Below are 54,930 nucleotides of genomic sequence, written 5' to 3' on the forward strand. Positions count from 1 at the left end.
GGACCAGGAGTACGTTTGCGACGTTGGATCCGACCACGTTGCCCACGGCAATACCGGGAAGGCCGCTTAGCGCCGCGTCGAGGGAAATCACCAGCTCCGGAGCGGACGTTCCGAAGGCGACGATCGTCAGCCCGATAACGAGGGAGGGGATTCCCAGCCGTTCGGCGATGCCGACCGACCCCCGCACTAGCACGTCACCGGCGACGATGAGCACGACGAGGCCCCCGAGGAGGCTGACATAATCGATGAGCATGGAGCGTGCGGCCGGTGCGTTGGAAACTTCTGGGATTTCGGTTTTTTGCACTCGGAAACCGCCGTGCGCAACGAAGGAAGCGGCCTTTCCAGACGGCGGCCGCATCCTGCTCACGGGTCGTTCCGATCAACGGACCGTATATAAGCATTCCTTCGCCCCGGAAAACCCCATGTATTCGGGGTGATTGCGCCGCGTTCCGGTTTCCAGCAGCGTCATCCGCCTGTTAGGCCAGATTGATTACGCGTGGAAATGTCACCGAAAATCCATATTTCACCTGCGATGAAGCCATAATTTTCGGCGACAAAGATCGTGTAAGGGGTCTGAATCCATGGATTCAGGCCAGTTTTTGCTCGTTTGGGTAAAAGGTTGCCGGGCGTTGCGTGCCTGCCTGCCTTGAATCCATCGGTTCAGACCCCTGCTGCGGCCAAGGGATTTCCCCCGCCGCAACTTCACGCGTCATGTTGATTGTGGAGAAACAGGTAATGAAGCGTATCTTTTTGACCGGCGCAGCGTTGGTTATGGGTTCGGTGCTTGCCGGGCCTGTCCTCGCGGCTGACCTCCCTCAGCCCGTCGAGGAGCCGGTCTACAAGGAGCCGATCCCCGAGGCGCGATTCTTCTGGACCGGCTTTTACTTCGGCGGCCAGCTCGGCTGGGCGTGGTCCCAGTTCGACAATACCGCCCCGGTTCCCTTCAGCGTCAGCACGGACGCCAACGGCGTGACGGGCGGCGTCTATACGGGCTACAACTATCAGTTCAACGAAAACTTCGTGCTCGGCGTGGAAGGCGACTTCTCGTTGTCCAACCTGGATGAGTCGTCCACCGCTGCGGGTATCAGGCTGCGCACCAGCAGCGACTGGAACGGCAATGTTCGCGCCCGTGCCGGCTTCGTCTTCGACCGGTTCATGATCTACGGCGCCGGCGGTATGGCGATTGCCGATCTTTCGACGAGCTACGCCGGCCAGAGCGATGACACCACGAAGGTCGGCTGGACGGCGGGTGGCGGTATCGAAGGTGCCATCACCAACAACATCACCGCCCGCGTCGAATACCTCTATCAGGACTTCGGCGACGAGGACTTCTCGGTTGGCGGCACGACGGTCAACACCGATTATTCGAACAACATCGTTCGTTTCGGCATGGCCTACAAGTTCTGATCGGGACGAAACCGCGATCTTTGGAAGGCCCGCCCATGTGGCGGGCCTTTTTCATGCGCCTCGCGGCTCGTCGCAGGCGGATTTCAGCGTCTTGAGGATCGTCGCGAAATGCGCCGCATCGTCCGTGGCGCGCACCAGTACGATCGCCCCTTGAATCCCGGCGATCACATAGCTTGCGGCGTCCTTCGCCTTTGAAGGGGCGTAGCCTTTGCGCCTGAGGCAGCCCGCAAGTGTTTCCAGCCATCGGTGGAAATAGTGCGTCACCTCGCTCGAAAAGCGGTCGCGCGTCTCCTCCAGCGCGAAAGCGCCGACAAGGCAGATACGCTCGCCTGAGCGGAAATAGGACGATACGCCGGAAAACATCTGCTTAAGCGCGTCGTCCGGCGCTTCAGTCTCGAGCGGGCGGTAGATGTTTTCCTCGAACCATTGATGTATGTTCGCAAGCACCGCTTCGGCCATCTCCTCCTTCCCGCCGGGGAAGAAGTTGTAGAGGCTTCCTTTTCCAAGGCCCGTTTCCCGGGTGATGCGCGCGATGCTTGCTCCTTCATAGCCGCAACGGCGGAATATCTCGCCGAGGGCGGGAATGACGTCCGCTCTTTCGGCGATGATGCGTGACATCAGGGCTTCCTCATCGGATAGGGCGTGCCGCTCAGCCGGTGAAATACCGTTGCTCCGGCAACGAGAATACCCGCGCCTGAAAGAACGGGCATCAGCAGAAATCCGATTTCGGGATCGCCGGCGAAAATGACGAGCGGGTTTGCCCCGGCGGGCGGATGCGTGATGCGCAGCGCCGCCATCGCGGCGATCGCGATACCGACCGCAAGGCCTGCCGCCCACCAGACGTCGGGCAGCAGGGCGCGAAGAGACAGCCCGATGATCGCGGACAGGATATGTCCTCCGATCACGTTGGCCGGTTGCGAAAGAGGGCTGTTCGGGACGGAGAAAAGCAATACGCAGCTTGCTCCGAATGGCGCCATCATCAATGACAGGTTCGTGGTGTCGGTGATGAGGGCGAGGCTCGCGATCGCGACGAGGCTGCCGAGGCCGGCAAGCGTGACGGATCTGGCGGAAGCGGTTGGCTGAAGCCTGGTGAAATAGGATAGCATGGGGGTTTTTACCGATCAGTACAGGATTTACCGTTCGGTACAATGCATGCTGATGCCGGACAAGACACGTTTTCGAGAGGCCGCTTCCGCGGGCGCCCGTTCGCGTTTGCGGCTGTGTGCTCCAACCGTCCTTTTTAGGCGGCCGCCTGCCGGACCGGCAGCTTCAGGAGCCCGGTGACAATTGCCACTCCCGCAAAGATCAGCACGAGGCCTGCAAGCAGGGCGCCGGACAGTGCTTCACCCAGCAGCAGGGCTCCGAGCACGACGCTGAAGCCCGCGCGCATATAGCCTCCCGTGGCAACGCCCAGGGGGCCGAGCGTGCGCACGAGGCGGAAATAGATCGTCATGGCGATCGCGGTCGAAAAGACGCCGAGGGCCATAACGGCCGTTATCGCGGAAAGGGACGGCGACAGGCTTGCGGGATCGTCCGCCAGGATCGAAAGGGGCAGCATCAAAAGGGCGGCGAACGTCATCGAGCAGGCCGCCGTCACGACGGGGGATTGATCGGAAAACCGTCTGGCGTAGAGGGCGGCCGTCGCATAGCAGAGGCTCGCCCCGATAACGGCCAGCTGGCCTGCGACCGAGCTTCCTTCGCCGGCAAGTGCGGCCGGTCCCATGATGATGAGAACGCCCGCGAACCCGAGCAGGATGCCGGCGAATTGCTGCATGCCGGCGGCGCGGTCTCTCAGCAGGAAAAAGCCGATCAGGAACACGAACAGCGGCGGGGTCGTGTTCAGAAGGCTCGCAAGGCCGCTGTCGATATGCTGCTGTCCCCAGCTGATCAGCGTGAACGGCAATGCGCTTTGGAATATGCCTTGGACCAGCAGCTGTCCCCAACGGGAAGGCGATCTGGGAAATGTCGCGCCGCGCCAGAACGCCATGAGCATCAAAAGTGCCGCGCCGATGGAAAGCCTGCCGAAGACCATCGTCGCAGGCGGGATCGTCTCGACCGCGACTTCGGTAAGGGTGAACGAGGCTCCCCAAAGGAAGGACAACAATATAAGGAGGCCGATTTCCGTGGCTTTGCGCGGCGAAGGCTGGGACATGAAACACCTTGAATTTTCTCATGCTATTGCACGCCGCGCCGGCTTTGGTCTTCTCAAAAGCCATGCACGAATCGGTGATGCGCGGCGCTCCGGTGCTTTCGAAACCGGCCGTCTTCGCCTCTTCCCGGATTGATATCGCTGACGAGATTTCGCGTAGGGCGGTTTTCTGTATGCTTTCCGACCGACCGATTCCACCGATTCAGATGGAAAGCCGAAAATGCCCCCGTCCGCCGCGCTCGCCGTTCTGCCCATGTACGATTGGCCGGAAGTCCGCGCCGAGACAGATCGGTTGTGGCGGGCGCTGGCGGACCGGTTGGGGGAAGCCGGCTTCGACGCGCCATCCGGCCTTGCGCGCGATGTCGACGCGGAAACGGCGTGGGCCGATCCGTCCCTTCTTCTGGGGCAGACCTGCGGCCTGCCGTTCGTAAGCCGGCTGAAGGGGCGCGTATCACTTGTCGGCGCGCCGGCCTATCGGCTGGAAGGGTGTGAGCCGGGGGAATATTGCAGCGCGCTGGTCGTTCGTGATGACGATCCGGCGGATGGGCTCGGTGATCTTCGCGGGCGGCGCGTTGCCTACAATATGGAAGGCTCGCAGTCCGGGCATGCGGCGATGCTTGCCACGGTCGCGCCGCTTGCGCATGGAGGCCGTTTCTTTACGCAAGCCCTGGCCACAGGCTCGCATCGCGCCTCCGTTCGGGCGGTGGCGGAAGGCGCAGCGGATGTCGCGGCGGTCGACGCTGTAAGCTGGGAACTCGCGAAACGGTTTGAGCCTTCGGCATCGCGCCTGAGGGTGCTTCTGCGCACCCGCCCGACGCCGGGTCTGCCGTTCATCACCGCGTTGAGGCCGGCGGATGAGCTTCGCCGCATCGCCGAGGCTGTTGCCGCGGGCATTGACGGTCTCGATGGCGGAACGAAGGAAGCGCTGTTGCTGACAGGCTTCGTGCCTTTCACCGAGGCGGATTACGATGTGATTTCGGCAAGGCTCGCCGAGGCGGAACGCCTCGGCTACGCCGAACTTCGCTGACTGTTAGTCAGACTTTGCAGCGTGTTTCCTCGAAGGAGGGGATGGCGGCGGCGAAATCGTCCAGCCACTTGACGAGGTTGGGGTGGTCTTCGCGCCATTTGCCGTCGAAGCGCAGGTCGAGGTAGCCGAGCGCGCAGGCAACGGCGATCCGGGCTGCGTCAGGCACATCGCCGGGGGAAACGGTTGCCGGCGGCTGCGCCTCCAGGACGGCAAGCGCGCGGGCGACTTTTTCACCCTGATAGGCAAGCCATTTTTCGCTGCGTTCGTTTTCTTCGCGGAAACGGCCTTCGTAAACGCGCAGGAGTGCGGCATCCATCAGCCCGTTGACGAGCGCCAGCAGTGTAAGCACCTTGTAGCGGGCTTCGCCCTTGGCGGGGATCAGGCGGTCGCCGCCGGCCAGTTCGTTGAGGTAGTCGAGGATGACCCGGCTGTCGTAGATGACGTCGCCATTGTCCAGAACGAGCGCCGGAATCTTGCCGAGGGGATTCTGCTTGCGGATCGTGTCGCCCGGATCGTTCGTGTCCGTCATTTCCACGGTGATCTTGCCGGACAGGCCGAGAACGCTTGCTGCGATCTTTATCTGGCGGCCGAAAGGCGAGGCGGGAGACGAACGAAGGACGGGCATATGCGGCTCCATTGAAAGCGGCTTTGAATTCAGCGGTGTATGTGTACCCGAACGCGGCGCATGCGCAAGTCCGCTCGGTCGGTTCGCGGGCATCTTCGATTTGGTATATTGAACGATCGGTTTTTATCTAAAATTCTCAAGTATTCGTTCGAATTTTAAGAAATTTATCTTGGTTTGTTTAACAAGCGTGCAGGTTTTTCTCGTCACAATGTCCCCAAATGGTGACTGGTAGAAATACGGGCTAGTGCAGCGTGCCTCAGGTGGGAGTTCAGAGGATGCGTGATGCGTATAAAATGCTGATGAAGGCCACGGCCAAGGCGAGCGTCCTTGTGGTCGTTGTCTATGCATATGGATCGCCGATGGCGAGTTCATTTCGCCCGGCGTTTCTGGATGCTCCGTTCGCCGGCTTTCATCGTGCCGTGGATGTTGCCGTATTCGGCGGGGATGGCGGCCTCGGCGATCCAAGGACGGCGATCGTGCGCGCCAGCGACAGCGTGAAAGAAACACTTTCCGACAGCATGAGCCAGTAAGCGGACTTCAGGTCACGGACCCATAAATAAGGCTGGAATGGCGCTACAAACGGCAAAGAGATGCAAGGAGATGCGCGCGGAGCGGGTTTGCCACCCGGTCAAGCGCTTCGACGTGGCAGGTCGAAGCCGTTTACGCGTCCTTTCGGGATATTGCGAATTTGCCCGGCAACTTCGTTGCAAGCCTTTGAAAACCGGACGGTTTCCTGCAGGCTTGCGCCTCGTATCCGACCAAATTCGCGCATACCATTGCAACCTTGGTTATGGGTCCATGGCCTCGGGGTAGATCCGCTCCAGCCGGACATTGCGGCCGCATTTTCGCGGCGCCTGAAACTCCAGAAGCCTGAAGGCGTAGTCCTGCCATTTCCATTCGGCCCTGTAGCCGCAGTGTCTGTCAGACGGTCCCTGCGCATGGGCGCTCAGCGTTCCTGCCTCTTCATCGAATTCGACACCGTTCAGACTATCCGTGCCGAGCCAGCCGAACCGCGGGTCGTATATCGCGAATGCAAGCTGCTCCAAACCGCCGATCTCTCCCGAATCGCGCACGTAGAGGCGGTAGGTCGTTTGCGTTGCCCCGCGCGTGCAGGGGATCGCGTAAAGCGTGGAGGTCTGGGACAAGACCGCGACGATCGGCGCCGCACCGCTCATATTGGCGCTTTGCGGATCCTCGCAGGCCGACGTAAGCCGATGCGCTTCCAGAACGGGCGGCGGAATGCCGAGTGCTTCGATCATTTCCCTGCGCGATGGAGGGGCGGTCTTGTCTTCGTCTTCGGGCGCCTCGATATTCTCGCCGCGCGCGCCTTGCAATTCGCCCATCTTCTGAAGTGCGACGCTCAGGCCTGAAAGCGAAAAACTCGCGTCGTGCGGTGCGCCGAGCGCATCGATATAGGAAATCCTGAGCTGCTCGCCGCCTTTCAGGGCCGGCAAAAGGGTTGTCCGTTCGCTTTCGCCCGTAACGAAGAATGCGTTTTCATGCCCGAAGTTTCCAAGCTCGTCTTCGCCCAGCACGCGCGGTGCCTGCGCATCGATCCGCCACTGCTGCTTGCGGGTATGGTCGGGTCGTGCGCCGTTGACGTCGAAGGAAAGCGCGAAGGTTTCGTCCGGCATTGGCCCGCGTTTGATCCTCAGGCGGTAAAGCGGGCGCGTTTGTTCCTTTTCGACGCTCAGCGTGAAGATGGTGCAGGCGCCTTCGTCGCCGCAGTCGAGTTTCCAGTCGCCGAACTGGCCTGACATCGGCTCCCCCGCAATCGCCGCTCCCGCCCACAGGAGGCCTGAGGCAAGGCCGAGGAGCCGGATAACGCTCATTGGCCAGGTGCCGGAACGAAGATATTCGCCGCCCTGCAGCCGCGCCTGTCGACTGTGGGGCAGGATCTGAAGTCCAGGTCCCGCGTGAGGCAAATGCGCACCTCCTTTAGCCTCCCGTTCGCGCAATCGACTGCGATCGCATTGTCGCGCAGGCCCGGATTGGCAAGCCTGAAGGCCGTTTCCACCGCGTCGGGCGTCATCCTGTTTCCATCGGCGATGGAGTTGAAGGCGGGCGGGATCTTCACCCGCTCGAAGGCCCTGCGCGTCTTCTCGAAATAGGCGCGTGGACCGAGGCCGGAACAGGTTCCGTGCTTGCTCCATTCGTGGCGCGCAAGCCCCCGGCTCGGCATGATGTCGAGAATGGAATTTACGGCGCCGCGTGGCGCGTCTCTTGGCCCGTTGTGGCAGAACGAGGGGAAGCCGCGTTCATGCTGTGGCCACAGCCCGTGAACGATGAAGCGGTGGGGCTTGGCCGCGCGGCATTGCATCGGGTCGGCGTTGCGCCCGGCGCCGGCGCAATAGGTCGGCGACCATGAGAGCGCGAGCACGTAGAAATCGAAATCGTCCGCGCGCACGGGTGCTGACGCGACAGTTGCCAGGACAAGCGCAGAAAGCAATGGGAAAAATGCGCGTGCCAGTACCTTTGGCCGGATCACTGCGGGCGGACGGTCCTGCAGTATCCGTCATAGACGCGCCAGCGGTCGAGGCCGTCAAGGCAGGCTTCCACGCCCCAGCTCACTCCGACGAAGCCCTGGCGCTCCACCACCTTGAAGTAGACGCGGTGGATGTTGCCGTCGCTCAGCGTCGCGTGGCCTTCGCAGTAGCGGCGTGCGAGCGGGCTCGGATTGTCGATTTGATAGGCCGTTTCGACCACACCGTCGAGGTTGGCGATCTTTCGACCGTCGTAATAACCGGGGTAGGCGCGCGCCACCCGGCGCGTGACCGCTCTTTGCACCGATGCGTTGAGGCAGTTTGGTATCCGCTGGTCGGTGACGGGCTCCTTGTAGACCGGTTCCTCGACGGGCTGAGCGAGGTCGGCCGCGAGGGCGGGCCCGGCAAGCCCGGCGGCTATCGCTGCGGCGAGGATGGCTCTGGTAATCGCGGACATGGATACTCACTCCGGCGCGCATAAAACGGACGATTCTCAGAATGACGATGCGTTAGGTGGAGTGGACGGTCAACCCGCGCGCGCAATCAGGCCTGTCTTTTCGCTGGCGTTGTTGCTATTCGTCCACAATCGATACGCATTTCCAGCCCGCACCAGGGCCTTCACGCAAGGTTTCGCCAAGAAACGGCAGTGCCGTTTCCATGTCGGCGGCGAATGTCCAGGGCGGATTGACGACGACAAGGCCGCTTGAAACCATCGGCTTGTCGCTCGCCGGCCGCCCGGCGGAAAGTTCCAGCGCGATGACGTCGCGCATGCCGCTGTCGCGAAGCCGCGAGTGAAAGCGGTCGATCGCTTTCCTGTCCTTGATCGGATACCAGGCGAGGAAGATGCCGCTCGACCAGCGTTTCCAGCCCTCTATGAGACCTTTGGCGAGCGTTTCGAATTCGCGTTCGTCCTCGAAGGCCGGATCGATGACGACGAGCCCGCGCCGCTCTTTCGGCGGCAGGAAGCTTTTGAGCGCTAGCCAGCCGTCCAGTTCTATCGTCTTGACCTGGATATCGCCGGCATAGAGAGCGGAAAGCGTTTCGAAGTCCCGGGGGTGCAGTTCGGTCAGGGTCAGCCGGTCCTGACGCCGGATCAGGCGCCGGGCGATCTCGGGCGAGCCCGGATAGGACGCGAGCGGCCCGCCGTGGTTGACCGCCGATACCGCCTCCGCCCAGGGCGCGAGCACTGTGCGCACCCGTTCGGGGATTTGCGCATCCAGAACCCTGCCGACACCGCGCTGCCATTCGCCGGTCTTGTGCGCCTCGTCGCTGGAAAGGTCGTAAAGGCCGATGCCCGCATGCGTGTCGATCACGCGGAAGGCGGCGGGCTTTCGTTTCAGATAGTCGATGATCAGGGCCAGCGCGACATGCTTCAGCACGTCGCCAATGTTGCCCGCGTGGTAGATGTGCCGGTAGTTCACGCGTTCTCCGCCGCAGCGGCGAGGGCCGGGTAAAGTTCGTGCGCGAGATAGACGACGGCCTTGTCGCCGAGATCCTGCTGGCCCACTTCCAGAAAGCCGAGCCGTTTGTGAAAGCGCAGCGAGCCGGGGTTGGGCGGGCGTTCGTTGACCTCGCAGGTCAGCGGCGCGCCGGCCTTCGCACCTTCGGGGCCGATCTTTGCGATGAGCGCTTCGTAAAGCTTTTCGCCGAGGCCGAGGCCACGCGCATCGGGCGATACGGCGATCCGGTCCACATAGAAGAAACGTTCGAACTTTTGCTTGAGCCAAAGGAAATTGCGGCTGTCGTAGTCCGCCGTCTCATTGAGGCAGAGCACGAAGCCTGCGGGCCTTCCCTCGCGTTCGGCGACGAGCGTACTTGCCGACATCGCGATGAGATCGGCAAGCTCCTGGGTCTTGAGGCTGTTCACCCCGGGAACCGCGGCCTCGTTGATTGAAAGCAGGATTTCGATATCGCGAGATTCGGCGGCTCGAACGGTCATGGTTTTCCGATATTCAGGCATGCGTGCAACGAATTGCGCCGAGCAGTATCCGAATAAGCGCCTTGCGTCAAAACGGGAAACGGCGGTCCTGGGGCCGCCGCTTCCGTCTTGTCAGGTCGCGCGTCTGCGCTTCAGTCGTCGTAGCCGCCGTCGTCGTCGTAGCCGCCGTCGTCCGGTTGGTCATCGTCGCCGGACGGGTCGGGCGCATCCTCAAGCCTTAGTTCCACGGCTTTCGGCCCTTTGCCGCGCCGGTCCGGCTCGGTTTCGAAGGTCACCCGCTGGCCGCTGTCGAGCGTGGCAAGGCCCGAGCGCTCGACCGCCGAGATATGCACGAACACATCCGCATCGCCCTCGTCCGGCGTAATGAAACCGAAGCCCTTGTCGGCCTTGAAGAACTTCACCGTGCCGGGCTGGCGCGGTCCACGTTCCACCGGGGGCCTGGGACCGCGTGGTCCCCTGTCCTGGTAGCCGCCGCCTTCGCTGCGGGGGCCGCCGTAACCGCCGCCTCGCGGTCCGCCGCCGTATCCGCCGCGATCGCCACCGCCGCCGCCGTATCCGCCGCGATCGCCACCGCCGCCGCCGTATCCGCCCCGGTCGCCACCGCCGCCGCCATATCCGCCTCGGTCGCCACCGCCGTATCCGCCTCGGTCGCCTCCGCCGCCGCCATAGCCGCCACGTCCGCCGCCGCCGCCGTAACCGCCGCCGCGTTGGCCTCCGCCATATCCGCCGCCGCGGGGGGCGCCATATCCGCCACCACGGTCGTCACGGTCGTTGCTGTTGTAGCCGCCGCGTCCTGCGTCGCGGTTGCCGTATCTGTCGTCGCCGCCGCCGCTGAAATCGCGGTTGCCGTAGTCCTGTCCGCCGAAGTCGCCGAAATAATCCTGCGGACCTCCGAATTCACGCTTGCCGCCGCGGCGGCCACGAGAACGGCGGTCCGAATTCCCGTCATCCATCTTGCCGATCACCCTGCTGGAGCGGAGCCGTGTCGTCCTTCACTGGCCGGTCCGCCTGTCTTGCCGATTAACTTGGCCGGAGCGCATCGAATTCGATGTGCCGTTGAAACCGACGGCACGGTCGACGCGACCCGATTTCTCATCCGGGGTGCACGGCGCGCGGCAAGAGCAATTTCCCGCATTGCGACCGCTTTCCTGTCCCGGTTCGGGCCTGTTGGCCCTGTGGATCGTTCACCCGTGGAAAACCTGAACCGTGCCCGCAATTCGGCAGGCAATGCCGGGTCCCCGGTCGGTGATCGACCGCGCGGCATCATAAGATTTCCACAGGCTTATCCGCAAGCGAAACTCAGCGTTAATTTATGAAGATACGTAAAAAGCGACGGGGAATTATCCCTAGCGTCAACTTTTCACGGGTTCAGGCGAGGTGTCGTGCCGGCTTTTGTTGCGTTTGCACAGTTTGCGATCAATTGAACGGGCGCAGGTTGTCACGGGCCGGCGGAACCGGTAGTTCGTGGCGACCGAGCAAGCAAGGAGCCGATCCATGAGTGCCGCACCCGCCGAGCCGCCGATCCAGATTGTCGTTGTTCCTGTCACGCCGCTGCAGCAGAACTGTTCGGTTGTTTTCGACCGCAAGACGAAGGTGGGCGCGGTGGTCGATCCGGGCGGCGATGTCGAGACCATTCGCAAGGCCGTTTCCCAATATGGCGTCAAGGTGGAAAAGATCGTTCTTACCCATGGCCACGTGGATCACGTCGGCGGCGCGGCGGATCTCGCGGCGGCCCTCGGCGTGCCGGTCGAAGGCCCGCATGAGGATGATCGCAAGCTCATCGCCATGGTGAGCGAGCATGGCGCCCGCTTCGGTCTGGCCGATGCTAAGCCGGTCGAGCCGGATCGCTGGCTGAAAGAGGGTGATACGGTCGATATGGCGGGCCGCACGTTCGAGGTTTTCCATTGTCCGGGCCATGCGCCGGGTCATCTCGTCTATTTCGACCGTGACCTCCGCTTTGCCATTTCAGGCGACGTTTTGTTCGCCGGCGGCGTCGGCCGCACCGGAGATCTGCCCTTCAGCGATCACGACACGCTCATCAGCTCGATCAAGGAAAAGCTCCTGCCGCTGGGCGATGATGTCGCTTTCCTGCCCGGCCACGGTCCGGGCTCCACCTTCGGTCATGAGCGGCAGACCAATCCTTTCCTGAAGTAAATACCGGCATTCGCCCGAAATGTGATGCCGATTACAACCGTCTTTCCCGAAGGCTCCTAAGTAGAGGGGGTAGAGGACGCGGAAATGCCGCGTTCTTGAACGAGGGAGACAAGACGATGAAACGCATTCGTTCCGCCGTAGCCATCGCAGTGCTTTCCGCGGTGGTCGTCGGCCCGGTCGGTCAGGCTTTTGCCGGCGATTATTGGGATCGTTCGGCGAAGCTTCGCGATCTTGAGCGCTCAGAGGCGCGTGGCGGCCCGTACATCCGTGGCGGGCGCTCAGGCTTCCAGACGCGCTTTCGCGTCTGCAACATCCTGCCGACGCCGACCCGAGACCCCTATACGGGCGAGCGTATCTACGTGAACAAGGAAGTATGCTGGTTCGAATGAGGCCGGCAAGCGAACACTTGACGGTCCGCGCCGGCGGCATGTCCGCCCGCGCCCGTCACGTCGCCCCTTCACGCTGCCCCGTCACGATACAAGGTCGGCGACGTCCTTCGCGGATTCTTCCGATATCCAGGCCTTGAAGGCTTCCACCTTCGGGTCGCTCCACCTGTCCTCGCGCCCGATCAGGCAAAGCCAGCCGTCCGTCTCGCATTTCATGTCCTCGAACGGCATCACCAGTGTGCCGGCCCTGAGTTCCTCCTGGCACAGCATGAGGTCGCCCATCACGATGCCCGTGCCCATCACGGCCGCCTTCACCGCCATGTCTAGGTTTGGAAATGTATTGCCGCTTTCCGGATCGACCCCTTCCACGTTGAAGCGCGTAAGCCACGCTTTCCAGTCTTCATGCCCGGCGTTCTCGTGAAGCAGCGTCTTGCCGGCAAGGTCCGACGGCTCGTCGAACGGTCCATATTCGCCAAGGAACCGCGGCGAGCAGGCAGGCGAAACGGATGTCGGCAACAGCGGCAGCGAGCGGATGTCCGCCGGCCGCTTGCGCCTGTTGTCCATTGCGAAGCCGAGGTCGTATTCGCTCGCGTCGAAACCGGTCGCGCCGTAAAAATCCGTGGTCAGCCTTATGTGGATGTCAGGGTGGTCGATGCGGAAGCGGTCGAGCTTGGGGATGAGCCAGCGAATGGAGAAGGTAGGCGGACAGATGATGCGAAGGTCCGCGCCACTGCGCGAAATGCGCTGGGCCTCGCTGACGATCCGCGCAAAAGCCTCCGTCAGGACGGGAAGAAACCTCCTGCCGTGGTCGGTCAGTTCCAGGCCCTTGGGCAGCCTCTTGAACAGCGTGACGCCAAGGTGGTCTTCCAGAAGCTTGACGTGCCGGCTCACCGCGCCGCGCGTGACGTGCAGTTCTTCCGCCGCGCCCACATAGCCCCGGTGGCGGGCCGCCGCCTCGAAGGCGCGGAGCGAATTGAGGGGAGGAAGGCGCATCGGATCTCCATCATGGATCAGATAAACTGATCCTTGCCGCCAGATATCTTGGTTTGAAACGCCATCGCGTTGCTCATAATTAGAAAGCTTCCGGATGTCGTTTTGTCAACGGAGGCGGAAATGAAAGCCGATGCGGCGTGCCCTCGGCAGACAGTGGACCCTGCGCTTTCAACAGCGGGGTGGCTTGTCGCCCTGATCAGGAAATTTAAACGCCTTGCGCGACGTCGCGAGTGCCGAATGCGGCTTGTTGACGATTTGCAGCGTCTCGCGGAGACGTCGCCGCATTTGCTTGAGGATATCGGAATTCGTCCGGATGACGGCGCGGAGGGCATCAAATCGCCGCATCCGGTGGGCGGATGGCCGAGCCCTTCTTCTCTGAGACAGGGCGGGCTCGGGCGCGAAATCTTCCGCAATCGGCGTATCAACGATCTGTTTTCCCGGCCGCCGGCGCTATGAGGAACCGTGTCGCTACGCTACGCTTCAGGGAAGATCAAAGCAGGCTTCTGAGCGTGTCGAGCCGCGCGTTGACGAGCCAGCCGTAGTAGTTTTCGCGCGGCCAGGCCGTCTTGCCGGCGGCCTTCTGCTGGCGGAAGTTCGCCGCCCGCGCCCACGGGTCGCCGAGGTTGTAGAGCGTCGCCGTAATTCCGGGGTTTTGGGAGATATCCACCTTCGCGACGGATTTATAGGCCTGGATCGAATCCCGGATCACCGCCGCCATGTAGTGCAGCGAGCGGTTCGGATCCATGGTCGAGCTGTAGATCTCGTTGGCATCGCGCGGCGAGAGCTTGCGAAATCCGCTGGTGCGCGCCACCGAATCCGACATCTTCAGCACGGTCAGCGGCGAAAGCTGACCGAGGCCGAAGCTCTGCCCGGCGAAGAGCGGCTGGAAGAACGTCTCGTTGAAGTTCTTGTTGGGGTAGCGGACCCCATTCACCCGCTTGTTGCGGAATGTCCGCTCCCAAAGCCGTTCGTAGCAGGTCCACAGGTGGTTGCTGTCGCGCTTGCTGCGGCAGGAGTCGAATTCGGGGCGGGCCACGAAATCCTCCACGTTCTCGCCGCCGTATTCGAAGTCGAGCCGGATGCCGGCATAGCTCAGCGCCTTCACGTAGTAGGACTGCGCGCTGTCGAGGCTGTCGTAGTTGTAGGTGTGCTCGCCGATGATCGCGCCCAGCATATGCACGGGGTCGATGCCGTATTGCGCCGACACCTGCTTGATGGAGCGGATCAGCCGGGTGTCGCGGCGCAGAACGCTGATAACCTTGTCGAATTTCGCGTCGTAGCTGGAGCGGTTGGCCGCCGTGCGCCTTGCCGAGGCGAAGGGGATTTTCGGCTGCACGGAGCTGCGGTTGCCCTCCGGCACCACCTGCATCGCCGCAAGTGCCACGGCCGGCAGGGGCAGGGGCGTTGCCGCGAACAGGAACGCGCCGAGCGCCATGAGCCGGAAGACGGCTGACGCTCTGACGAAGCGTTTCGCAATCGACGGGGCAACGGTTGGCATCGATCTCTCCAGAGGAAGCGAACGCGACATATCGCTTTTCGTTAAATGGCGCTAGTGCAGGCGCGACACAATTGTCATGCGTCGCCAATGCGGCGCTTCAAGGAAACTAACGATTTTTACGGAACGATGGAATTGCCCGAAGGGGACACGCGCCGTCAAAATTCGCGTTATCCGGCTTCCTTCACGCATTTCGGAGCGAGGCCGGCCCCATGCTGAGGCGCACCGCCTTCGGCACGCCCATCTGGCGCATCAGCCCGTCGTGGCGGCGCATGCCGCAAAGCTCGCGCTGGATGATGACATGCCAAAGCGCTTCGCCTGCTTCCGCGACCAGCCTCGGGCGTTGGGCCGGGTCGGGCGCTTCGGCGCCTGCAGTCTCCGCTTCCGCAATGCGCTCCTCATGGGCGGAAAGCTTTGCCAGCGCCTTTTCCAGCCTGGTCATCAGGCGGGCGAGCGTATCGGCCTTTTCGCCCAGCACCTCCTGCTCCAGCGCGCGGGTTAGCGGGTCTTGTTGCGATGCCGTGAACTGGCGCGGCGGTCTGACGGCCATTGCCTATTGTTCCCGGTTCGCGCGGGCGGTCCTGCCGCCCGTCATGGGCTGCGGCGCGCCGGTCGTTTCGGGAAAGCCGATCGGCAGGCCGCGAAGCGCGCGTACCGCCAGGAAGGCGAAGCATTCCGCCTCCACGGCGTCGCCGCGCAGGCCCGCGTTCTCCGCCATCACGGGCTCGACCTTGGCGCGATCTTTCAGCGCGGCCATGAAGGCCGGGTTCTTGCGTCCCCCGCCGCTGACGATCATCCGCTCGGGCCGGGTTGGCAGTATGTCGAGGCCCTTGCCCACGGCGGCGGCGGAAAAGGCGGTCAGCGTCGCAGCGCCATCTTCCAGCGTCAGCCCTTCGGCCATTTCGGCGGTGAAACCGTTGCGGTCGAGGGATTTCGGGTAGGGCGCAGTGAGATAGGGATGCTGCAACAGCCGGGCAAGCAGCGCCTCGTCTACACGGCCGGATGCCGCCAGCCGCCCGTCCTCGTCGTACAGGCCGGCCAGGTGCCTTACCACCCAGTCGTTGATCGGCGCGTTGGCGGGCCCTGTGTCGAAGGCGGCCAGCTTCTCGCCCCCGCCCCACCACGTTACGTTGGCGACCCCGCCGAGGTTCAGCACCGCAGAGCCTGGCTCAGCACCGGCTTTCCTCAGGAGTGCCGCGTGATAGATCGGCGCCAGCGGCGCGCCCTGTCCCCCTGCCGCGACATCGGCCGAGCGGAAATCGTACACCGTGTCGATCCCGGTGATTTCCGCCATCAGCTCCCCGTCGCCGAGCTGGCGCGTCGCGCCCTTTTGCCCGCCGGATGGCGCGCGGTGCAGCACCGTCTGCCCATGAAAGCCGATCGCGGCGATGTCGCGAGGGGGAATGCCCTCGTCCTTCAGGAAGGTGTTGACCGCTTCGCCTTGCGCGCGCGTCAGCATGGCCTCGGCTTGCGCGAAGATCGCCGGTTCCGGCCCCTCGAAGTTCCAGGTCGCGGCGGCACTCATCGCCTCGCGCAGCACGGGCGCGAGATCGGGCGGGTAGGGCGCAAGCCGCCACGGCCCGAACTCGGCGATTTCCTCGCCGTCGGTGCGGATCATGGCGATGTCGATGTTGCCGTCCAGCACCGTGCCGGTCATCAGCCCGATCGCCCAAACCGGCGTCATGGTCGTCTCCGTATTGGTCTCGGGTGGGAGAATAGCGGCGTGCTTCGCGCGGGCAAGCGCGCAAATTTTTTCAACGGATTTTATCGCGTCTCCCAACGGCAGGTTGCATTAACCGTTAATTAATCGAATTGTTTGCAATTGGCGCGCGATGCGTTAGCAAATCATTAAACCTGATTTTGGCGGGGGCACCGTCGTCGGGCAATTCGAAAACCTGAAATTTCCAGCCGCCGGACGCATTTCCGGCGAACGGTGGATTATTGTTTGGAGTGGATTTATGAGCTTGAGCTTTGCGGACCAGATCGGCCTTACCCTTCTCATCGGTGCCTTTCTCGGCGCGGTCAGCATGATGGCGGAAGGCGAGGTGACGATCACCGCCGTCCGGCTGTTCGCTTTCTGAGGGGATTGGGGTAGGGCGTCCCCGCCACTCACGCACCACGTCGCCGTATCACTCCTGTCATCCCCGCGAAGGCGGGGACCTCCCTCCACACGCCGTGCCCTCTCTATCGTCATCGCCGACCTCGTACCCGCCGCCGTATCACTCCTGTCATGCCCGCGCAGGCGGGCATCCAGTACTCATCGAAGTGGATTGAAGCGTTCATGCGGAGGCTACTAGACCCCCGCCTTCGCGGGGGTGACAGTGCGGAGTGTGCGGGGCAAGAGCCTGCTTGCGTCAGGGCGCACGCGAGCGGGATGACGGTCTTCGTGCAGCAATGCCTTGCACTCACCGCCGCCGTATCACTCCTGTCATCCCCGCGTAGGCGGGGACCTCGCGCCGCATACCGTGCCCTCTCCTTCGTCATTGCCGCCTGTCCCCGACCTGATTGGGGGACCTCCCTCCACACGCCGTGCCCTCTCTACCTGTCATGCCCGCGCAGGCGGGCATCCAGTACTCATCGAAGTGGATTGAAGCGCTCAGCGGAGGCTACTAGACCCCCGCCTTCGCGGGGGTGACAGCGCGGTGTGTGCGGGGATAGGACCCGGCTCTCGCGATACGCGTACCCTGGCGCTGGGGGATTCAAGTTTGCGTTAGTGACAGGTGAAAGTGTAATTTACAGTTGCGTGCCGATTTGCGAGCAGTAGGCGCGCGAAACCATGCCGCCCTTGCACCCCTCGTCGCTGCCTGATCGCGCGAATCCTTAGCCAAAATCAGAAGGCGGCATGAGTATTAGTGAATGATAAACTCTATGATATTCTGTCTGCCTTGGTGACGAAATGAACGGAATATTAAATAATTTTGGCGTTCACGTCGCTTCAATATTATACATTTCGTTGGGTGCTCTGGTGATTGGAGTTTTCACTTTTTTCTTTAGAAATAAAAGTCGAGATTCTACCGTTTATTACATTTTATTATTGTATATCGTGTTACCAATTTTATATTATCTATTGGTCATTTCTGTGTATTCGAAGAGAAGAATTTTCTTAAGGGACGAAACTATGAATTTTGGGAAGAAATTTTCTATATTTCTTGATTTCTTTCTCAATCCAAAAGTCCTGTTTTTTGAATTGATTCTAAGCCCCCACGTATTTCTCGTGTTTATTTCGGGATTTATCATGCTTCTGTGGGGAAGTTTTGACGCCTTAGCGGCTAGATATAAGCGGTTATCCATGATTTGGATAGCTATTTCCCTGCTTGGCGTAGTATGGAACTCTCTAATTCTGAGTGGAATGATGCAAAGCACAAAAGGTTACTGATATTAGCCAATATCGACAGGTCGCAGACGGTCTTCGGTCTGGTAGTTTCCGAACAAGCAATCCCGCGCTAGCGGGCATCTCGCAGCATACATACCGTGCCCTCTCTATCGTCATCGCCGGGCCTAGACCCGGCGACCCATCGAACTTTGACGAAACACGCCAATGCTGCATGGGTGCGCGGGTCGAGCCCGCGCATGACGAACCTGGAAGTTTTCGCAAGATGGTCGGAGCAAGAGCCTACAACCTCTCCTCCGTCCTTGCCGCCTGTCTCCGACCTGATCGGGGAGGTTTGCCTAACAACCCATCAAGCGCTTGCCGATTTCGCGTACGTGCAGGCGCGCGAGTATTTGCTGGCGGAGTGAGACTTGATCACGACGGAGCTGAGCTCAACGTGCTTTCGGAAATAGCCGATACTCTCCTTGGTGGACGTGTTGCGCTCCGTTTGGTGAAAGCGGTTCGTCAATGGGCAGACAGAGAAACTGCAAACATGTTATAATACGTATGACTTATTGCGATAAGCCTGCACGTAGCGATAGCGTCTTGCGATGATATACGTTTTCAGTTGTTGGCGAAAATTATTTAGCATCCAGCGTCAAGGTGGCCGAATATGATTCGTGGGCTGCTAACCGGCATTCTTGTCAGTGTGTGTTTGGCTGGAGACTTGAGTGCAGCGAATGCGTTGAAAGTCGGGGAACCGGCTTATGATAGTTCGTTAGTTGGGGGTAATGATCTTCGAGATAGATTAGAAAATGCATTGGCTGATAGTCTGCATCGATTTAAAGCAGGCCTTGATGAAATCAGCGTAAAAAATTGCTCTATTAAAGTAAAAAAAATTCTTGTGAAACGCTGCAATTTTAGGGAGAGGGCAATTGCGCGCACAATGCTAATAAATTTGACCGAAGTGTCCGACGTTGAGGTAAGCCAAATAGGTGCTGTAAAAGCGTTAAATTTCAGATTTACTAAGAAGATATGGAGAATAAGAGAAAAGAGCTATCAATTATTTCAAAGTATTACGGATGTTCCGCCAGCGCTTCTGCCAGAAATAGATAGTTTTGATAGAGATATATTTATTCAAACGAAGAAGTCTAGGATGGTAGAAGAATATTTAAAATCCCATGGCGTTTTTTCTGCGTCAAAAATATATACTTGCTATGGATATTACTACAATGAAGATAATATTGGAGGTATGAAGATTTTTTTAGATTATAAGGATACGTCCAAAATTCAAAAAGACTTATACGCATTAATTAAGTCGTGCAGTTAGAGAATAAAATATGTCTGGATAATATACTTACAATAATAGGGGATAATTTTCTTCTACATCATAAAAATCAATAATATGTTGGTCTTCTTCAGCGCCCTCATACGACAGGGTGAAAGTGATACCTGTTGCCAAAATTCACCTCAATTAATCGAATCGAAATCGATCAACTTTAGATTACTTTTCATGTGGCGTGTAATTATCTAAATTTAAAAATCTACCTCCCCGCTCTCCCCGTCTTCTTCGGCCTGCCTTTATACCCCTTCTCCTCATCCGACCCCACACCGGGCCGTGCGCGGGGCAGGGGCACTTCGGTCCGCCCGACGGTCATCTCATCCAGCGTATTTTTCCGCACCTTGCTGCTCGGGGCCGCCGAGCCGCCCTTCGCCTTGCGCTTGCCTGAAGCGCCTTCCAGCGTGCCGCCGGCTCCGAACTTGCGCTCGCCCCTGTAGCCGCCGGTCTTGTCCTCGATCTGCGATTGCCGGGCCAGCGGGTCGTCGGAGATCGCCAGTTCCGTCTCGCGCAGTCGCTTGACCTCGTCGCGCAGGCGAGCCGCCGTTTCGAAATCGAGGTCGGCCGCCGCCTCGCGCATCTTCTTCTCCAGGTCCTCGATATGCGCCTGAAGGTTGTGGCCGATCATGCCCTCGGCGGCTTCCGCCATGCCCTTGTCGACCGTGACGTGGTCCTGCTCGTAGACGCTTTGCAGAATATCGCCGATGGAGCGGCGCACGCTTTCCGGCGTGATGCCGTGTTCCTCGTTATAGGCCACCTGCTTCTCGCGGCGGCGGTTCGTCTCGGCGATCGCGCGTTCCATGGAGCCGGTGCGGTGATCGGCATAGAGGATCACGCGTCCGTCGACGTTTCGCGCCGCGCGGCCGATGGTCTGGATCAGCGAGGTTTCGGAGCGCAGGAAGCCCTCCTTGTCGGCATCCAGAATGGCGACAAGCCCGCACTCGGGAATGTCCAGCCCCTCGCGCAGCAGGTTGATGCCCACCAGCACGTCGAACGCGCCGAGGCGCAGGTCGCGGATGATCTCGATACGCTCCAGCGTGTCGATGTCGGAGTGCATGTAGCGCACGCGCACGCCGTTTTCGTGCAGATATTCCGTCAGGTCCTCGGCCATGCGCTTGGTCAGCGTCGTCACCAGCGTGCGGTAGCCTTTCTGCGCCACCTCGCGCACCTCGCCCAGAAGATCGTCCACCTGGGAGGAGGCGGGCCGCACGTCGATCTCCGGGTCGACAAGGCCGGTCGGGCGGATCACCTGCTCGGCGAAGACGCCGCCGGCCTCTTCCATCTCCCAGCCGCCGGGCGTGGCGGAAACGGCCACGGTCTGCGGGCGCATGGCGTCCCATTCCTCGAACCGAAGCGGACGGTTGTCCATGCAGGACGGCAGGCGGAAGCCGTATTCGGCCAGCGTCGCCTTGCGGCGGAAGTCGCCCCGGTACATGCCGCCGATCTGCGGAATGGTGACGTGGCTTTCGTCCACGAAGACGATGGCGTTGTCCGGCAGGTATTCGAACAGCGTGGGTGGCGGCTCGCCCGGCGCGCGGCCCGTGAGATAGCGCGAATAGTTCTCGATGCCCGCGCAGGAGCCTGTCGCTTCCAGCATTTCCAGGTCGAAGATCGTGCGCTGTTCCAGACGCTGCGCCTCCAGCAGGCGGCCATGGGCGTTCAGTTCCTCCAGCCGCTGCTTGAGTTCCGCCTTGATGGATTTGGTCGCCTGGTTCAGCGTCGGCTTCGGCGTCACATAGTGCGAATTGGCGTAGATCTTGACCGACTTCATCTCGCCGGACTTCTGGCCCGTCAGCGGGTCGAACTCGGTGATCGACTCCACCTCGTCGCCGAAGAGGGAGACCCGCCAGGCCCGGTCCTCATAGTGGGCGGGGAAGATTTCCACCGTGTCGCCGCGCACGCGGAAACTTCCGCGCTGGAAGGCGGCGTCGTTGCGCTTGTACTGCAGCGCCACCAGGTCGGCGAGCAACTGGCGCTGGTCGATGCGCTCGCCCACCTCCAGCTGGAAGGTCATGGCGGTATAGGTTTCCACCGAGCCGATACCGTAGATGCAGGAGACGGAGGCCACGATCACCACGTCGTCGCGCTCCAGCAGCGCGCGCGTGGCGGAGTGGCGCATGCGGTCGATCTGCTCGTTTACGGAAGATTCCTTCTCGATGTAGGTGTCCGTGCGCGGGACATAGGCTTCCGGCTGGTAGTAGTCGTAGTAGGAAACGAAATATTCCACCGCGTTGTCGGGGAAGAAGCTCTTGAACTCGCCGTAGAGCTGGGCGGCCAGCGTCTTGTTCGGCGCCAGGATCAGGGCGGGGCGCTGCGTTCGCTCGATCACCTGCGCCATCGTGTAGGTCTTGCCGGAGCCGGTGACGCCCAGCAGCACCTGCGTCTTGTCCTCATCCTTCAGCCCTGCCACAAGGTCGGCGATGGCCGTCGGCTGGTCGCCCTTCGGCTCGTATTCGGAGGACAGCACCAGCTGCACCCCGCCTTCGGATTTCTCGGGGCGGGGCGGGCGGTGCGGCGTCCACGGCGTGCCGTCGCGGTGCAGCGGGTTGCCGTGCTCGATCAGGTCCGAAAGCGCCTTCACGGTCTCCGTGTGGCCGGTGGTGCCGTCGGAAAGTTCGGGCCGCTCCTTCTTTTTCTTCTTGTTGGCCCTGGTGTGTTTGGCCAGCAGCTCTTCGGCCTCCTCCAGCGAGACGTCGAGCCCCGCGATAGGGTTCAGCCCGCCCGCCGCGCGCTCGCGCGGGTTGGAGCTGTCGCCCATGGAGGTGCCGCGCGCCGTTTTCGCCGGGGTTTTGGCCTTCGGCTTCGCTGCGGTCTTTGCCTTCGCTTTCTTCGCCGGCTGGGCAGGGGCGTCCGCGGCGTCGGAAATCTCCTTCGCCCAGTCGGAGATGGAGCCGGACAGCGGCGCGCCGGTCAGCGCGCCCTGCGGCGCTTCGCCCAATCCGTCGCGCGCGCGGGTTTCGCCCGTCTGCGGCAGGGTGTCGTCACTCTCGTGTTTCTTCGCGGGGGAGGGTCGCTTGGCCATGGCGGCAAATATGGTCAAATCCGGCGGGGAAGAAAACCCCGCGTTCGCGCTTCGTCCCGCAATTCACCGTGGCTGCTGACACAACGGTGGCGGCAGGGGCGGCTGTGTTCGTTTTCTAGCGGCAATAGGGGCCGGTGGAGTCCATCGCCTCCGCCGCGCCGTCCAGCGAAAAGCGCCCGAAGGTCTCATGCGGGCTTCCGTCAGGTGCTGAGTCCGGCAAAAGGTCGAACCGCAGTTCCAGCGTGCCTCCGCTGCGCAGCGCGGCGGCCAGCGGCGGGGAGATCGGCGCAAGGTAGTTCTGCGCCTCGCTGCCTTCGGAAAACAGCACCGTCGTCGCCTCCGCTCCGGCGGCGGCCAGCGGAAAGGCCTCGCCGTCGACCAAGGCTACCACCTTGCCGGGCTGGTACTGGAATTCGCTGGTCTCGCCCGTGTCGGCGTGGAAGATCGGCCCGTCGTTGGCGGCGTAGATTTCCAGCTTCATCTCGTCGGCGCATTGCACCGCCAGCGCCACCATCGTCGAGTTCGTCTCCATAACTCGCGTGAAGGCGGTGTCGCTGACCGTTTCCCAATCACTTGCGAAGGCGGCGCTGGCGAAGGCAGCGGTTGCGGTCAGGCTCGCGGCAAGGGCCAGGGCGGGAAGGCGAAGATGTTGCATGGCCGGCATATCCGTGAAACGCATGGGACTCAGACACGCTTGCGGGCGTGAAGCCACCTCTGCAATTGACGATAGTGTGAAGCGCGAATGCGATTTCTTTGCGACGCGGTAATTTTGGCGGAAAAGAAAAGACATGAAACCAATCGGCGCACTTCCGCTTGATGAGATTTCCCGCGCGCTCGCCGCCGCCGGGCTGGCCGGGCGTCTCGGGGCGGATGCCATCGCGCCGCTGTCCGGGCTGACCAATCGGGTGTTCCGTGTGGATTTTTCCGGGGGCGAGGGCGTCGTCGTGCGTCTGCCAAGGCCGGAGACGGCGACGCTGATCGACCGGCGGCGTGAGCTGCATAACGCAATGGAAGCCGAGAGGATCGGCATCGGGGCGGAAATTCTTTACGCCGATCCCGCCGGCGGCGTCATGATCACGAAGCTGGTTCCACATGCGCGGGCGCTTGTCCCCGCTGCGCTCGACCGTGATAGTCTGGAGCAGGTCGGCGCGTCCTTCGCCCGGCTGCACCGCTCCGGTGCGGCGTTCCAGGGGTTGCTCGATCCCTTCGCCCTGATCTCGGATGCGGTGGGACGCCTTCCCGATATCGGGTCCGCCTGGCACGATCTGACGGCGGATGCGATGGCGCTCCGGGATGGCGATGTGACGCTAGGGGAGGATTTGGCGCCCTGCCACTGCGATCCGGTTCCCGACAACATCCTCGAAAGCCGGCCAGATAGCCATGAGGGAATTGAAAACACCCCATTTGGCACCTTTTCCGGCGCTTCCGGAATTTTCCTCATCGACTGGGAATATTCCGCCATGGCCGATCCCGCCTGGGATCTCGCCTATTTCGCGCTGGAGGCGGAACTCTTCGAAAAATCACTGCTTCGCCTGCTCGAAGGCTATGGCGGCGGCGCGGGGATCGGGAAAAGGGTAGCGCGGATGAAGCCCGTCTGCGACTGCCTCTCCGGCCTTTGGGCTCTTGAGCAAGCCCGTGCCGGAAATGCCGCTACGGATTTTGGGGTTTACGCGGCCAGGCGGTTCGATCGCGCAAAGCAGGCATTGACGGACCTCAACGGGTGATTTCCTGCGCCTCGCACATGGCATAGGCGTCTCGCATCTCTGTCGTCAGCGTGTCGTCCTGCGGGTTCGCAATCAGCCCGGCCCATGTGCCTTCGTCCTTCATCGTATTGAGGGTGCAGCGGCAAATCTGCCTGCACTCCTCACCGCCATGCGAAATCGAGCAGGACATCCGGCAATTGTCGGTGAATTCGATTTCCGCCGGTGAAGTGGTCAGCCCTAGCGTGATCGCGGTCCAGACGAGGCCGTAGAGTATGGGTTGATGTAGCAGATAGACGGCGAGCGAATGCCGCCCGGCAAAGGCGAAGCCTCGCCACACAGCATTATTCGCCTGCCGGCGTGAGAGAAAGCCGAACAGTCCGAACGATGCTCCGATCCTGGCGAGTATTATACCAGCCAGCACGAACCCGAACCACGGAACCATCGGAACGAAGTCGACGGCCGGAGGCGGGGCGGTGGCAAGTCCCGTCCAGATCAGGGCTGGGTGGTTGAAAAGGTCCGACCGGGCCCAGAACGGCATGGAGAAAACGAAGGCAGCGGCAAGTACGGAGGCCGAGATCGGCAGCCTTAAGAATGGCAGTGCAAGCAGGCTGGAAAGCGCGATGCAATGCAGGATGCCGAAGCGGACGAACTGATCGCCGAGCGCGTACCATGTCCCGGCCGTGACGGCGGCCGCCGCAAGCGCGATCCTGGCGAAACGGATGAAAATCGCCTTCCAGCGGAAGGACTTGGGGTGCGCCAGCACGAGGCTAACGCCAACAAGGAAGATGAAGCTTGCGGCGATCGTGACGGCAAATGTCCGCCATCCGGCGCCCCGCGCCACATCCCAGTCGACAAGGCGGAACCAGAACAGGTCCCAGGACAGGTGGTACACCGCCATGGCGAGCAGGGCGAGCCCGCGTGCGATATCGACCGCGTCTATCCGCTTTTTCGGCAAGATGGCGGAACTGCGGGCGTTGGTGTCGGTGGTCTGGTCCATAGGCTCATGATTGCCGGTCGCGGGGCGCGCGCCAAGGCATGTTCAAGGGGGTGGTTCGCTTTTTCAGGACACTCCAGCCTAAAAGCGGCACGATCTGGACGGGGATGATCGACAGGAAGATTAAACCACAGCCCGCCATGCCGGGGAGGAAAAGCCGCCCAACCAATGGGACTGCACAGGTAACAGCGTATGGCGTCGGTCCGGAGGCGGGAAGAATTGCAGCATCGCCGGCTGGTGTCGAGCGGCTGGAGGTCGCAGCGTGAGCGACCTGAATGGCAAGCCTGTTCCGGCGACCGACGTATTTCGAAGGGCGGAATCCCACCCTTATTGCGGTGGTTCAGGTTGTAGTGAAGTCCGGAGCGTTAAGGAAAGCCGATGAAGAGGATGAAGACGACTATCGAAGCCAGAAACGTCGCCTTGAAGGCGAGCGGCCAGGGGGAAGGCTTGATGACGGTGAACATGTCCTGCTCGGTCCGGTCCGCAAGGCTCATGACTGTCTCCTGGAAGACTTGAGGAAGCCGAACGATTAGGAAATATGGTTACCAATTCGTAAATATCGCTCACGACACACTCACGCCTTATCCCGACATTTTGAGCGTCAGAAACAGGTTTTTCGTGATTTTTCCGTGGGTTGTTGCGCAAATGACACGTAATTCGCGATCAAAAGAAGCCGTCGCGACGATGTGCCGCAACGGCACGAACCGTTAAGACTTTCGATCGGTGATTCGCCACTGTCACAGGTCGAGTGTATCGAGCCCCGCTTCGAGATAGTCGGCCAGCAGCGGCATCCCTAAAAGGTACTTCGCGGTTGGCCCGACCGCCCGTTCGCGGGCGTCCGCGATCGCCTGTTCGAAATCGCCCGCTTCGTAGTCGCCGCGTCCGACCCAGCAGATGGCGACGAGTTCGGCCGCTTCGTCGACGTTGAGATCCTCGATCAGCTCGCGCAGCTCTTCTTCGGAGAGATCTTCGCTTTCCTCTTCCGCAAGCCCGTCATGGGCATGGGTGTCGCTCAGCGAATCGCTGTCGAATTCGATCTCGCCGTCGTGTCCGTCCTCCAGGCTTTCGTCCACGCCGGAATAGGCGCCGCGCGCCTTGTTGATCAACATGCGCACCGTTTCCGGTGAAATGGACAGATCGACCGCCATGGCCCCACTCCTCATTCGAGACAACGATCATCTCGTATCGATGAAATTTGCGCAATCGCCAGTATGCTCCGGCGACAACGCTTCGCCGGAACGTGCATAAGCGAAAGAGGGCGTGGAGCCTTGATCGAGCGCAAGCGCCGGGTTGGCCGGGCCGTTATCCCCAGAACCTTTATTCGGCGATCGGACCGGCGGCCGCTCAGAGCCTTGAAGGGGTGCTACTGGAGGAAACTCAGGCGCTGATAGTCGAGCTGGGCGCTGGCGGGGCCGGAAGCCTGCTTGCGCGCAGCGTCGCGGATTACCGGATGACGGCGCTGGGATTTCTCGACCGGCTCCGATTGCGCCTCGGCCCTGGGCGCTGTCGAGGGAGCGGATGGCACTTCCTCGGAGTTCGAGACGGCCTTGCCGGCCGGTGCCTGCGCATCCGGCTGGGCGCTGCCGGTCGCGCTGGCGCCGCCCGCGCCTGACAGTGGTTTGCCGAACACTGCGATTGCGAGCGCAAGACCAAGGCCAAGCGCGATTGCAATGGAAAGGTGGCGGGCCGTTCGCATGCCGTCCGCGCCCGCCTGAATTTCGTTTCGGTGTGTCTGCGATTCCATGGTGTCTTGCGATGCTGTTTCAGCGAAAGCGATCCTGGCTGCGGCGGGCCGCCGTGCGCAGGTTTTTCGTCAGATGGCGGGCCAGCACGGCGCTCAGGGTCAACATTGCCGAAAAGGCGATGCTGATAACGCCGATGGCCCAGTCTTCGCCAAGGCTCAGCGGCCCCGCGCGGGCGCTTGATGCCAACAGGGCCGGCGGTAGCGCGGCGGCGAGGGCGAAAGCGGAATAGCGCAATATGGCGCTAACTCTCTGCAATGTGCTTCGACTGCGTTTTTCAACCATCACCGCTACTCCCCACTGATCGGCACTGGCTTCCAAGCGGCGCACACTCGCTCCCGAAAAGGACGGTTCGATGCCCGCAATCGGGCGGAGGCGGTGTCATTTCATGGAGAGTTTGTGGCGATCTCACGCAACGGAGACTTCTCTGAAAGCGCGTGACGAAGGAAAAATGCAACCGATGCTCTTTACCGGTTTTTCATCGCTTCCATGCACTGTGAAGACAAAATCGCCCGAACTGGAGAAGGTTGGGAAGCGTCTTGCAAAACCGGCGACAGGGAACTCTCGCCACCGTTTCCGGACCCTTCCAGACCGAATTTCCTGGTGGCCTTCGAGTTAGCGGTAGACCCATGGAAGCTTTGGAACGCGCAGCCGAACCGGAAACGAAAGAAACGCAGGCGAAGCCCGCCGAAGCCGGGAAAGCGGAGGCTGAGGGTACGCCTGCGATCAGCCTTGCGGGGCTTACTTTCTTCGTGGTGGACGCCGTTGCGAAACAGCTCATCTGGATGGAGCCGGAAGGGCTCGACTTCGCGGGCGAGGCGGGCCTGAAGGAAGCTCCTCTTTCCAGCGCCCTGCGCCGGCTTTCGCAAGGCGACCAGAAGCAGGTGCTATCTCTTATCCAGCGCGCCATGCACAAGGGCAAGGCGGGTCCGATCGACCTCGGCGGCGACGACATAGGTCACGGCCTGTCGCTTTCCGCCCGCCGTTATGAAACGTCTGGCGGCGGCGCGTTGGTGATCGCCGCTGCCGATGGCGACGGTATTGCGGAAACGGGCGGCGCGGCCGTGCGTGGCGTCGCCCCGCTCATTCGCCACCTGGTGGAAGGCAGCTCCAAGTCGGTGCTGGTGGTCGACAGTTTTGGTTACGTGCGCTACGCCAACGATCATTTCTTCCGTATGTTCCAGATCGCCGATCCGCAGTTCTGCATCGGCCGAAACATCGCCCACATTCCGAACCGCCTCGGCAAGACGTTGCCCCCGCTGATCCTGACCGGTCTTGCCCGCAGGGCGCCGGAGCATGCCGCACGCCGGTTCTTGCTGCCGAGCGGAGATGCGGTTTCGCTGAGCTTTTCGCTGGTGCCCTTCCGCGTTTCCGCCGGTCTGGGAGGGGCAGTCTTCACCGCCGAGCGCCAGCTTGCCGACGGCGTCGATTTCCAGCGCGTCATGGACCTTCTTTCAACCAGCGTCCTTGTCGTCGATGTCAAGACGCGCATGATGATTGCGGCAAACGAAACCGCGCGCCGCTCCTTCGCAATGTCCCGGCAGATGATGGAATCGGCGCCGATCACCGAGACCCTGCTGCATCCGAAGACGTTCAAGTCCCTGATCGATCATGCCCAGCAGGGCAGCCAGTCGCCAGTGCAGGCAACCATCAGCGGTTTCGACGGTGTCACGCGCGCCAAGCGGCTCAAGGCCACGCTTATGCATCAGGACGAGAGCATCTATCTCGTCATCGAAAGCAAGCACTAGAGCATATCCCGCTTTCGTGGAAAGCGCTCTAGGTGTTCGATCCCGTGGTTTGATGGTGCGCTCTCTTCATCCGAATTGAGGGATGCACTGTGGGACAGGTTCTTCACGGGAGCGCCTCTGAGCCTGTCCGTGGGCGGGCGTAGCCCGACCCGGGGGACAGAGGCGATCGGGGGGGGCTAATCCCGCACTGCGCTGCGGAAAGCGGCAGCGAGCGCGGCGATGGCATCGCGCGGGCGGCCGTCCCCGACCCTCGAATGAAGAAGAATCGGCAAGCGCGGCAACTGCGGAAGGCCAAGGCGGGGTCCCACGTCCACCGCCCCGAGCGGCAACATGCGCCGGGCCAATGCGGCAACGCCAAGTCTGGCCATGACGGCGGCGGAGACCGCCGTAACGCCTCCGCCTACGAAGACTTCCGTCCATGGCACGCCGGCCTTGTCCAGGAGCTCGCAGGCCATATTACGCACTCCGCAAGGCTCGGGCATCGTGGCAAGCGGCAGAGGCTCGCCAGCGCGCTGCTGCCAGTCGGGTGCCGCGAACCAGCCGAAACTTTCTTCCTTCAGGACTTCTCCGTCATCTCGCCCCGCATGCTGGCGAACCATCACCACGTCGAGTTCGCGTTGGTCGTAGCTTTGAAGCAGGGCGCTCGAAGTTCCTAGCCGGATTTCGATGACCAGTTGCGGATCCTGGGCGTTCATTCGCGCGATCAATGCGGGCAGTTCCGGCCCCGCGACATGGTCGCTTATGCCGATTGCAAGCCTTTGCCGGGTTGCGTCGAAAGCCGCGAACGCACGATCTTGCGCCTCCAGCAGTTCGCGGGCGTGATCGAGGAACACCGCGCCCTGTGCCGAAAGCTGCACGCGCCGGGGCGTACGCTCGACAAGCCGGCATCCGAGCCTTTCTTCAAGCCGCTTGAGCTTAAGGCTGATCGCCGACTGCGTCGTTCGCGCGGTTTCGGCGGCGCGTGTGAAGCTGCCCAACTCGGCGATACGTACGAATGCCTGCACCGCGTCGAGGTCAAGGGGGCGTTCTGTCATTTACATTTCCAATGTCTAAAATTCCCATCCATTGCATATCAAAATAAATGGGCCGATCCTAATGTAAAGCGACGACAAAACGGAAAGACCCGCGCCACCGATAGTATCGTGTTGCGCGAGGCATACATCCACTTGAACACCTTGAAAACGCGGGAGGGGGACAATGCCCAAACCAGTTATTATCACCTGCGCCGTCACCGGCTCCATTCACACCCCGTCCATGTCGCCGCATCTGCCCGTCACGGCGGCGGAGATCGCGGAAGCCGCGATTGAGGCGGCGGAAGCAGGAGCCGCGATCGTGCATCTTCATGCCCGCGATCCGAAGGATGGCCGGCCGCTGCAGCACCCCGACGCTTTCCTGCCGTTCCTGCGGGTCATCAAGCAGCGGTCGGATTGCGTGGTCAATATCACTACTGGCGGCGCCGCGACGATGACGATCGAGGAGCGGCTGGAGCCCGCATCGAGGTTCAAGCCGGAAGTCGCCTCGCTCAACATGGGGTCGATGAATTTCGGGCTTTATCCGATGCTCGGCCGCTTCAAGGATCTTAAATACGAATGGGAACGTGAGTATCTGGAAGGCTCTCGCGACCGGGTCTTCAAGAACACATTCGCCGATATCGAAATGATACTGACGAAATGCGCGGAAAACGGCACCAGGTTCGAGGTCGAATGTTATGATATCGGCCACCTTTACACGCTGGCGCACTTCGCCGACCGCGGGGTCATCAAGCCGCCGTTCTTCGTGCAAAGCGTCTTCGGGATCCTCGGTGGTATCGGCGGCCATCCGGAAGACGTGATGATGATGAAGCGAACGGCAGACCGTCTCTTCGGCGAGGATTATCACTGGTCGGTGCTTGGCGCGGGCCGCAATCAACTGCCGATAGCCGCACAGGCGGCCGCACTGGGCGGCAATGTGCGCGTCGGGCTTGAGGATTCGCTTTGGGCCGGACCGGGCAAGCTCGCGACAAGCAGCGCGGAGCAGGTTCGCAAGGTGCGCCAGATCATCGAAGGGCTCGGCCTTTCCATCGCCACACCTGAGGATGCGCGAGCCACGCTGGAATTGAAGGGCGCTGATGCAGTGGCGTTTTGAACTTCAGGCGCCATCCCCTTAGCGGCGGTGGATCCGGGATCAGGCTCCACCGCCTCTTGGACGGCCTAATTCATTTACGATTATAATCTCTGATATCGCCATTCATTGGATATCAATATGACAGGGCGGCATCTAAGGTTCCTGCTCCAAAGAACGAAAGGACACAAGATGCCGCTCTTGCACATATCGATGCGCTCCGGAAAGTCGGAAGCCTACAAGCAGGCGATTTTCGACGGCCTCTATCAGGCCATGCGCGAGACGTTCAGCGTGCCCGAAGATGATCAGTTCATGGCCATCACAGAGCATGACGCCTCTAACTTTCGCGCCAGCAAGACCTATTACGATATCGCCCGCAGCGATGACGTGATCTTTGTTCAGATCAGCGCGATGAACTCACGCACGGCAGAGCAGAAGAAGGCGCTTTACAAGCGGATCGTGGAACTGCTCGGCGAAAACCCCGGCATCCGCAAGGAAGATGTCTTCATCAACCTCATCGAGGGCGTGAAGGAGAACTGGTCCCTCGGTCAGGGACTTGCGCAATACGCGTGAGGTGAGGCCGCGCTGGTCTTCAGCACGGGAAATGCGGCTGCGAGCTCCAGTTGAGGCATTCATACGGGGTGTTGCAGCCGACCCGCTCCATAGCGCATCATGTAGCCCCGCCGCAGGCATGATGTGCGCTCGTGTTTTTCAAGTTCGAGCTGCCAATATTCTGGAACTAGCGCCAATTCCCGGTTCTCGCGGCTTAACCCCTTGCGTGCCTATCCGAGTGGGACTACGGTCCGCCCGCCTCACTTCATTGGACTGGCCTCAAGGAGGGCAAAATGGGCTTTATCGCCGACGCGCTTGCACGTGTGAAACCATCAGCGACCATTGCGGTCACGAACAAGGCGCGCGAGCTGAAAGCCGCCGGCCGCGACGTCATCGGCCTTGGCGCGGGCGAGCCGGATTTCGACACGCCGGAGAACATCAAGCAGGCGGCGATCGCGGCGATCAATGAAGGCAAGACGAAATATACCGCCGTCGACGGCATTCCGGAGCTGAAGGCTGCAATCGCCGCCAAGTTCAAGCGCGAGAACGGCCTCACTTATGAGACGAACCAGATCACGGTTGGCACCGGCGGCAAGCAGGTGCTCTATAACGCGCTGGTCGCAACCGTTAACCCGGGCGACGAGGTGATCATCCCCACACCTTACTGGGTCAGCTATCCGGACATGGTGCTTCTTGCCGGCGGCACGCCCGTCATTGTCAATGCCGATCCGGAAACCTTCAAGATCACGCCGGAAGCGCTTGAAGCGGCAATCACGCCGAAGTCCAAGTGGATCATCTTCAATTCGCCGTCGAACCCGTCCGGCGCGGCCTACACGCGTGCCGAGCTCAAGGCGCTTTGCGACGTGCTCGTCCGCCACCCGCATGTCTGGGTCATGACCGACGACATGTACGAGCATCTCGTCTACGACGACTTCGAATTCACGACCCCGGCGCAGGTCGAGCCCGCGCTCTACGATCGTACGCTCACCGTCAACGGCGTTTCGAAAGCCTATGCGATGACAGGCTGGCGCATCGGCTATGCCGGCGGCCCTGCGGACCTCATCAAGGCCATGGCCAAGGTGCAGTCCCAGTCGACGTCGAACCCCTGCTCGATCGCCCAATATGCCGCGGTAGAGGCGCTGAACGGAACGCAGGACTTCATCCCGAAGAACAACGAGATCTTCAAGGGACGCCGCGACCTCGTGGTCTCCATGTTGAACCAGGCGAAGGGCCTTGAGTGCCCGGTTCCCGAAGGCGCGTTCTACGTCTTCCCGTCCTGCGCAGGCACGATTGGCAAGACCGCGCCGTCCGGCAAGGTGATCGGCTCGGACGAGGATTTCGTCACCGAACTTCTGGAAAGCGAGGGCGTGGCCGTCGTGCAGGGGTCGGCTTTCGGGCTGGGGCCCAACTTCCGCGTTTCCTACGCAACGTCGACGGAAGCGCTCGAAGAAGCCTGCACCCGCATCCAGCGGTTCTGCGGCAACCTGAAATAATCGACCCGTTCGGCGAACGGATAACTCCCGAGGGCGGCTTCGTGCCGCCCTTGTTTTTTGAAGAGCGCGTTAAAGTTCGCTCCAATCGAAAAGATCTTCAGGAATTCCTGGAAACGGGATTTTCACTTCCGATTGACGCCGGCGGATATGACATATTGTCCGGGAATGAAGATCATTGATTGTAAAATAAAAATATGCGACTGTTGTTTGTAATTATCAAATAGTGGCAATTAAGTCATTGTTTATAAACATGAATATTGGAGGGTGTAATGTCGCGTCTTTCCGGTTTTGTTTTGGCTTTGGTGTTCTTCTGCGTCAGCTCCGTAGCCATGGCGGATGGAGCCTCTCTAACCGCGCTTTCGGTGTGGGAAAATCAGAGGGGGTCCAAGCTGACTATCGAGACAATAGACCCGACCACAGGCGTTTTGACGGGAAACTATATAAACAACGCGGCGGGATATGGATGCATCGGCTCTCCATATCGGGTCGTGGGCTACGTGTATGGAAATTTGATCGGCTGGTCCGTTCGCTGGAGCAATGCCCATGAAGATTGCCAGTCCATCACCTCATGGACAGGGTATTATCAGAACGGGACAATCACCACGCAGTGGGAACTTGTTTACGGGACACAGATCAACGACGGCGCCGATATGTTTACCTCTGTTGCCAAGCGAGAGTTGCAAGGTTTGAAACTGGCACAGTGAAAATTTTCGTCTTGTAAGAACCGGTTGCGTCTCCGTGTGAAACGCAGCCTCATTCACAGGGTGTCGAAGTCGCCCCGCGCGCTTCTCCTTGCGTTTCCTTGGCGTTTATTGCGCCATCCCGGCCTTGTTCATGGGGTCATGACCTTGGGTCTGGATCCATGATCCGTCGGCAATGATATGATGCGACCTGGCCGCGTTTTTTCTTGGAAAACGCGGTTTCATGCTGTCATTCTTCCATCACGTCAGTGGGTTGGGGTGCGTCTATCCGAAATCGGGAGATAAGCCATGCTGCGATTCCTGTTGGTGGTCGTCCTTTCCTGCGCATCGTTTTCGGTGCTTGCCCAAAGCGGTCCGGGCGTGGAGGCCGGCGTCCTCAGGTGCAACGTAAGCAGTGGCGGGTCCTTCATTTTCGGGTCGACGAAGGGCCTTTTGTGCACCTTCAAGCCTGCGGGCAATCGCGCGGAAGAAACCTATACCGGGACGATCAACAAGTTCGGGATCGACATCGGCGAAGTCAAAGCAGCGGAGTTCATCTGGGCGGTTCTCGCCCCTTCCGCGGATCTCGATCCCGGAGCCCTTGAAGGCAATTACGCCGGTGTCTCGGCCGGAGCGACGGTCGGCTACGGGGTTGAGGCGAACGCGCTGATCGGCGGCTTCGACAAGTCGATAGCTCTCAACCCTTTGAGCGTGGCGGGCACGCAGGGGCTCGACATTCAGGCTGGCGTCGCCTCTCTTTCGCTGAAAGCCGGGAAGTAAATTCTACCGGTTTCTCTTACGCCTTTTCGCGCTGCGGCAATGGTTTTCCTTGCGTTCGCGGGTGGATCGGCGCGACCATGAACGACCGCCCGCGCACTGGCGGACGGCGGCGCGGATTACGCTACGCCGAATGCGGCGTGATGCTCTTCGCGCCGGCCCTGGACGGCCGGGAAAGGCTTTGGCCGCCCGAGGGCTTGATCCGGAGCGCTTCCGCCCGGCCCTGGGTCCGGTCGCGCGCTCCGCGGTCCGGCTGCGTCCGCGGTCTGGCCAAACCAACGGAGGCGACACCATGGGAGAAGACCGTAAAGGGGGACAGACCGGCGGCAGACGAGAGGGGCCCCGGTGCATTGCGATAATCGGGCCGTTTGCCAGTGGCAAGACCACGCTGCTCGAAGCCATCCTCGCCCGCACGGGGGCCATACACAGACAGGGAACGATTTCCGACGGGAATACCGTTGGCGACGGCGCGCCGGAAGCGCGAGATCATTCCATGAGCGTCGAGGTCAATGTGGCCGAGACGGACTATTTGGGGGATACCTATACGTTTCTAGATTGTCCCGGTTCGGTCGAGTTCCTGAGCGAAGCGGATGGCGTGCTGGCAGGCGTCGACATGGCGATCGTCGTGGCCGAGGCCGACGAGAAAAAAGTCCCCGCCCTTCAGGTTCTCTTGAAGAAGCTTGAGGATCACGGCATTCCCAGGGTGCTTTTCCTGAACAAGATCGACAAGACGACGATGCGCGTGCGCGACGCCCTGGAGCTTCTTCAGCCGGCCTCGAGCGTGCCGATGGTATTGCGTCAGATCCCGATCTGGAAAGACGGAATAGCGATCGGCTTCATCGATCTCGCGCTGGAACGCGCCTTCGTCTACCGCGAACACGCGGAAAGCCTCGTCATCGATATGCCGGACGACGAGCAGGTGCGCGAGGTGGAAGCCCGCTTCGAAATGCTGGAGAAACTTGCGGACCACGACGACGTTCTCATGGAAGCGCTTCTTGAGGATATCGCTCCCGGCAAAGAGAGGGTATTCGGCGATCTCGTCGACGAGTTGCGCCAGGGCATCATCTGTCCGGTCTTCATCGGCTCCGCCGAACACGGTAATGGCATCCAGCGTTTGATGAAGGCGATACGCCACGAAGCGCCCGACATCGAGATCACGCGGCAGCGGATCGGCCTCGACGCGAATGCGGATACGACGATCCAGGTGCTCAAGACGCTGAACACGCTGCATGCCGGCAAGCTTTCGGTCGCGCGCGTGCTGACAGGCTCGGTCGGCGATAGTGATATACTGCATCGTCACGACGGATCGGAGTCCAAAGTTTCCGGCCTCTTCAAGCTGATGGGACAGCAGGCGACCAAGCGAGACCGCGCAGGCGTCGGGGAAACCGTCGGCCTGGGCAAGCTCGACAAGGTGCAGACAGGCGAAACGCTCGGCGGTTCCGCCCCGGCCGAGCAGCTTTACACGCTCGATCCGCCGCCGCCGGTGCTTGCTCTGGCGGTTGCGCCGAAGGAGAGGCGCGACGAGGTGAAACTGTCCTCCGCACTTGCCAAGATCGCGGAGGAGGACAGGGGCCTCGTCGTAAGCCACACTCAGGATACGGCCGAGACGATCGTCGAAGGGCAGGGCGAGATGCATCTTCGCGTCGCGCTGGAGCGCCTTGCCGGCAAGTACGGGCTGGAGGTGGAAAAGCAGCCGGCCATCGTTCCCTACCGCGAAACGATCCGTGGCAGCACGACGGTGCGAGGGCGGCACAAGAAGCAGTCCGGCGGCCACGGCCAGTTCGGCGATGCCGTTCTGGAAATCCGCCCGCTGGAGCGCGGCGCGGGATTTGCCTTCGATGACCGCATTACCGGTGGCGTCGTGCCGAAGCAGTATATCCCCGCCGTCGGCGAAGGCGTGAAGGAAGCGCTCCATCACGGGCCGCTTGGCTTTCCCGTGGTCGATGTCGGCGTGACGCTTACCGATGGATCGTATCACTCGGTGGACTCCTCCGATCAGGCGTTCCGGATGGCGGCCATCCTGGGCATGCGCGAAGGTCTGCCGCAATGCAATCCCGTGCTGCTGGAGCCGATCTACCAGGTGTCGATCTTCTGCCCCAACGATGCCACGGCGAAGGTCAACGCCATCGTGTCGTCGCGCCGCGGTCAGATCCTCGGTTTCGATGCGCGCGACGGCTGGACAGGCTGGGACGAGGTTAAGGCGATGATGCCGGAAGCGGAGATTGGCGAATTGATAGTCGAGCTCCGCTCGGCAACGGCGGGCGTCGCCAGCTACACCAAGCGCTTCGACCATATGGCCGAACTTTCGGGCAAGACGGCCGAAGAGATCTGCAGCCGTTTCGGGCGTAGCCAGGCTGCCTGAGCGGGTTTGGAAAATTCGGATCGACGGCCGGCGGCGGGAGCGCCGCCGGCTTTTCCTGTTCTGGACCTGGCACCGCGCGGCCATACCTATTGCTGAAGAATGAGGTCATGGACGAACGGGAGGCAAGGTTGCGCAACAGCCTTCTCATTGCGGCCTGCACCATTGCAGGCGCCTGTGCCAATACGGTCGGTGCCGAGGACATCCACAACGCGGGATCGGCCACCTTCAGCGTCACGCGCATGACGCAGGCACTCGACCACCCCTGGGGGTTCGATTTTCTGCCGGACGGGGCCGTTCTCGTGAACGAGCGCGATGGCCGGATGCTGTATTTCCCGCCGGACCTCCAGCAAGCGGCTCCGGTCAAGGGCGTCCCGGAGGTCAGGGCGTCCGGGCAGGGCGGCCTGCTCGACCTGGTGGTCGCACCCGATTTTGGGTCCTCGGGGCGCATCTATTTCACTTTCTCGGAGCCTGGGTCCGGCGGTGCGGGAACGGCGGCGGCAAGTGCCGAGTTCATTCGCGATGGCGCAGGTCCGCGCCTTGAGAATGTGCGCGTCATCATGCGCATGGACAAAAAGACGGGAGCCGGGCGCCATTTCGGTTCGCGCGTCGTGCCCGCGCGTGATGGCACTGTCTATGTCACGACCGGCGACAGGGGCGAGAGCGAGCGGGCGCAGGATCCGTTTGACCATGCGGGCTCGGTCCTGAGGGTGAATGCCGATGGATCGATCCCGGCGGATAATCCGTTTGCGGACGGAAAAGAGGGATTGCCCGAGCTCTGGTCGATGGGCCACCGAAATATTCAGGGCGCGGCCCTTCAGCCGGAAACAGGCGAATTATGGACTGTCGAGCACGGCGCGCGCGGCGGTGACGAGATCAATCGCCCTCAGGCTGGCCTGAACTACGGCTGGCCCGTGATTTCCTACGGCAGGCATTACTCGGGCGGGAAAATCGGGGTCGGAACCGAAGCAGATGGCTACGAGCAGCCGGTGCACTATTGGGATCCGTCGATCGCCCCGTCCGGAATGGCGTTTTACGCCGGCGAAGCGGTGCCTGAATGGACGGGCGACATGTTCGTCGGTGCGCTCAAGGACCAGTTGATCGCCCGCCTCCAGATCGAGGGCGGAAAAGTCGTCGGCGAGGAGCACCTTATCGAAGGCGACTACGGGCGGATCCGTACGATCAGGAACGGGCCGGGCGGTACGCTCTGGTTTTCGACGGATGAGTCCGATGGCGCTCTTTATCGCATTGGTGCTGCGCCCTGAGGCTGTTTCTCCCGTTTTGTTCAACTGAGCTTGATTTGAGGCTCGCCGTGACGCGCGTTACCTATCTATCAAAGGGCAGGCTCGCTGGCGTCTGTCCGCAACGTGACATACGGGCGGTAGACGGCCGGAAAAGAGTCAAGCTGGAGGGAATGATGCACATCCTGCGCAAAAGAAGCTGGGAAATTCCGGAATCCCAGGCAACACCGGAAGAGGTGTTCTTGAACCGCCGTTCGGTGCTTGCCGGCCTTGCCGGCGCGGGCGCACTTGTCGCCGGCGGCGTGGGGCTGCCGCGGGCGGCGTTCGCGGAAGCGGATCCGAGCGCGCATCTTTACCCCGCGAAACGCAACGAAGCCTATACGGTCGACCGTGAGCTTACGCCGGAAGACGTCGCGTCGAAGTTCAATAATTTCTATGAGTTCGGCTCGCACAAGCAGATCTCCCGCGCCGCGCAGGCGCTTCAGATCCGCCCTTGGGATATCCTTATCGACGGAATGGTCGACAACCCTCAGACGATCGCCATCGACGACCTTCTGAAAAAGGTTACGCTGGAGGAGCGTCTTTATCGTTTCCGTTGCGTTGAAGCGTGGTCGATGACGGTGCCGTGGTCGGGCTTTCCGCTTGCCGATCTCGTCAAGCTGGCCTCGCCGAAAGCCGGTGCCAAATACATCCGTTTCGAGACGTTCAACGATCCGGACCTCGCCAGCGGTCAGCGTGCCAACTGGTATCCCTGGCCCTATGTCGAGGGTGTGACCATGGAAGAGGCGACCAATGAGCTCGCCTTCATGGTTACAGGCGTGTATGGCAAGTCGCTGCCCAAGCAGCACGGCGCGCCCATTCGCCTTATGCTTCCCTGGAAATACGGCTTCAAATCCATCAAGTCGATTGTGAAGATGACCTTCACCGACGAGCGCCCGGTGAGCTTTTGGGAAGAGATCCAGGGCTCGGAATACGGTTTCTGGGCGAATGTGAACCCGGAAGTGCCGCACAGGCGCTGGAGCCAGGCTCGCGAAACGGTGCTCCACACTGGCGAGAAGGTGCCCACGCTTCTGTTCAACGGTTACACGGAGCAGGTGGCCCACCTCTACAAGGGCCTCGAGGGCGAGCAGCTCTACATGTGAGTTTATTGACAGCTGAACGAATTGGGCCGGTGCATCGCGCGCCGGCCTTTTTTTATGGGCCCATGGCTTGGGGGCAGGGTACTGCCAGGCATTTGCCCATTTTCCGAAGGCTTGAAAGGTCTGCCCATTTCTCGGGCGCATTTGTGTTCGCGATTTTGCAGTGCGGCATAGCCGGTCGTTTCAGGGGGGGCATCATGTTGCATGCGCCCGACATGCTTTCACAGCATGAACGACCGTGCTGACGTCTCGGAAAATGTCGGAAAAGCAGGCAAAAAAAGAGCCGGGCCGCGAGGGCCCGGCAGTCTTGATCATACCGTCTATGACGGTGCAATCACCTTCCAGAGGGGAACAGCTGGCTGCATCAAGACGTCGCTGGGAGGAGGTAGCGACGAAGCAAACCAACAGCAACGCTTATATGCAGTGCACAAGCTGGATAAACAAGAGGCAGTGGTGCATCTCTGATATGCATTTCCGACATGCCTTCACGTGAGTAAAGCGCTCAATAATTGGCTGTGCATAGAAATGCAGCATGCTGCGGATTGCCGCTAAACCTTGGCATGCACGACATGCCACAGGCCACTGACGTGGCCATTCCCTCGCCAATTTTGAGGAGGCGATTGGCTCAGAATGTCCAGCGTTCCGCGTTCGACAGCAGGAAGTCGCGGAAGGCGGCAATGCGTGCCGTGTTCTTGAGCTCGGAAGGATAGACGAAATAGGTATCGAAGGTTGGCACATGCGCGCCGGGCAGGATCGGCATCAGGCCTGAATCCTCTTCGATCAGGTAATCCGGAAGAAGCGCGATGCCCACTCCGCGCTGAACCGCGCGCTTGATGGCAACCACATTGTTGATGCGAAGCACGCACGTCCGCTTTTGTCCCGCCGGCAGGCCAGCGGTTTCCAGCCAGTTCATTTCGCGAAGATAGATCGGCGCCTGCTCGCCGTAGGTGACGATCCTGTGATCGTCCAATTCGTCGATGGACTTTGGCGTTCCGAAGCGCTGGATATAGGAAGGTGCTGCGTAAAGATGGAAATGAACGGTAAAGAGCTTGCGCTGGATCAGGTCCGGCTGGGTGGGCTTGCGCAGGCGGATTGCAACATCCGCCTCGCGCATTCCGAGATCAAGTTCGTCGTCGTCGAAGATCAGGCGAAGCTCGACTTCGGGGTAGAGATCGACAAACTCGTTGAGGCGCGAAGTCAACCACGTCGAGCCGAGGCCGACGGTTGTCGTGACCCGCAGCGTGCCCGACGGCTTCTCCTTGGTGTCCGTCAGCCGCGTCTGCACCGCCTCGAGCTTGAGCAGCACCTCGCGCGCCGTGCGGTAGAGCAGTTCTCCCTGCTCGGTCAGCAGCAGTCCGCGTGCATGGCGATGAAACAGCGGCACGCCAAGGTCTGCCTCCAGCGCGCTCACCTGCCGGCTCACGGCGGACTGGCTCATGTTGAGCGCATCGCCCGCATGGGTGAAGCTTCCCGCCTGCGCTGCCGCGTGAAAGATGCGCAGCTTGTCCCAATCCATAGGCATGACGCGAGTAGCCCCCCTCTGCGAGCTTGCCAGAAGGGCAGGCTATTCCGCCGCTTCCACTTCCGCAACGGATTGTTCGGCAAGGAAGCGCTCCGCCTCAAGGGCCGCCATGCAGCCCATGCCCGCCGCCGTCACCGCCTGGCGGAAGACGTCGTCGGTCACGTCGCCCGCTGCGAAGACGCCCGGAATGGACGTCCTGGTGCTGTCGGCTTCCGTCCAGATGTAGCCATTGTCCTTCAGCTTCACCTGGTCCTTGAAAAGCTCGACCGCGGGTGCGTGGCCGATCGCGACGAAGAAGCCTTCCGCCGAAAGCTCCGAGGTTTCGCCGGTCTTGACGTTCTTCAAGCGCGCGCCGGTCACGGCCTTGGGCATGCCGCCGCCGAGGATTTCCTCGACCACGCTGTCCCAGACGACCTCGATCTTCGGGTTCTTGAAAAGCCGGTCCTGCAGGATGCGTTCGGCACGCAACTCGTCGCGCCGGTGAACGAGCGTGACCTTGGAGGCGAGATTGGCAAGATACAGCGCTTCTTCCACGGCCGTGTTGCCGCCGCCGATCACCAGGACTTCCTTGCCGCGGTAGAAGAAACCGTCGCAGGTCGCGCAGGCCGAGACGCCGGCGCCCTGGAATTCCTGCTCGGAGGGAATGCCAAGCCATCTCGCCTGGGCGCCTGTCGCGATCACAAGCGCGTCGCAAGTGTATGCCGTGCCGCTGTCGCCCTTGAGCGTGAAGGGCCGTTTGGAAAGGTCGGCCTCGAGGATCGTGTCGTAGATGATGTTCGTGCCGACGTTTTCCGCCTGCTTGCGCATCTCTTCCATGAGCCAGGGGCCCTGGATCGGATCGGCAAAGCCTGGATAGTTTTCAACGTCGGTGGTGATCGTCAGCTGGCCGCCTGGTTGAATCCCCGTGACGAGCGCAGGTTCCAGCAAGGCGCGCGCCGCATAGATCGCAGCCGTATCGCCGGCCGGCCCGGACCCCACAATGAGAAGCTTGTGGTGCTGGCTCGCCATGGTCTTCGTCTCCTTAAGGTTCCGTTCTGTCCGCTTCGCCGCGCCGGGCGGCAAATGCGGAGATGATTGCCTGCGCAATCCGCGATGTGGAATTGACCGGCTCGTAGGTAGTGGTTTTCAGCGCGCCCGGAAAGGGGTGAACCACGCCAATCGCGGACATTTCAGAAAGAAAGCGGTTGATTTTTGCATGACCGCCACCTGGATGAAACACATGTACGGGCCGCCCGGTCGCCGCTGCTTCGCCGATCATGTTGGTGGAATCGGCCGTTACGACGATCGCATCCGCATTCGCGAGATACTGGATCAGCGGGTTTTCGCCTTTGCCGTCAAAGAAAAGGTGATGTCCGCCAGCCGCGAGTGCGCGCAGACCTTCGGCAAGCGCTTCCGACGTGCGCCGCGAAGACGTGATCATCAACGATGCGTCGTTATCGGCCCATGTCTTCAGCCCGGCGATGAAACGTTGGATGTCGTCAGGCGAAAACCGGTGGTGGCGGCTGTCGCCTCCCGCAAGCACCGCAACGCGGGGGGAGGGAAGGGCTGCAATATCGGCAAGCGGGGCCTTGCGCGCGTTATCCAGCTTCGTTTTTGAAATCCGGTGCGGGCCCGTGACTGTTACCATCACGTTCGGACCGCGCAGTTCGTCGTGCTTCGCCACCCAGATGAAATCGGCGGCTCGCGTGCCGGTCCTGGGATCTTTCAGGAAAACGGTGAAGGTTCGCCCGCCGCTTGCCTTCCTTATGTGGCGCAAATAGGCGACGGTACGTCGCCCGGACGCGATGACGATATCGGGAAAGGGTGGTGCGAGCGGGCTGCCCGGTCGGTCTGCTCCCTCGCGCGGGTCGATCGGGCCCCGGGGCATGATCCAGGAGTAGGGTTTGCGTGGCGAAACGCGGCGCACTTCGAAGGGCGCGCCAAGCTCTTCGGCAACGCCGATGCACTGCGCCTCGTCCCCCGCCTTGCCGTCGCTCAGCACCCAGACGGAGGCGATGCCGGCACTTGCCGCATCCGGCTGTTCTGTTTTGTTATCTTTCCGATTCATGCGCGGGATTGTTATTCTATTGCACGTTTGCGCAAAAAATCATAATGCCATGACATCCGCCAGTCATTGTGTTGCGCCGATTCCATTCGGGCGTGCGTAATTCGCTGCCGGGAAGCCGGCATGTCCGCCCGGCTGCATGGTGTTTTGTATTGGGAGACCAGAGTGAAAGCCCGGCTCGATGCGATCGATTGGCAGATCCTGAAGGAACTGCAGGAGGACGGCCGCATGACGAACGTCGAGCTTGCTCGCCGTGTCGGCATCTCCGCGCCGCCCTGCCTTCGTCGCGTGCGTGCGCTGGAGGAAATCGGTCTCATCCGTGGCTATCGCACTTTGCTGGACGAGAAGAAACTTGGCTACGACGTTACCGCCTTTGCCATGGTCGGCCTGCATAGCCAGACGGAGGCCGACCTTCTGGCATTCGAAGAGCAGGTGAGCGCCTGGCCGATCGTGCGCGAGAGCTACATGCTGTCGGGCGAGGTCGATTTCCTGCTGAAATGCGTGACGCAGGACTTGCAGACATTCCAGACCTTCATCATCCGCGACCTGACCGCCACCCCGAATGTGGACAGTGTGCGTACGGCCCTCACGATCCGCCGGACCAAGGACGAACCCGTCGTTCCCATCGATCTCGGCTGAGGCCGCGCCCTCCGGCATCCAGCCGCATCTTGCAACGAAAGCGGGCGGCAATTGCCGCCCGCGCTTGTGTCCGGGTTCTGGAACTCTGTGGATCAGCCGAACGCGACGGCGATGATTTCATAGGCGCGTGCGCCGCCCGGCGCCGCCACCTCCACCGAATCGCCGATAGTCTTGCCGATCAGCGCCCGCGCGATCGGCGAGGAAATCGATACCTTGCCCGCTTTCACGTCCGCTTCGACGTCGCCGACGATCATGTATTTCTTTTCCTCGTCGGTGTCCTCGTCGACGAGCGTCACGGTCGCGCCGAACTTGATCGTATCTCCCGACAGTTTGGAGACATCGATGATCTCGGCGCGCCCGAGCTTGTCCTCCAGTTCGGAGATGCGGCCTTCGTTGTGGCTCTGCTGCTCCTTGGCGGCGTGGTACTCGGCGTTTTCGGAAAGGTCGCCATGAGCCCGCGCTTCCGAGATCGCCTGGATGATGCGCGGTCGTTCCACCGACGTGCGCTCCTTCAGCTCCTGCTCCAGCATCGCGTAGCCGGCGGCGGTCATCGGGACTTTTTCCATGGTCTTTGACCTTCAAATTTTGCGCGTTCAAGGCGCATGCACAAACAAAGATAAAACCCGGTCCGGGAATTCCGCCCGAACCGAGGCTCGTACGCTTATTGGCCGAAGCGTGCCTTCGCTCGCCGAACGGCCGGCACAAGGCTACGCTTCTGTTTTCCAAGGTGCCTGACGACCCTTCCGCATCATGCGGCGATGCGGGCCGACCTAGGCGAAGTAGGACTGCAAGGGTCTCACTTCAAGGTTGCCGGACTTATATGCCTCGATACCTTTGGCTGCCGCGATCGCCCCTGCCATCGTGGTATAATAGGGGATCTTGTGCAGCAGCGCGGCTCTGCGAAGAGACCGGCTGTCGGAAAGGGCCTGCGCGCCTTCGGTCGTGTTGAAGACGAGCTGGACATCTCCGTTCTTGATAGCATCAACGATGTGAGGCCGGCCTTCAAGCACCTTGTTGATCTTGGCGCACTGAATTCCGTTTTCCTCAAGAAATCTTTGCGTCCCGCTCGTTGCGATGATGGAGAAACCGGCCGCCTGCAGCCGTTGCGCCGGATCGAGCGCGCGTTCCTTGTCGGCGTCTCGTACGGAAATGAAGACGCGGCCTTCGGTCGGAACCCGGGTTCCGGAACCGATCTGGGACTTCGCGAAGGCGGCCTCGAACGTGCCGTTCAGGCCCATGACCTCGCCGGTGGAGCGCATCTCGGGTCCGAGCACGGTGTCCACGCCGGGGAAGCGGGCAAACGGGAAGACCGCTTCCTTCACCGCTATATGGTCATACGTGGCTTCCGTCAGTCCGAAGGAGGCGAGCTTTTCGCCCGCCATCACGCGGGCCGCGATCTTGGCGATCGGCACCCCGATGGTCTTGGCCACGAAGGGCACCGTTCGCGAGGCGCGTGGATTGACCTCAAGCACGAAGATGTCGCCGTTGAGGATGGCGAACTGGACGTTCATGAGGCCGCCGACCTGTAGGCCTTGCGCCAGCGCCCTGGTCTGACGCTTGAGCTCGTCCAGCACCTCGTCGGACAGGGAATAGGGCGGCAGGGAACAGGCGCTGTCGCCGGAATGGATCCCGGCCTCCTCGATATGCTCCATGATGCCGCAGATGAAGACATCCTCGCCATCCGACAGCGCATCGACGTCAATCTCGATCGCTCCGTCGAGATAGCGATCGAAGAGCAGCGGGTTCTTGCCGAGGACCGTGTTGATCTGTCCGGTCTTGTCGTTGGGGTATTTCGCCCGGACGTCACCTGGAACGAGTTCCGGCAGCGTGCCGAGGAGATAGGAGTTCAAGGCTTCCTGGTCGCGAATGATCTGCATGGCGCGGCCGCCGAGAACGTACGACGGGCGCACGACCGCCGGCAGGCCGAGGTCGGCAACCACAAGCCGGCTTTGTTCCACTGAATAGGCAATGCCGTTGTCCGGCTGCTTCAGATCGAGCTTCCAAAGCAGTTTCTGGAAGCGATCGCGGTCTTCCGCAAGGTCGATCATGTCGGGCGCGGTGCCGAGTATCGGAACGTCCGCTTCCACCAGCGCCTGGGCGAGCTTGAGCGGCGTCTGGCCGCCGAACTGGACGATGACGCCGTGCAGCGTGCCTTTTGTCTGCTCCAGGCGAATGATTTCCAGGACGTCCTCGGCCGTCAGCGGCTCGAAATAGAGCCGGTCCGACGTGTCGTAGTCCGTGGAGACCGTCTCCGGATTGCAGTTGACCATGATCGACTCAAATCCGGCGTCATGCAGCGCGAAGGCGGCGTGACAGCAGCAATAGTCGAACTCGATGCCCTGGCCGATGCGGTTCGGCCCGCCGCCGAGGATGACGACCTTCTTGCGCTCCGAAGGGGCCGCTTCGTCGGCGAGCTTGCCCGCGAAGGGAACCTCGTATGTGGAATACATATAGGCCGTCGGCGAGGCGAATTCGGCCGCGCAGGTATCGATGCGCTTGTAGACGGGGTGCACGTCGAGCGAACGCCTGAGCTTGGCGACATCCGCTTCGTTGACGCCTGCGAGCGTGGCAAGGCGGGCATCGGAAAAGCCCATGGCCTTCAGCCGGCGCAGCGGATCGACCGTTTGCGGCAGGCCGAGCCTGCGCACCTTTTCCTCCGTATCCACGATCGCCTTGATCTGTTCGAGGAACCAGGGGTCGATCTTGCAGGCCTCGTGGATAAGGTCGAGGTCGGCGCCTTCGCGCATCGCCTGGGCAACCTTCAGCAGGCGGTCGGGCGTCGGCGCGCCGAGGGCCGCGCGGATCGCATTCCGGTCGTCGTCGTGGCCAAGGCCCGGGATTTCGATTTCATCGAAACCGGTCATGCCGGTTTCCAGTCCGCGCAGCGCTTTTTGCAGACTTTCGGGAAAGGTGCGGCCAATTGCCATGACTTCGCCGACGGATTTCATGGCCGTGGTCAGCGTGGGTTCGGCACCGGGGAACTTCTCGAAGGCGAAGCGCGGTATCTTGGTAACGATATAGTCGATCGTCGGCTCGAAGGACGCGGGCGTCGCGCCGCCCGTGATGTCGTTTTCAAGTTCGTCGAGCGTGTAGCCGACGGCGAGTTTGGCGGCGACCTTGGCGATCGGAAAGCCGGTCGCCTTGGAAGCCAGCGCCGAGGAGCGGGACACGCGCGGGTTCATTTCGATGACGATCAGCCGCCCGTTTTCCGGATTGACCGCGAACTGGACGTTCGAGCCGCCGGTTTCCACACCGATCTCGCGCAGCACCGCAAGCGATGCGTCGCGCATGATCTGGTATTCCTTGTCCGTCAGCGTCAGCGCAGGAGCGATGGTGATCGAATCGCCGGTGTGAACACCCATCGGATCGATGTTCTCGATGGAGCAGATGATGATGCAATTGTCCGCCTTGTCGCGGACGACCTCCATCTCGTACTCCTTCCAGCCGAGCACGCTTTCTTCCACCAGCACCTCGTTGGTGGGTGATGCGTCGATGCCTCGCTCGATGATGTCGAAATATTCCTCGCGATTGTAGGCGATGCCGCCGCCCGTTCCGCCAAGGGTAAACGACGGGCGGATGATCGCCGGCAGGCCGATCTTTTCCAGCGCCTGCACCGCCTCGACCATGTTGTGCGCCAGGACGGATGTCGGCGTTTCAAGGCCGATCTTGGTCATCGCCTCGCGGAAAAGCTCGCGGTCTTCCGCCTTGTCGATCGCCTCGGCGGTGGCGCCGATCATTTCCACGCCGAATTTTTCAAGCACCCCCATCTTGCGCAGCGACAAGGCGCAGTTGAGCGCCGTCTGCCCGCCCATGGTCGGCAAAAGCGCGTCCGGGCGCTCCTTTTCTATGATCTTCGCGACGATCTCCGGCGTGATCGGCTCGATATAGGTCGCATCCGCCAGCTCGGGATCCGTCATGATCGTCGCCGGGTTCGAGTTGACGAGGATAATTCGGTATCCCTCGTCCTTCAGCGCCTTGCAGGCCTGAGTGCCGGAGTAATCGAACTCGCAGGCCTGACCGATGATGATCGGGCCCGCGCCGATAATGAGAATGGAGGAGATGTCGGTGCGTTTGGGCATCGTTTGCTCGCAAAAACCCGAGCGCAGGTCGCTTTTGGTACCGCGCGGCGGGAGGGGAACTTTTTTTTCGTCGGCTGAGCGGGCCTTATAGGGAAAAAAAGACCTTCGGGAAACCCCGTAAACGGGCGGAGTACTCAGGAATTTTCACCAGCCCAAAGCGAAGATCGTGTGTTTCCCGCGCAAGCAAGAGCCGCGCGCCCCGTCGATTTTAATCGTCCTGCGCCCCTGCGCTGAAGCCGGCACTTGCATTCGGCGCATTAAATCTTCGTCTCGGAACGATGAATCCTTGCGCTTTCGGCGGAACTGTCGGCACTTTGCCGGCCGTGGCCGGACTCGACGTCTGCGGCAAGCGCATCCGACGGCGGTTCGAAGGAAGTTGGCACCGGCGCGGTGCCATCGAAATCGCCAATGCCCTTGGTCAAGGCATAGCAGGCCAGGCGGATCGACTTGGGAATTTCCACGGGACGGCCGTTTCGGTCGCCCTTTTCATAATATTGGATCATCCGCTTTTTCAGCCCAAGCCGCTCCGCCGCGTCCTTCTGTTTAAGCCCAAGCCCCTTCCGCCAGGCGCGGAACTGGTCCGGGCTCATGAGGGGGGCTTCCTTGTCCTTGCGTTCCGTCTTGTTCATTCTTGCGTCTTCGAACAGCGCGCCACTTTCGACTGGATGCGAACGGTATTCGGTTTCCAGTCACCCGAATCTGAAGTTCGTCTCTTTGCTCGGCATGCTCTGAACGAACTTCGGATTCAAAAGGGTGACTAGGGTCTGGACCCTAGGATATTTAAGTTTCCAGTGTGGTTTTCGAATTTGAAATACGCTCCGGAGGCAGCTGCTATTGTGAGGCGTATTTCAAATTCGCCACACCAGGGCGAAAGCGCAAAAAGTGCGACCTGCTATCAATCGGACGTTCGTCGCGCGAAGTCAATCTTGTCAAGGATTTGTATCCGTCCGGCCGGCCTTCCGGCGGCAAATTCGTATCGCGAAAAGTTGATCGATGCCGCAGGAAAGGCGGTTTAGCTTTGAAGGACTCGAATTTCGACCCGATATCATTGAAGACCTTGCGACAAGCATGCTCGATTTGGCGACCAGCGACACTGATTTCGGCTTGCTCCTTACGGGCGGCGATAGCGAAGCGCATCTCATTCAGGCGCGCGAGCTTGTCGGATTGCCGGAATATTGCGCGGTTCTCGATATCCCGCTCTCGCCATTCCTGAAGCAGTACCGCTTGAGCAACGTGCCCGCCCGGCCGCCGCTTGGCAGTTACATCCGCCTGGATGATTTCTCAAGGCTGCTGGACGCCCTGGCCACCCGTGCGGGGTGCGAGACCTTCGCACTCGACTGGACGAAGTGGCTGATCGAGACATTGCCTGATCCGATAGATTGCCAGGGTGCTGACGATACCGTTTGCATGGCGGCGAAATATGCTCCCGATTTGCGGTCGGCGATCGATGTCCTCGCGAATTGCGCTTCGGTCAGTCATGACCTGGCAATGGCCGAATGCGTCAGCGAAGGTGCGACGACGGCGCTGCAGTGGGCCTTCCCTTATTCGATCAGCTGCCGCAATCAGATTACCGACCGTATTGCCGGGGCGTACTGCCGGAGGATCTCGGTTTTGACCGGCGGTTTGGACGTTGTTGTGAGCGTTGAACTCAACCGTGACGAGCCGGTAGATGCCGGACCGTATCGGGAATTTTTCGGGCCCGCGATTTCGTTCGACGCGCCATTCAACCGGATCAGGGTCAAGACATCCGCGCTGGATACGCCCAACTTGCGCGCCAACAACGACATTTTTGTCGCTCTTGGCGAATTGAACCGGCGCCGGCTTGCCGACAAGCGCAGGGTGCATTCAGTGGTTGGACGCACTTGCGAGGCGATTGCCGCGGACCTGAGCGATCCCGACCTGACCCTTTCCAAGGTGTCGCGCAATATGGCCTTGAGCGAACGGGGCCTGCAGCGCCGGCTGTCCGACGAAGGTGCGACATTTCAGATGCTTCATGACAAGGTTCGCCGGCAAGCCGCCGAGGACCTGCTCACGGCGACGGATCTTTCCATTTCCGATATCGCCTACAGGTTGGGGTTCAAGGCGGTGGGAAACTTTACCCGCGCTGCGAGGCGATGGTTCGACCGCTCGCCGAAGGAGTATCGCAAGGAAAGACAGTCCGCTGCGGCACAGTGAGACAATCCGGCAAATCGGGCGGGCGATTCGAGCATATCTGCCCCGGCGAAAGGTGCGGGGATGGCGTTTCGGGCCGCGATTCCGCGAATTCGTTCGATTTTGGGGTTAAATTCGGTGTTACGTCGCGTGTAACGATGGGATTTTTGCCGATATCGAGAGAATGCGGAGGTCTTTGTGGCATTGCGAGAATGCGCCGTTGCGGCAAGTAACGCGCAAAACACATTGCATTATATCATGATAAATTAAGCCGCGCTTAGAGTTGTCCTTGGGGCAAGACTGTATATTTCTGCAAATATTGATCGAAAATTCGAAAAAAATCTATTATACTTGGCTTTTATAATTGAAGTATTTAATATTTTCCAAATTGAACCCAGTCAAATTCTGAATAGATAACGAAATATACGATTTATATAACTTTCTTTCACGGAAAGTTTATTATATACGCATGGATAGCAGAATTGTAACGCATCCAAAGATAACGAATTGGCGTGAAATGAAAAAGAATGCAAATGCATAGAGTGGCATAGTCCTGCTCGATCCGATGCGGGGCGCGAAGCTGACAGCTGCATCGGTCGAAACAAAAACGCCTTCAGACGGGCAAAACGGAACGGGCAAGACTATGAGCAACCTGGCAACGAAAATTCTGGACGCTCCCGATATCGCGGGGCCTATCGTCAAGGAAGGCGGCGAGGAAAAGCTTCTCGCCATTTCCGAAATGTCGGATCTGTTCGACGTAACTTTGCGCACGCTGCGCTTTTATGAGGAGAAGGGCCTCCTCAATCCGGTGCGCAAAGGTGCGCGGCGCTACTATCGCCCGCATGACGTGAGCCGGATGAAGGTCATCCTCCAGGCGAAGAAGATCGGGCTGACGCTTGGCGAGATCCGCCGCGTGATCGCGATCGTCGAAGGCAACCTGCCGCGTATCGAGCAGCTGCGCCAGCTTCGCAAGATCTGCGCCGATCAGGAGGGCATCCTGCGCGAGCATCAGGCTCAGGTCGACGAGCAGATCACCGAAATGCAGGGCGTTGTCGCCTCGCTCGACACGCTGATCGACACGGGTGGCGACGCCGCCTGATCAGGCCGATGCCGGCATCCGCCGGCAATGTAAATCGAAAACGCCCGGCCGAAGATTTCGGTCGGGCGTTTTCGGTTCATGGAAAGGCAGTCGGCACGCGGGTCAGCGTTCCGCTTCCGACGCAATTCCTTTGCGCTCACGCATGAGATTGGCGAAGCGGCGGAACAGGTAGTGGCTGTCGCGCGGGCCCGGCGAAGCTTCCGGGTGGTATTGCACGGAAAAGACGGGCCTGTCCTTGAGCCGGATGCCGCAGTTCGATCCGTCGAACAGCGAAACGTGGGTTTCCTCCAGCGTGCCGGGCAGGGTTTGCGCGTCGACGGCAAATCCGTGGTTCATCGACGTGATCTCGACCTTGCCGGTCGTGCGGTCGAAAACGGGGTGGTTCGCGCCGTGGTGACCCTGGTGCATCTTCGTGGTCTTCGCGCCGAGCGCGATGGCGAGCATCTGGTGGCCGAGGCAGATCCCGAAAACCGGCAGGCCTTCGTCAACCACCTTTCGGATGGTCTCGACCGCATATTCGCCAGTTGCTGCCGGGTCGCCCGGTCCGTTCGACAGAAACACCCCGTCCGGGTTGTGGGACAGGACGTCCTGCGCGCTCGCGGTCGCCGGAAGGACGGTCACTTTGCAGCCGGTATCGGCAAGAAGCCGCAGGATGTTGCGCTTGATACCGTAGTCGAGAGCGACGACATTGAAGCTTTCGCGCTCGCGTCGGCCATAGCCGTTGCCCCAGGCCCAGGGCGTTTCGTCCCAGGAAAAACTCTGGGCGGTGGTCACGTCCTTGGCCAGGTCCATCCCGTCTAGGCCCGGCCATGCCTGTGCCGCCTGCTTCAGCGCATCCATGTCGAACACGCCGTCTGGCGCATGCGCGATCACTGCATTGGCAAGGCCTCTTTCGCGGATCAGGGCGGTCAGCGCACGGGTGTCCACGCCGCAAAGGCCGACGATCCCGCGCGCTTTCAGCCAGGCATCGAGGTGCTTCGTCGCGCGGTAGTTGGAAGGATCCGTTATGTCGGCCTTGAAGATGGCGCCGCGCACCCCGGAAGAGGAGGCCATGTTGACCGTCTCTATGTCTTCCTCGTTGGTGCCGACATTGCCGATGTGTGGAAAGGTGAAGGTGATGATCTGGCCGGCGTAGGAGGGGTCGGTCAGGATCTCTTCATAGCCGGTCATGGCGGTGTTGAAGCACACCTCGCCCACGGACTGGCCCGTCGCGCCGAGGCCTTGTCCCTCAATGACGGTTCCGTCGGCGAGAATGAGTACGGCCGTTGTCGGCGTCGCGGACCATGCGTCAGCGCTCGTCATGTCTTGCATTCTTCATCCGGTTGATGACATCATGCGCCTCAACGCTCCGTAGCCGGCTTTCGATATCGATTCGCAGGCCGACCGGGAACGGGGCGCATCAAGGCCGGCACTCTAGGGGATACGACCGTAGCGGTCAACCACGAGGTCACTAAAGAAAATTCCGCAAAATCAACGGGTTAGCCATATCGTTGGAGGGATTTTTCTGGCATTTGCCCTTTGGTGAGCCGATTCTCCCGACAGCCGGTGGAGCATTGAATGCGCGAAGAGATCAATTCCGCCCTGCAGAACGCGCTTGAGAAAGGCGAGAAAGGGCGCGCTGCGACGCTGCGCCTCGTCCAGGCGACGATCCGCGACAGGGACTTGCGGTCCCGGGAAACGGGCGGCGACGGGCTGACCGACGTCGAAGTCATCGAAATCCTGCGCAAGATGATGCGCCAGCGCGAGGAATCGGTGCGCGATTACGAGGAATCGGGCCAGCTTGAGTTGGCCGAACAGGAGCGCCAGGAAAGCGATATCATTCGCGAATTCCTTCCCCGTCAGTTCGACGAAGAGGAAATGCGCCGGCACTGCGAAAATGTGGTGCGCGATATCAATGCCCATGGGCTTCGCGATATGGGCCGCTGCATGAGCGCGTTGAAGGAGCGCTTTCCCGGCCAGATGGACTTCACCCGCGCAAGCTGCGTTGTGAAGGATCTGCTGCGCAGCGAATAGTGCACCCCTTCCTCATCCACAGCGTTGCACAGCAATTCACAGGGTGCTCGTCTCGAAATCTGCGTTTATCCGCCTTGGTGGTGCGCAAGGCGTGAATTGAGCGTCGGCTTCCGCGCCCAAGTGTTTTAGTCTGCTCATGTCCCTTAACCAGCCGATCTGGAATCCTGATGCGTTTTCCGCCGTCCCTGCTCGATGAAATTCGCGTAAGGCTGCCGCTTTCCGATGTGGTCGGGCGCCGTGTGAGCTGGGACCGGCGCAAGACGCAGCCCGCGCGTGGCGATTTCTGGGCCTGCTGCCCGTTTCACCAGGAAAAGACGCCGAGCTTCCACGTCGATGACAGGCGCGGACGCTACAAGTGCTTCGGCTGCGGCGCGTCCGGGGACCATTTCCGGTTTCTGACCGATACCGAGGGCCTGAGCTTTCCCGAAGCGGTGGAGCGTCTTGCCGAGCAGACGGGCGTCGCCTTGCCGAAGCCCGATCCGCAGGCCGAAAAGCGCGAGCAGCGCCGCGCCAGCCTTGCCGAAATTTGCGAGATGGCGGCGAGGTTCTTCCAGGCCGAATTCGCAACGTCAGGCGGTGCCGCGGCGCGGGACTATTGCGCCCGGCGCGGGTTGAAGGGCGATACGCTGAAGGAGTTTCGCTTCGGTTTCGCGCCCAACGGTCGCGACGCCTTGAAGCGGCATCTGGTTTCCAGGGGCGTCGACGAGGCGGATATGATCGAGGCTGGCCTCGTCATCAAGCCGGACGACGGGCGGGCAAGTTACGACAGGTTCCGCAACCGGCTGATAATCCCGATTCAGGACGATCGCGGCCGCGTCGTCGCCTTCGGCGGGCGCACGCTCGACCCCGATGGTCAGCCGAAATACCTGAATTCGCCGGAAACGCCGCTTTTTCACAAGGGCGCACTTGTCTTCAACGCTCACCGCGCGCGAGAGCCCGCCTTCAAATCCGGTCAGGCGATCGTTGCCGAAGGTTATATGGATGCGATTGCCATATGGCAGGCAGGTTTTCCGGCCGTGGTCGCGACACTGGGGACGGCATTCACCGAAGAGCAGATTGCACGCATCTGGAAGCTTTCCGCGGAGCCGATCATTTGTTTTGACGGCGATGTTGCCGGTGTGTCGGCGGCGCATCGCGCGCTGGACCGTATCGCGCCGGTGCTGAGAAGCGGCTATTCCTTCAATTTCGTATTCCTGCCGGACGGAAAGGATCCGGACGATCTGATCCGCGCCGGCGGCGCACCGGCCTTTCGGGAAGCCTTGTCCGGCGCCAAGCCGCTTATCGACGTCCTGTGGGAGCGCGAGGCTTCCGTTGCGCAAATCGATACGCCCGAACGCAAGGCGGCGCTTGAGAAGCGCTTTGAGGATATCGTCCGCCAGATAAAGGACGAGCGTGTTCGCCGGCGTTATCAACTCGATATCAGGCTAAGGCTCTCGAACCTTTTTTTCGAGCAGTCGCGCGCCGCGCGAGGCTTCGCCAGGGGGCAGGGGCGCGGGCGTGGGGCTGGCCAGTTCACGGAACCGGGCCTCAAGGACCGGCTAGAGCGCCCGGACGGTCCGATGTTCGGAACGGAGCGCACGCTATGCGGGCTTTGCCTGAAGTATCCGGGCCTGTTCGAGCGTCATGTGGAACGTGTCTCGCAGTTGCCGCTGCATGATGAGCTTCATGGCCGGTTCCGGGATGAATTGTGCCGCGTGGCGACCGAACTCGATAGCGCGCAGGTCAGCGATTTCTTCGACAAGCTGGACGAGCGTTTCTATCGAATTCTGTCGGAAGCCCTCGATATGCCCGAGGCTGTCGAAACGAGATCGGCGCCCGCCGAGGCCGTTCGGGCGCGTTTCCAGGACCTGATCCAGCGCCTTCCCGTACTTCGATACGACCCGCCCGAGGATTTTGTGGAGCATCTGTTCCTTCATTTCCTGGACGTTCTGGAGACGAGCGCGCTCGAACGCGAACTTGAGCAGGAAATGGCCAGCGCGGACGAAGATTTCGACGACGCGGCGTGGGACAGGATCAAGGCGCTGACGCAGGATCTTTCCCGCCGTCGCGAGGAGTGCGCGCGCGATGAGCAGGAACTTGCCGAACGTGGCCGAAAACTGCGTGAAACAGGGCAATCGGTTGTGTTCGCCAAGGCCGGATGAAGCGCCTTTTACGGTGTGCCGGCCGTCATGCTTCGGCCTTTCGCGCAAAAAGAAGGCGCGAGCGAGTGAGTGGACCGCGGAAAAATCGACGTTGACCTTTCGCGAATCACTCTTGCGATTCTCGGTGGCCGCGTTAAATAGTCGAAAGGCAGCAACGAGCGCCGAACGCTGGGCATCATTGGACCTATGGGCCATCCACGGGCGAAACACGAGATTGGCTGCCGACAATCCGGGAACCTTGCCAGTGCGGAAAACCGCGCTGCTTTTCGCGTATGTTCAATCGCGATAAGCGCGCTGATTGAATGGACTTTTCCGCCGGTGGGGGCAGAGGGACGAATTTCGACAGAGTTAAGCGGGACTTAACGGACCGCATATAAACAGACCG

Annotated in this window: 54 protein-coding genes and 1 pseudogene (1 of these 55 only partly in view); 25 read left to right on the forward strand and 30 right to left on the reverse strand. The window is 61.0% G+C overall.

Annotated features, from left to right (window positions below):
- Positions 1 to 253, reverse strand: partial view of a calcium/sodium antiporter gene (locus GR183_RS00550; RefSeq protein WP_160774166.1) — the 5' end (the start) only. 803 nt of this gene lie to the left of the window's left edge; 253 of the gene's 1,056 nt are visible here — the first part of the coding sequence; it begins with the start codon at positions 251 to 253; its stop codon lies beyond the left edge, outside the window.
- Positions 254 to 735: 482 nt separating this feature from the next.
- Between GR183_RS00550 and GR183_RS00555 the strand changes: the two genes are divergently transcribed.
- The gene (locus GR183_RS00555; RefSeq protein ID WP_160773641.1) at positions 736 to 1,407 is read left to right on the forward strand and encodes an outer membrane protein; all 672 of its coding nucleotides are present in this window, start codon (positions 736 to 738) and stop codon (positions 1,405 to 1,407) included.
- 51 nt (positions 1,408 to 1,458) lie between these two features.
- On the opposite strand, the gene GR183_RS00560 is transcribed toward GR183_RS00555, so the two are convergent.
- From GR183_RS00560 to GR183_RS00570, 3 genes are all read right to left on the reverse strand, one after another.
- The gene (locus GR183_RS00560; RefSeq protein ID WP_160773642.1) at positions 1,459 to 2,025 is read right to left on the reverse strand and encodes a TetR/AcrR family transcriptional regulator; all 567 of its coding nucleotides are present in this window, start codon (positions 2,023 to 2,025) and stop codon (positions 1,459 to 1,461) included.
- A complete protein-coding gene (locus GR183_RS00565; RefSeq protein WP_160773643.1) occupies positions 2,025 to 2,513 on the reverse strand; it encodes an HPP family protein in 489 nt (162 codons plus the stop codon). The genes GR183_RS00560 and GR183_RS00565 overlap by 1 nt, the downstream gene beginning before the upstream one ends.
- A gap of 134 nt (positions 2,514 to 2,647) precedes the next feature.
- Positions 2,648 to 3,559, reverse strand: coding sequence for a DMT family transporter (locus tag GR183_RS00570; RefSeq protein WP_160773644.1), 912 nt, complete (start codon positions 3,557 to 3,559; stop codon positions 2,648 to 2,650).
- On the opposite strand from GR183_RS00570, the gene GR183_RS22085 reads away from it, so the two are divergent.
- On the forward strand, positions 3,558 to 3,692 hold the full coding sequence (locus GR183_RS22085; protein ID WP_260513193.1) for a hypothetical protein: 135 nt from the start codon (positions 3,558 to 3,560) through the stop codon (positions 3,690 to 3,692). The two genes, GR183_RS00570 and GR183_RS22085, sit on opposite strands and share 2 nt — an antisense overlap.
- Before the next feature lie 84 nt (positions 3,693 to 3,776).
- Positions 3,777 to 4,583 (forward strand): phosphate/phosphite/phosphonate ABC transporter substrate-binding protein, encoded by an 807-nt coding sequence (locus GR183_RS00575; protein ID WP_160773645.1) that lies wholly within the window; start codon positions 3,777 to 3,779, stop codon positions 4,581 to 4,583.
- Positions 4,584 to 4,590: 7 nt separating this feature from the next.
- Here the strand turns inward: GR183_RS00575 and GR183_RS00580 are convergent, their stop codons facing one another.
- Positions 4,591 to 5,208, reverse strand: coding sequence for a glutathione S-transferase family protein (locus GR183_RS00580; protein ID WP_160773646.1), 618 nt, complete (start codon positions 5,206 to 5,208; stop codon positions 4,591 to 4,593).
- A gap of 275 nt (positions 5,209 to 5,483) precedes the next feature.
- On the opposite strand from GR183_RS00580, the gene GR183_RS00585 reads away from it, so the two are divergent.
- Positions 5,484 to 5,738 carry a hypothetical protein gene (locus GR183_RS00585; protein ID WP_160773647.1) on the forward strand — a complete coding sequence of 85 codons (255 nt, stop codon included), beginning with the start codon at positions 5,484 to 5,486 and terminating at the stop codon, positions 5,736 to 5,738.
- A 258-nt stretch (positions 5,739 to 5,996) separates the two neighbouring features.
- On the opposite strand, the gene GR183_RS00590 is transcribed toward GR183_RS00585, so the two are convergent.
- The 6 genes and pseudogenes from GR183_RS00590 to GR183_RS22240 all read right to left on the reverse strand — a co-directional run.
- Positions 5,997 to 7,040 (reverse strand): DUF1176 domain-containing protein, encoded by a 1,044-nt coding sequence (locus GR183_RS00590; protein ID WP_160773648.1) that lies wholly within the window; start codon positions 7,038 to 7,040, stop codon positions 5,997 to 5,999.
- Positions 7,037 to 7,657, reverse strand: coding sequence for a ribonuclease T2 family protein (locus GR183_RS00595; RefSeq protein WP_244313571.1), 621 nt, complete (start codon positions 7,655 to 7,657; stop codon positions 7,037 to 7,039). Before GR183_RS00595 ends, GR183_RS00590 begins: the two co-directional genes overlap by 4 nt.
- A gap of 35 nt (positions 7,658 to 7,692) precedes the next feature.
- Positions 7,693 to 8,148: a cytoplasmic protein gene (locus tag GR183_RS00600; protein WP_160773650.1), complete on the reverse strand. Its 456-nt coding sequence runs from the start codon at positions 8,146 to 8,148 to the stop codon at positions 7,693 to 7,695.
- 115 nt (positions 8,149 to 8,263) lie between these two features.
- The gene (locus GR183_RS00605) at positions 8,264 to 9,112 is read right to left on the reverse strand and encodes a 23S rRNA (adenine(2030)-N(6))-methyltransferase RlmJ (protein ID WP_160773651.1); all 849 of its coding nucleotides are present in this window, start codon (positions 9,110 to 9,112) and stop codon (positions 8,264 to 8,266) included.
- Positions 9,109 to 9,630: a GNAT family N-acetyltransferase gene (locus GR183_RS00610; RefSeq protein ID WP_208999712.1), complete on the reverse strand. Its 522-nt coding sequence runs from the start codon at positions 9,628 to 9,630 to the stop codon at positions 9,109 to 9,111. The genes GR183_RS00605 and GR183_RS00610 overlap by 4 nt, the downstream gene beginning before the upstream one ends.
- A gap of 230 nt (positions 9,631 to 9,860) precedes the next feature.
- Positions 9,861 to 10,583 (reverse strand): annotated as a pseudogene (locus tag GR183_RS22240) (cold-shock protein); the annotation flags it as partial.
- Positions 10,584 to 11,124: 541 nt separating this feature from the next.
- Between GR183_RS22240 and GR183_RS00620 the strand changes: the two are divergent.
- Positions 11,125 to 11,784, forward strand: coding sequence for an MBL fold metallo-hydrolase (locus GR183_RS00620; RefSeq protein ID WP_160773653.1), 660 nt, complete (start codon positions 11,125 to 11,127; stop codon positions 11,782 to 11,784).
- A gap of 116 nt (positions 11,785 to 11,900) precedes the next feature.
- On the forward strand, positions 11,901 to 12,173 hold the full coding sequence (locus GR183_RS00625; RefSeq protein ID WP_160773654.1) for a hypothetical protein: 273 nt from the start codon (positions 11,901 to 11,903) through the stop codon (positions 12,171 to 12,173).
- A gap of 81 nt (positions 12,174 to 12,254) precedes the next feature.
- On the opposite strand, the gene GR183_RS00630 is transcribed toward GR183_RS00625, so the two are convergent.
- Entirely contained in the window at positions 12,255 to 13,163 is a 909-nt protein-coding gene (locus GR183_RS00630) for a LysR substrate-binding domain-containing protein (RefSeq protein ID WP_160773655.1), read from the reverse strand.
- Between the two features lie 237 nt (positions 13,164 to 13,400).
- Between GR183_RS00630 and GR183_RS00635 the strand changes: the two genes are divergently transcribed.
- Positions 13,401 to 13,619 carry a hypothetical protein gene (locus tag GR183_RS00635; RefSeq protein ID WP_160773656.1) on the forward strand — a complete coding sequence of 73 codons (219 nt, stop codon included), beginning with the start codon at positions 13,401 to 13,403 and terminating at the stop codon, positions 13,617 to 13,619.
- 34 nt (positions 13,620 to 13,653) lie between these two features.
- Here the strand turns inward: GR183_RS00635 and GR183_RS00640 are convergent, their stop codons facing one another.
- From GR183_RS00640 to GR183_RS00650, 3 genes are all read right to left on the reverse strand, one after another.
- Complete coding sequence (locus GR183_RS00640) at positions 13,654 to 14,598, reverse strand: DUF1402 family protein (protein ID WP_160774168.1); 945 nt, start codon at positions 14,596 to 14,598, stop codon at positions 13,654 to 13,656.
- A 244-nt stretch (positions 14,599 to 14,842) separates the two neighbouring features.
- Complete coding sequence (locus GR183_RS00645) at positions 14,843 to 15,208, reverse strand: DUF6665 family protein (RefSeq protein WP_160773657.1); 366 nt, start codon at positions 15,206 to 15,208, stop codon at positions 14,843 to 14,845.
- 3 nt (positions 15,209 to 15,211) lie between these two features.
- The gene (locus GR183_RS00650) at positions 15,212 to 16,342 is read right to left on the reverse strand and encodes an anhydro-N-acetylmuramic acid kinase (protein ID WP_160773658.1); all 1,131 of its coding nucleotides are present in this window, start codon (positions 16,340 to 16,342) and stop codon (positions 15,212 to 15,214) included.
- A gap of 274 nt (positions 16,343 to 16,616) precedes the next feature.
- On the opposite strand from GR183_RS00650, the gene GR183_RS22090 reads away from it, so the two are divergent.
- Together GR183_RS22090 and GR183_RS00655 are read left to right on the forward strand one after the other, a co-directional pair.
- A complete protein-coding gene (locus tag GR183_RS22090; protein ID WP_260513198.1) occupies positions 16,617 to 16,739 on the forward strand; it encodes a hypothetical protein in 123 nt (40 codons plus the stop codon).
- A 1,902-nt stretch (positions 16,740 to 18,641) separates the two neighbouring features.
- A complete protein-coding gene (locus GR183_RS00655) occupies positions 18,642 to 19,298 on the forward strand; it encodes a hypothetical protein (protein ID WP_160773659.1) in 657 nt (218 codons plus the stop codon).
- A 214-nt stretch (positions 19,299 to 19,512) separates the two neighbouring features.
- On the opposite strand, the gene uvrB is transcribed toward GR183_RS00655, so the two are convergent.
- A complete protein-coding gene (uvrB, locus tag GR183_RS00660) occupies positions 19,513 to 22,329 on the reverse strand; it encodes an excinuclease ABC subunit UvrB (RefSeq protein WP_160773660.1) in 2,817 nt (938 codons plus the stop codon).
- A gap of 115 nt (positions 22,330 to 22,444) precedes the next feature.
- The gene (locus GR183_RS00665) at positions 22,445 to 22,984 is read right to left on the reverse strand and encodes a hypothetical protein (protein ID WP_160773661.1); all 540 of its coding nucleotides are present in this window, start codon (positions 22,982 to 22,984) and stop codon (positions 22,445 to 22,447) included.
- A gap of 133 nt (positions 22,985 to 23,117) precedes the next feature.
- On the opposite strand from GR183_RS00665, the gene GR183_RS00670 reads away from it, so the two are divergent.
- On the forward strand, positions 23,118 to 24,053 hold the full coding sequence (locus GR183_RS00670) for a choline/ethanolamine kinase family protein (protein WP_160773662.1): 936 nt from the start codon (positions 23,118 to 23,120) through the stop codon (positions 24,051 to 24,053).
- Here the strand turns inward: GR183_RS00670 and GR183_RS00675 are convergent.
- From GR183_RS00675 to GR183_RS00690, 5 genes are all read right to left on the reverse strand, one after another.
- Positions 24,043 to 25,029, reverse strand: coding sequence for a heparan-alpha-glucosaminide N-acetyltransferase (locus GR183_RS00675; RefSeq protein WP_160773663.1), 987 nt, complete (start codon positions 25,027 to 25,029; stop codon positions 24,043 to 24,045). The two genes, GR183_RS00670 and GR183_RS00675, sit on opposite strands and share 11 nt — an antisense overlap.
- A gap of 362 nt (positions 25,030 to 25,391) precedes the next feature.
- Positions 25,392 to 25,520 carry a hypothetical protein gene (locus tag GR183_RS22095; protein WP_260513205.1) on the reverse strand — a complete coding sequence of 43 codons (129 nt, stop codon included), beginning with the start codon at positions 25,518 to 25,520 and terminating at the stop codon, positions 25,392 to 25,394.
- 243 nt (positions 25,521 to 25,763) lie between these two features.
- Positions 25,764 to 26,174 (reverse strand): DUF3775 domain-containing protein, encoded by a 411-nt coding sequence (locus GR183_RS00680; RefSeq protein ID WP_160773664.1) that lies wholly within the window; start codon positions 26,172 to 26,174, stop codon positions 25,764 to 25,766.
- Between the two features lie 215 nt (positions 26,175 to 26,389).
- Positions 26,390 to 26,770, reverse strand: a complete 381-nt coding sequence (locus tag GR183_RS00685) for a hypothetical protein (protein ID WP_160773665.1) — start codon at positions 26,768 to 26,770, stop codon at positions 26,390 to 26,392.
- 19 nt (positions 26,771 to 26,789) lie between these two features.
- Positions 26,790 to 27,053: a hypothetical protein gene (locus tag GR183_RS00690; protein WP_208999713.1), complete on the reverse strand. Its 264-nt coding sequence runs from the start codon at positions 27,051 to 27,053 to the stop codon at positions 26,790 to 26,792.
- Between the two features lie 344 nt (positions 27,054 to 27,397).
- On the opposite strand from GR183_RS00690, the gene GR183_RS00695 reads away from it, so the two are divergent.
- Positions 27,398 to 28,516 (forward strand): PAS domain-containing protein, encoded by a 1,119-nt coding sequence (locus tag GR183_RS00695; protein ID WP_160773667.1) that lies wholly within the window; start codon positions 27,398 to 27,400, stop codon positions 28,514 to 28,516.
- Positions 28,517 to 28,692: 176 nt separating this feature from the next.
- On the opposite strand, the gene GR183_RS00700 is transcribed toward GR183_RS00695, so the two are convergent.
- Positions 28,693 to 29,550 carry a LysR family transcriptional regulator gene (locus GR183_RS00700; protein WP_160773668.1) on the reverse strand — a complete coding sequence of 286 codons (858 nt, stop codon included), beginning with the start codon at positions 29,548 to 29,550 and terminating at the stop codon, positions 28,693 to 28,695.
- 163 nt (positions 29,551 to 29,713) lie between these two features.
- Between GR183_RS00700 and kce the strand changes: the two genes are divergently transcribed.
- From kce to GR183_RS00745, 9 genes are all read left to right on the forward strand, one after another.
- Positions 29,714 to 30,640: a 3,5-dioxohexanoate:acetyl-CoA acetone transferase gene (kce, locus tag GR183_RS00705; protein ID WP_160773669.1), complete on the forward strand. Its 927-nt coding sequence runs from the start codon at positions 29,714 to 29,716 to the stop codon at positions 30,638 to 30,640.
- 168 nt (positions 30,641 to 30,808) lie between these two features.
- Positions 30,809 to 31,189, forward strand: coding sequence for a tautomerase family protein (locus GR183_RS00710; RefSeq protein WP_160773670.1), 381 nt, complete (start codon positions 30,809 to 30,811; stop codon positions 31,187 to 31,189).
- 272 nt (positions 31,190 to 31,461) lie between these two features.
- Positions 31,462 to 32,661 carry a pyridoxal phosphate-dependent aminotransferase gene (locus GR183_RS00715; RefSeq protein ID WP_160773671.1) on the forward strand — a complete coding sequence of 400 codons (1,200 nt, stop codon included), beginning with the start codon at positions 31,462 to 31,464 and terminating at the stop codon, positions 32,659 to 32,661.
- Positions 32,662 to 32,930: 269 nt separating this feature from the next.
- Positions 32,931 to 33,365 (forward strand): avidin/streptavidin family protein, encoded by a 435-nt coding sequence (locus tag GR183_RS00720; RefSeq protein WP_160773672.1) that lies wholly within the window; start codon positions 32,931 to 32,933, stop codon positions 33,363 to 33,365.
- 285 nt (positions 33,366 to 33,650) lie between these two features.
- Complete coding sequence (locus tag GR183_RS00725; protein WP_160773673.1) at positions 33,651 to 34,121, forward strand: DUF992 domain-containing protein; 471 nt, start codon at positions 33,651 to 33,653, stop codon at positions 34,119 to 34,121.
- Between the two features lie 289 nt (positions 34,122 to 34,410).
- Positions 34,411 to 36,480, forward strand: a complete 2,070-nt coding sequence (locus GR183_RS00730; protein ID WP_160773674.1) for an elongation factor G — start codon at positions 34,411 to 34,413, stop codon at positions 36,478 to 36,480.
- 107 nt (positions 36,481 to 36,587) lie between these two features.
- A complete protein-coding gene (locus GR183_RS00735) occupies positions 36,588 to 37,742 on the forward strand; it encodes a PQQ-dependent sugar dehydrogenase (RefSeq protein ID WP_160773675.1) in 1,155 nt (384 codons plus the stop codon).
- A gap of 152 nt (positions 37,743 to 37,894) precedes the next feature.
- Entirely contained in the window at positions 37,895 to 38,860 is a 966-nt protein-coding gene (gene msrP / locus GR183_RS00740) for a protein-methionine-sulfoxide reductase catalytic subunit MsrP (RefSeq protein WP_160773676.1), read from the forward strand.
- Positions 38,861 to 39,085: 225 nt separating this feature from the next.
- Entirely contained in the window at positions 39,086 to 39,322 is a 237-nt protein-coding gene (locus GR183_RS00745) for a hypothetical protein (protein WP_160773677.1), read from the forward strand.
- Positions 39,323 to 39,482: 160 nt separating this feature from the next.
- Here the strand turns inward: GR183_RS00745 and GR183_RS00750 are convergent, their stop codons facing one another.
- The 3 genes from GR183_RS00750 to GR183_RS00760 are packed head-to-tail and all read right to left on the reverse strand — an operon-like array spanning position 39,483 to position 42,426.
- Positions 39,483 to 40,373 carry a LysR family transcriptional regulator gene (locus tag GR183_RS00750; RefSeq protein WP_244313596.1) on the reverse strand — a complete coding sequence of 297 codons (891 nt, stop codon included), beginning with the start codon at positions 40,371 to 40,373 and terminating at the stop codon, positions 39,483 to 39,485.
- A gap of 48 nt (positions 40,374 to 40,421) precedes the next feature.
- Positions 40,422 to 41,387 carry a thioredoxin-disulfide reductase gene (gene trxB / locus GR183_RS00755; protein ID WP_160773679.1) on the reverse strand — a complete coding sequence of 322 codons (966 nt, stop codon included), beginning with the start codon at positions 41,385 to 41,387 and terminating at the stop codon, positions 40,422 to 40,424.
- A gap of 13 nt (positions 41,388 to 41,400) precedes the next feature.
- Entirely contained in the window at positions 41,401 to 42,426 is a 1,026-nt protein-coding gene (locus GR183_RS00760) for a mitochondrial fission ELM1 family protein (RefSeq protein WP_160773680.1), read from the reverse strand.
- A gap of 162 nt (positions 42,427 to 42,588) precedes the next feature.
- Between GR183_RS00760 and GR183_RS00765 the strand changes: the two genes are divergently transcribed.
- Positions 42,589 to 43,062 (forward strand): Lrp/AsnC family transcriptional regulator, encoded by a 474-nt coding sequence (locus GR183_RS00765; RefSeq protein ID WP_160773681.1) that lies wholly within the window; start codon positions 42,589 to 42,591, stop codon positions 43,060 to 43,062.
- 92 nt (positions 43,063 to 43,154) lie between these two features.
- On the opposite strand, the gene greA is transcribed toward GR183_RS00765, so the two are convergent.
- From greA to GR183_RS00780, 3 genes are all read right to left on the reverse strand, one after another.
- Positions 43,155 to 43,628, reverse strand: a complete 474-nt coding sequence (greA, locus tag GR183_RS00770) for a transcription elongation factor GreA (protein WP_160773682.1) — start codon at positions 43,626 to 43,628, stop codon at positions 43,155 to 43,157.
- A 204-nt stretch (positions 43,629 to 43,832) separates the two neighbouring features.
- Positions 43,833 to 47,141, reverse strand: a complete 3,309-nt coding sequence (gene carB, locus GR183_RS00775; protein WP_160773683.1) for a carbamoyl-phosphate synthase large subunit — start codon at positions 47,139 to 47,141, stop codon at positions 43,833 to 43,835.
- Positions 47,142 to 47,398: 257 nt separating this feature from the next.
- Positions 47,399 to 47,770, reverse strand: a complete 372-nt coding sequence (locus GR183_RS00780) for a helix-turn-helix domain-containing protein (protein WP_208999714.1) — start codon at positions 47,768 to 47,770, stop codon at positions 47,399 to 47,401.
- Positions 47,771 to 48,209: 439 nt separating this feature from the next.
- Here GR183_RS00780 and GR183_RS00785 point away from each other — a divergent pair, with 439 nt between their 5' ends.
- Together GR183_RS00785 and GR183_RS00790 are read left to right on the forward strand one after the other, a co-directional pair.
- Positions 48,210 to 49,316, forward strand: coding sequence for an AraC family transcriptional regulator (locus GR183_RS00785; RefSeq protein ID WP_160773684.1), 1,107 nt, complete (start codon positions 48,210 to 48,212; stop codon positions 49,314 to 49,316).
- A 619-nt stretch (positions 49,317 to 49,935) separates the two neighbouring features.
- Positions 49,936 to 50,391, forward strand: a complete 456-nt coding sequence (locus GR183_RS00790) for a MerR family transcriptional regulator (RefSeq protein WP_160773685.1) — start codon at positions 49,936 to 49,938, stop codon at positions 50,389 to 50,391.
- Positions 50,392 to 50,493: 102 nt separating this feature from the next.
- On the opposite strand, the gene carA is transcribed toward GR183_RS00790, so the two are convergent.
- Positions 50,494 to 51,702, reverse strand: coding sequence for a glutamine-hydrolyzing carbamoyl-phosphate synthase small subunit (gene carA, locus GR183_RS00795; RefSeq protein ID WP_208999715.1), 1,209 nt, complete (start codon positions 51,700 to 51,702; stop codon positions 50,494 to 50,496).
- Positions 51,703 to 51,948: 246 nt separating this feature from the next.
- Here carA and GR183_RS00800 point away from each other — a divergent pair, with 246 nt between their 5' ends.
- Both GR183_RS00800 and dnaG read left to right on the forward strand, forming a co-directional pair.
- Positions 51,949 to 52,404 carry a GatB/YqeY domain-containing protein gene (locus tag GR183_RS00800; protein WP_160773687.1) on the forward strand — a complete coding sequence of 152 codons (456 nt, stop codon included), beginning with the start codon at positions 51,949 to 51,951 and terminating at the stop codon, positions 52,402 to 52,404.
- Between the two features lie 167 nt (positions 52,405 to 52,571).
- A complete protein-coding gene (dnaG, locus tag GR183_RS00805; RefSeq protein WP_160773688.1) occupies positions 52,572 to 54,545 on the forward strand; it encodes a DNA primase in 1,974 nt (657 codons plus the stop codon).
- The last annotated feature ends 385 nt before the right edge of the window (positions 54,546 to 54,930 follow it).

The sequence above is a fragment of the Stappia sediminis genome (assembly GCF_009826895.1).
GTDB lineage: Bacteria > Pseudomonadota > Alphaproteobacteria > Rhizobiales > Stappiaceae > Hongsoonwoonella > Hongsoonwoonella sediminis.

What these genes read in the sequence shown, in the direction of transcription:
- GR183_RS00555 (WP_160773641.1), top strand. Translation starts at nt 736, where the DNA reads ATGAAGCGTATCTTTTTGACCGGCGCAGCGTTGGTTATGGGTTCGGTG.
- GR183_RS00560 (WP_160773642.1), bottom strand. Translation starts at nt 2,025, where the DNA reads ATGTCACGCATCATCGCCGAAAGAGCGGACGTCATTCCCGCCCTCGGC.
- GR183_RS00565 (WP_160773643.1), bottom strand. Translation starts at nt 2,513, where the DNA reads ATGCTATCCTATTTCACCAGGCTTCAGCCAACCGCTTCCGCCAGATCC.
- GR183_RS22085 (WP_260513193.1), top strand. Translation starts at nt 3,558, where the DNA reads ATGAAACACCTTGAATTTTCTCATGCTATTGCACGCCGCGCCGGCTTT.
- GR183_RS00570 (WP_160773644.1), bottom strand. Translation starts at nt 3,559, where the DNA reads ATGTCCCAGCCTTCGCCGCGCAAAGCCACGGAAATCGGCCTCCTTATA.
- GR183_RS00575 (WP_160773645.1), top strand. Translation starts at nt 3,777, where the DNA reads ATGCCCCCGTCCGCCGCGCTCGCCGTTCTGCCCATGTACGATTGGCCG.
- GR183_RS00580 (WP_160773646.1), bottom strand. Translation starts at nt 5,208, where the DNA reads ATGCCCGTCCTTCGTTCGTCTCCCGCCTCGCCTTTCGGCCGCCAGATA.
- GR183_RS00585 (WP_160773647.1), top strand. Translation starts at nt 5,484, where the DNA reads ATGCGTGATGCGTATAAAATGCTGATGAAGGCCACGGCCAAGGCGAGC.
- GR183_RS00590 (WP_160773648.1), bottom strand. Translation starts at nt 7,040, where the DNA reads ATGAGCGTTATCCGGCTCCTCGGCCTTGCCTCAGGCCTCCTGTGGGCG.
- GR183_RS00600 (WP_160773650.1), bottom strand. Translation starts at nt 8,148, where the DNA reads ATGTCCGCGATTACCAGAGCCATCCTCGCCGCAGCGATAGCCGCCGGG.
- GR183_RS00610 (WP_208999712.1), bottom strand. Translation starts at nt 9,630, where the DNA reads ATGACCGTTCGAGCCGCCGAATCTCGCGATATCGAAATCCTGCTTTCA.
- GR183_RS00620 (WP_160773653.1), top strand. Translation starts at nt 11,125, where the DNA reads ATGAGTGCCGCACCCGCCGAGCCGCCGATCCAGATTGTCGTTGTTCCT.
- GR183_RS00625 (WP_160773654.1), top strand. Translation starts at nt 11,901, where the DNA reads ATGAAACGCATTCGTTCCGCCGTAGCCATCGCAGTGCTTTCCGCGGTG.
- GR183_RS00630 (WP_160773655.1), bottom strand. Translation starts at nt 13,163, where the DNA reads ATGCGCCTTCCTCCCCTCAATTCGCTCCGCGCCTTCGAGGCGGCGGCC.
- GR183_RS00635 (WP_160773656.1), top strand. Translation starts at nt 13,401, where the DNA reads ATGCGGCTTGTTGACGATTTGCAGCGTCTCGCGGAGACGTCGCCGCAT.
- GR183_RS00640 (WP_160774168.1), bottom strand. Translation starts at nt 14,598, where the DNA reads ATGGCGCTCGGCGCGTTCCTGTTCGCGGCAACGCCCCTGCCCCTGCCG.
- GR183_RS00645 (WP_160773657.1), bottom strand. Translation starts at nt 15,208, where the DNA reads ATGGCCGTCAGACCGCCGCGCCAGTTCACGGCATCGCAACAAGACCCG.
- GR183_RS00650 (WP_160773658.1), bottom strand. Translation starts at nt 16,342, where the DNA reads ATGACGCCGGTTTGGGCGATCGGGCTGATGACCGGCACGGTGCTGGAC.
- GR183_RS22090 (WP_260513198.1), top strand. Translation starts at nt 16,617, where the DNA reads ATGAGCTTGAGCTTTGCGGACCAGATCGGCCTTACCCTTCTCATCGGT.
- GR183_RS00655 (WP_160773659.1), top strand. Translation starts at nt 18,642, where the DNA reads ATGATTCGTGGGCTGCTAACCGGCATTCTTGTCAGTGTGTGTTTGGCT.
- uvrB (WP_160773660.1), bottom strand. Translation starts at nt 22,329, where the DNA reads ATGGCCAAGCGACCCTCCCCCGCGAAGAAACACGAGAGTGACGACACC.
- GR183_RS00665 (WP_160773661.1), bottom strand. Translation starts at nt 22,984, where the DNA reads ATGCAACATCTTCGCCTTCCCGCCCTGGCCCTTGCCGCGAGCCTGACC.
- GR183_RS00670 (WP_160773662.1), top strand. Translation starts at nt 23,118, where the DNA reads ATGAAACCAATCGGCGCACTTCCGCTTGATGAGATTTCCCGCGCGCTC.
- GR183_RS00675 (WP_160773663.1), bottom strand. Translation starts at nt 25,029, where the DNA reads ATGGACCAGACCACCGACACCAACGCCCGCAGTTCCGCCATCTTGCCG.
- GR183_RS22095 (WP_260513205.1), bottom strand. Translation starts at nt 25,520, where the DNA reads ATGAGCCTTGCGGACCGGACCGAGCAGGACATGTTCACCGTCATCAAG.
- GR183_RS00680 (WP_160773664.1), bottom strand. Translation starts at nt 26,174, where the DNA reads ATGGCGGTCGATCTGTCCATTTCACCGGAAACGGTGCGCATGTTGATC.
- GR183_RS00685 (WP_160773665.1), bottom strand. Translation starts at nt 26,770, where the DNA reads ATGGAATCGCAGACACACCGAAACGAAATTCAGGCGGGCGCGGACGGC.
- GR183_RS00690 (WP_208999713.1), bottom strand. Translation starts at nt 27,053, where the DNA reads ATGGTTGAAAAACGCAGTCGAAGCACATTGCAGAGAGTTAGCGCCATA.
- GR183_RS00695 (WP_160773667.1), top strand. Translation starts at nt 27,398, where the DNA reads ATGGAAGCTTTGGAACGCGCAGCCGAACCGGAAACGAAAGAAACGCAG.
- GR183_RS00700 (WP_160773668.1), bottom strand. Translation starts at nt 29,550, where the DNA reads ATGACAGAACGCCCCCTTGACCTCGACGCGGTGCAGGCATTCGTACGT.
- kce (WP_160773669.1), top strand. Translation starts at nt 29,714, where the DNA reads ATGCCCAAACCAGTTATTATCACCTGCGCCGTCACCGGCTCCATTCAC.
- GR183_RS00710 (WP_160773670.1), top strand. Translation starts at nt 30,809, where the DNA reads ATGCCGCTCTTGCACATATCGATGCGCTCCGGAAAGTCGGAAGCCTAC.
- GR183_RS00715 (WP_160773671.1), top strand. Translation starts at nt 31,462, where the DNA reads ATGGGCTTTATCGCCGACGCGCTTGCACGTGTGAAACCATCAGCGACC.
- GR183_RS00720 (WP_160773672.1), top strand. Translation starts at nt 32,931, where the DNA reads ATGTCGCGTCTTTCCGGTTTTGTTTTGGCTTTGGTGTTCTTCTGCGTC.
- GR183_RS00725 (WP_160773673.1), top strand. Translation starts at nt 33,651, where the DNA reads ATGCTGCGATTCCTGTTGGTGGTCGTCCTTTCCTGCGCATCGTTTTCG.
- GR183_RS00730 (WP_160773674.1), top strand. Translation starts at nt 34,411, where the DNA reads ATGGGAGAAGACCGTAAAGGGGGACAGACCGGCGGCAGACGAGAGGGG.
- GR183_RS00735 (WP_160773675.1), top strand. Translation starts at nt 36,588, where the DNA reads ATGGACGAACGGGAGGCAAGGTTGCGCAACAGCCTTCTCATTGCGGCC.
- msrP (WP_160773676.1), top strand. Translation starts at nt 37,895, where the DNA reads ATGCACATCCTGCGCAAAAGAAGCTGGGAAATTCCGGAATCCCAGGCA.
- GR183_RS00745 (WP_160773677.1), top strand. Translation starts at nt 39,086, where the DNA reads ATGAACGACCGTGCTGACGTCTCGGAAAATGTCGGAAAAGCAGGCAAA.
- GR183_RS00750 (WP_244313596.1), bottom strand. Translation starts at nt 40,373, where the DNA reads ATGGATTGGGACAAGCTGCGCATCTTTCACGCGGCAGCGCAGGCGGGA.
- trxB (WP_160773679.1), bottom strand. Translation starts at nt 41,387, where the DNA reads ATGGCGAGCCAGCACCACAAGCTTCTCATTGTGGGGTCCGGGCCGGCC.
- GR183_RS00760 (WP_160773680.1), bottom strand. Translation starts at nt 42,426, where the DNA reads ATGAATCGGAAAGATAACAAAACAGAACAGCCGGATGCGGCAAGTGCC.
- greA (WP_160773682.1), bottom strand. Translation starts at nt 43,628, where the DNA reads ATGGAAAAAGTCCCGATGACCGCCGCCGGCTACGCGATGCTGGAGCAG.
- carB (WP_160773683.1), bottom strand. Translation starts at nt 47,141, where the DNA reads ATGCCCAAACGCACCGACATCTCCTCCATTCTCATTATCGGCGCGGGC.
- GR183_RS00780 (WP_208999714.1), bottom strand. Translation starts at nt 47,770, where the DNA reads ATGAACAAGACGGAACGCAAGGACAAGGAAGCCCCCCTCATGAGCCCG.
- GR183_RS00785 (WP_160773684.1), top strand. Translation starts at nt 48,210, where the DNA reads ATGCTCGATTTGGCGACCAGCGACACTGATTTCGGCTTGCTCCTTACG.
- GR183_RS00790 (WP_160773685.1), top strand. Translation starts at nt 49,936, where the DNA reads ATGAGCAACCTGGCAACGAAAATTCTGGACGCTCCCGATATCGCGGGG.
- carA (WP_208999715.1), bottom strand. Translation starts at nt 51,702, where the DNA reads ATGCAAGACATGACGAGCGCTGACGCATGGTCCGCGACGCCGACAACG.
- GR183_RS00800 (WP_160773687.1), top strand. Translation starts at nt 51,949, where the DNA reads ATGCGCGAAGAGATCAATTCCGCCCTGCAGAACGCGCTTGAGAAAGGC.
- dnaG (WP_160773688.1), top strand. Translation starts at nt 52,572, where the DNA reads ATGCGTTTTCCGCCGTCCCTGCTCGATGAAATTCGCGTAAGGCTGCCG.